The organism is Glycomyces sp. NPDC047010 (assembly GCF_040644205.1).
Taxonomy (GTDB): domain Bacteria; phylum Actinomycetota; class Actinomycetes; order Mycobacteriales; family Micromonosporaceae; genus Glycomyces.
Map to the genome: position 1 here is coordinate 1 of NZ_JBEYVY010000012.1, position 57671 is coordinate 57671.

A 57671-nucleotide genomic window follows, 5' to 3' on the forward strand; every position below is an offset into this window, starting at 1 on the left:
AAAATATTGGGTTTAGTTTTTTCCTGCTGTTTCCTTCGGGATTGGGGGGGGGGGGGTCGCGCTGGGCGCGGGGCGCGGGCCCCCCCCCCCCGGTTCCGTGTCTGGAAGTGTTTAACGCACGCCGTAGAGGTGCTCCAGCGCGAGCTGGTCGAGCGCCTCGAAGGCCATGCCCTTGGCGGCGAGGCCCTCGACGTCGACGTCGACGGTCTTCAGGTCCGCCCAGGTCTCGCCCTCGCCCAGGGTGGGGACGGCGAGCTGGTCGACGCGGGCGGCCTTGAGGGCCTCCTGCACCTCGGGGTCGGCGCGGAACGCGGCGACCTTCTCCTTGAGGATCTTGTAGTTGCGCATGCACGCGGCCGCGGAGACCCACACGCCCTTGTCGTCCTCGGTGCGCGGGGGCTTGAAGTCGAAGTGGATGGGGCCGTTGTACTGGCCCTTGGCGATGCCCTCCTCGACGGCGTCCACGACCCAGAAGGCGCCGCCGACGTTCCCGGCGCCGAAGCGCAGGTCCTGGTCGTAGCGCGGACCGGTCTGGCCGTTGAGGTCGATGTGGTAGAGCTTGCCGTGCCACAGGGCCTGGCGGATGCCCGCGGCGTAGTCGAGCCCGGCCATCTCCTCGTGCCCGATCTCGGGGTTGATGCCGGTGAGCTCGGGGCGCTCCAGCTCGTTGATGAACGCGAGCGCGTGGCCGAGGGTCGGCAGGAGGATGTTCCCGCGGGGCTCGTTCGGCTTGGGCTCGATGGCGAACCGGAGGTCGTAGCCCTGCTCGACGACGTAGTCGCCGAGGACGTCGAACGCCTCCTTCATGCGGGCCATCGCGGACTGCACGTCCTTGGAGCCGCCGGACTCGGCGCCCTCGCGCCCGCCCCACGCCACGTAGATCTCGGCGCCCAGCTCGGCGGCGAGGTCGATGTTGCGCATGACCTTGCTGATCGCGAAGCGGCGCACGTCGCGGTCGTTGTGGGTGAAGCCGCCGTCCTTGAAGACCGGGTGGCTGAACAGGTTCGTGGTCGCGGTGGTGACCTTGAGGCCGGTCTCGTCCAGGGCCTTGCGGAACGCGCCGATCTTGGCGTCGCGCTCGGCGTCGGTGGCGTCGAAGGGGAACACGTCGTTGTCGTGGAAGTTCACGCCGTAGGCGCCGATCTCCGCGAGCTCGCGGACGGCCCGGTCGGCGGCCATGTCGGCGCGGGTGGCCGAGCCGAAGACGTCCTGAGCCGCCCAGCCGACCGTCCAGATGCCGAAGGAGAACTTGTCCTCGGGCACCGGTGCGTACTTGTCGGTCATGATCGTTCCTTTGCTATTGGTGCTTTTCCCAAGAGGCGGTTTCGTTCCTCAAGGTCGCGTACTGCTCGGACACGGAGGAGGCGGTGCCGGTGAGCCGCTCCGTGTCCCCGTTCTTCCACTGCGGCGGGTTGTCGCGGCCGAACAGGGCCCAGGCCGCCTGCTTGGCGGCGCCGAGGGCCACGTACTCGGCCGAGGGAGGGACTTCCACGTCGACGCCGAACACGGTGGGGGCGATCCGGCGGACGGCTTCGGAGGCGGCGGCGCCGCCGATGAGGAGGACGCGGCGGGCCTCCAGCCCTTGGGCGCCCATCGCGGCGAGGCCGTCGGCCTGGGCCGAGAGCATCCCTTCGACGGCGGCGCGGGCGAGGCCGGCGCGGGTGGCGCCGGTGGTGATCCCCGAGAGGACTCCCGTGGCGTGCGGGCGGGCCGGGGTGCGTTCGCCGTCGAGGTACGGCAGGAGGGTGAGGCCCCCGGCGCCGGGCTCGGCGGCCAGCGCGAGCGCGTCGAACTCCGCGGGACTCAGAGGCTCAGTGTCCACACCGAGGAGGGTACGGAACGTGTCGAGGACGCGGGCCGCGTTGAGCGTGCAGACCAGCGGCAGGAACCGGCCGGTGGCGTCGGCGAACCCGGCGACGAGCCCCGAGGGGTCGTCGGCGGGGACGTCGGAGACGCCGAAGACGGTGCCGGAGGTGCCGAGGGAGACGGCCACGTCGCCGGGGCCGAGGCCCAGACCCAGTGCGGCCCCGGCGTTGTCGCCGGTGCCGGGGGCGACGATCGCGCCCCAGGGGGTGCGGCCGACAGCTTCGTTCGGTCCGGCGACGCGCGGCAGCACGAGTTCGCGGCCGAACGCCTGGACGAGCCGCTCGGTGACGTAGGCGCCGGTGTGCGGGTTCCAGTAGCCGGTGCCCGAGGCGTCGGAGCGGTCGGTGGTCGCGTCGGCGGCGGTGGCGCCGCGGAGCTTCATGGTGAGCCAGTCGTGCGGGAGCATCACCGAAACGGTTTTCGCCGCGTTCTCCGGCTCGTGCTCGGCGAGCCAGGCGAGCTTGGTGGCGGTGAAGGACGCGGCGAGGACCAGGCCGGTGTCGGCGGCCCACGCCTCGGGGCCGCCGTGCTCGGCGGTGAGCCGCTCGGCCTGGGGGGCCGAGCGGGTGTCGTTCCACAGCAGTGCGGGACGGACGACCTGGTCGTCGGCGTCGAGCGCGACCATGCCGTGCTGCTGCCCGGCGACGGCCACGGCGTCGGCGCGTTCGAGCAGGCCCCGCCCGGCTTCCTGGAGGGCGTCCCACCAGGCTTCGGGCGGGCACTCGGTCCCGTCCGGGTGGGCGGCCTTGCCGGAGTCGACGATCTCGCCGGTCTCGGCGTCTACAAGGAGGACTTTGGTCGACTGCGTAGAGGAGTCGACTCCGGCGACAAGGCTCATGTTCCTACTTACGCTCCAGCTCGGCCTTCGCGGGCGCGCCCGCAACATCGATGACGCTCACATTAGCGATGTCGGCCGGGCCGGTCGAAACCAGGGTCACCGAAGTTTCAGAAACTTTTTCGATGACGATGGTCGTGTCGCCGTCGACGTCGGAGATCGTGATCCCCTCGGCCGGGGCGCCCCACACTTCGAGGGTGATGCCCGCGAAGGGCTCCTCGCCGATGGTCGGGCCCGGCTCGACGCGGGGGATGACGGCGCCGTAGCGCACGAACACCGGGAAGGTCTCCAGGTCGTGCTTGGTGTCGATGAAGCGGCCGCCCTCGTGGACCTCCTTGGTCCAGAAGTCGATCCACCGGCCCTTGGGCAGGTAGACCTTCCGCTCGCCCGACGGGTCGTTCACGGGCGCCACGAGGAGGTCGGTGCCGAGGCGGAACTCCTGGTCGGCGGTCCACGAGATCGGGTCGGACGGGTCGTCCACGTTCAGGGCGCGCAGCACCGGCTCGCCGGTCCGCGACGCCTTCACGGCGGCGGTGTACAGGTACGGCGCGAGCGAGTAGCGCAGCTTCAGCGACTCGATGGCGAGGCGCTCGGCCTCCTTGGAGAACTCCCACAGCTCGCGCGTGGTCGTCCCGTGGTAGCGCAGCAGCGGCGAGAGCGCGCCGAACTGGGCCCAGCGGATGTACAGGTCGTCCGTGGGGGTGCCGTTGAAGCCGCCGGTGTCGTGGGACCAGAACGGGACGCCCGACAGGCCGTGCGAGAGGCCGCCGCGGATGGTCCCGCCCAGGCCGGCCCAGGTGGTCTGGACGTCGCCGGACCACTGCGCGGAGTGGCGCTGCCCGCCGAGGAACGAGGAGCGGGCCCACACGAGCTCGTGCCCGTTGACCTCGCGGGTCACGTCCACGACGGCGTCGTTGTAGAGCAGGGTGTACACGTTGTGCAGCTCGGTGCCGGTCATCCCGTTGTGCGCCACCGCGTCGGCGGGCACGCCCTCGGCGAAGTCGGTCTTGTAAAGCGCCGCGCCGGCCTGGAGGGGGCCGCGCAGGAGGCCCTTCCACCACTCGACGGCGTCGGGGTTGGTGAAGTCGACGATGCCGCTGGCCTGGTGGGAGCCGTGCCAGACGTCGGCCACGTAGGTCTCGCCCTTGGCGTTCTTCAGGAAGTACCCGTGCTCGTCGCCCTCGGCGAACACCGGGGACTTGTGGGAGATGTAGGAGTTCATCCACAGGCAGACCTTGAAGCCCTGCTCGGCGAGGTCGGCGAGCATCCGCTCGGGGTCGGGGAAGTTGTCGCGGTCCCACCGCATGTCGGACCAGTGCGGCTCGTGCTGCCAGAACGTGTCGAGGTGGAGCACGTCGCAGGGGATGCCGCGCTCGCGGATCTTCTTGGCCCGCTCCATGACCCGCTCCTCGTTGTCCACGAAGAAGCCCGAGGAGATCCAGGTGCCGAGGGCCCACTTCGGGGGGAGCGAGGGGCGGGAGGTGAGGCCGTCGAAGCGGTCGAGGACCTCGGCGGGGGCGCCGCCGATGACGAAGTACTCCAGGGCGTCGTCGGGCACGATGAGCTCGACGGCCGCGTGGGTCTGCTGGGCCATGTCGAACTCCACGGGGGCGCCGGAGTTGACGAGGACGCCGTAGCCGCGGTCGGACATGTAGAACGGCACGTTCTTGTAGGCGCGGATCGACTCGGAGCCGAACGCGTCGAAGTTCCACATCAGGGGCCGCTGGCCGCGCGCGTTCAGCGGGGCGAACCGCTCGCCGAACCCGGCGTACGCCTCGTCCGGTGCGGCCGTGAAGGACTCGTGGAACGCGACGGGCTTCCCGTCGACCAGGGAGCGGCCGAACGGGAGGGTCCGCAGGCGCCCGGAGATGTCCTCCTCGCCGGGGTTCTGGGCCACGAGGGTCTTTCCGGCGGCGTCGGTGTACCGCAGGGACCAGGCGCCGAGGGTCGCGACGGCGCGCACGGGCCCGGCATCCACGACGACGGTGCCGTCTTCGACGGTGACCTTCGCGCCGTCGTAGCTCCCGGCGTGGACGAGCTCGATGATCTTCTCGGCCGCGGGCCGGGCGGCCGGGTCGGCGGCCAGGCGGGTGCGCACGACGCCCTCGGCGACGGCCGCGACGGAGACGTACAGCTCCTCCCCCGCGCTCGTGGCGGCCTTGAGGAGGACCGAGTCGGCGCCGGTCTCCACGACCTCGGCGCTCGTGACGGACGACAGGCCCTGCTCGCCGTTGGCGCGCTGGGGCAGCTCCGGGGGGTCGGCGACGAAGAACTCGCGGGCGACCAGCGGCGGGCGGTAAGGCATTCGTAGCTCCTGCTCGTTCAGGGTGCGGACGGCGGCGGCCGGGCCGGGGACGGCACGACACGCATTAGTTTATCGACTAGCCCAACAAATTGCGAGCCGGGGAGGCGGCGCATCCGGGCGTCCTCCGCGGGCCCCGAGCCGTCGAGTTTCGCACCGGGCGAGCCGGGGAAGACTACGATCTGCTTGTCAATGCCGGAACCGACTGCTGCTCTGCGAGGTGCACCGATATGTCGACCGTCCGCTCCAGCCTCTCCGACGAGAACCGCGACACGACCGCCAAGGCGCTGCAAGGCGCGCTGGTCGACCTCATCGACCTGTCGCTGGTCGGCAAGCAGGCGCACTGGAACGTCTACGGCAAGAACTTCCGCTCGCTCCACCTCCAGCTCGACGAGATCGTGCTGTCGGCGCGCAACGCCGCCGACCTGGTGGCCGAGCGGGCGATAGCGATCGGCGTCAGCGCCGACGGCCGCGCGGCCACGGTCTCGGAGACCTCCTCGGTCCCCAAGATCCACGACGGCACGATCTCCGACACCGAGGTCGTCTCGCTCATGATCGACGCCTACACGGCGATCATCGCGAACATGCGCGAGCGCATCGAGACCACCGAGTCGGCCGACCCGGTCTCGCAGGACCTCCTCATCGGCATCACCGCCGAGCTGGAGAAGCAGTCCTGGATGTTCCAGGCGGAACTGGGCTGACGCGCAAGGCTTCGCGGCCGGGGCCCGGACGGATGCGTCCGGGCCCCGGCCATTTCTCTGCGAAGAGGGAGCGGGGTCTATGCGGGTGTGCAGGTCACCGTCGGGACCGAGGCGGTCGCCCCGTCCGGTTTGGTGATGTTGAAGCCGAACGTCGTGGACTGGCCCGAGGAGAGCGTCCCGTTGTACGCGACGTTCGAGCCGGTCACCGTCGCCCCCGTCAGGCTCCCCTGGATGCTCCAGGCGTTGGAGATCCGCTCGGAGCCCGGCCAGGTCCATGTCACCGTCCAGCCGGTGAGGTTCTGGTTGGCCTTCACCGTCCCGGCGTACGTGGCGCCGGTGTTCCAGGGGCTCTGGACCGCGAGGGTCGCGGTGCAGCCGTTCCCGGAGGGCGGCGGGGTGGTGGTGCCGGGGGTGGTGGTCGGGTTGGTGACGGGGCCGCCCCAGGCGTTCAGGACCGAGGTGTACGCGGGCTTCTTGGAGAAGTCGTCGTTGAACAGCAGCGGCGCCCCGTAGCCGGGGAAGACGCCGGGGACCCAGGAGTCGCCGTCGCGCAGGCCCCACACGGTGATGCCGGAGCAGTCGGCGAGGTTCTTGCAGATGTTCGCGATCCGCTGGTAGTCGCTGGCCTGCTGCGCGAGCTTCGTGGAGTCGGCGGGCGTCTGCATGCGGATGTCGAGCTCGGTGATGCGGACCTTCAGGCCCAGGTTCACGAAGCGCTGGAGGTTCGCCTCCATGTCGGAGGGCACCTGCCCGAGGATGAGGTGGGCCTGGAACCCGACGCCGTCGATGAGGCCCTGGCTGTTCAGGCCCTGGGCGATCGAGTAGACCTTGTTCGACTTGGCGTTGATGCCGTCGATCGAGTAGTCGTTGATGTAGAGGTCGGCGTTCGGGTCGGCCGCGCGGGCGGTCTGGAACGCGGTGGTGATGTAGCCTTCGCCGAGCTTCTGGAGCCAGAACGAGTCGCGCAGCGCACCGTTGGAGTCGCTGACGACCTCGTTCACGACGTCCCAGGAGTCCACCCGGCCCTCGTAGCGGTTGGCGAGGGTGTTGATGTGGTCGACCATCGCCGTTTGCAGCGCCGTGCCGGAGAGGTTCTGCACCCATGACGGGGTCTGGCTGTGCCACACGAAGGTGTGGCCGTGGACGGACTGGCCGTTGTCCTCGGCGAAGTCGACGATGGCGTCGGCCTGGGTGAACGTGTAGTTCCCGTCGCTGGGCTCGGTCGCGTCCCACTTCATCGCGTTCTCGGCGGTGAGGGAGTTGAACTCGGTGGCGACGGTGTTGCGGTAGGTCGCGTTGTTCTGGAGCAGGTTGTAGTTGACGGCGACGCCGATGTCCTTGTTCAGCGCGTCGGCGGCCCCGCGCAGGGTCGTCTGCTGGGCGGAGGCGAACTGGGTCGAGAGGCCGATGCCGAGCGCGGCGGTCGCGACGGTGACGACCCCCGCGATCACCGCCCGGCGCCGCCTTCTTGAAAAGTGCGGTCGGGTAAGCAGCACGAGGAGCTCCTCAAGGTGGTGCCGCGCCGTGAGGGAACGAGGCTGTCAGAAGGATGGGCCCGCGGGGGCGGAGCGCTCCCAACGAGGTGAGCACAGCCTAGCGTTTGCATAGATGTTGGTCAATACTCCGAGGGCGGGCCCGGAATCCCGGACCCGCCCTCGTCGCGTTCGCTACTTGGCGACGATCGAGACCATCTTGCCGGCCACCACGATGACCTTCTTGACGTCCTTGCCCGCCAGGTTCGCCGCGACCTTCTCCTCCGCCAGCGCGGCGGCCTTGACGTCCTCTTCGGAGGCGCCCGCGGCGACCTCGATGCGGCCGCGGACCTTGCCGTTGATCTGGACCGGGTAGGTCACGGTGTCCTCGACCAGGTACCGCTCGTCGGCCACCGGGAAGTCCACGTACGCGATGCCCTCGGTGTGCCCCATGCGCTCCCACAGCTCCTCGGCGATGTGGGGGGCGATCGGGGCGACCATGGTCACCAGGGCCTCGGCGGCCGCGCGGGGCACCGGGTTCAGGCCGGTCACGTGGTTGTTCAGCGTGATCAGCTTGGCGACCGCGGTGTTCATGCGCAGGTTCTCGTAGTCGTCGCGGACCCCGGCGACGGCCTTGTGGATCTCGCGCAGCGTCTCGGTGGACGGTTCGGCGTCGGCGACGGCGGTCTCACCGGTCTCCTCGTCGACGATGTTGCGCCACAGGCGTTGCAGGAACCGCTGGGAGCCGACGATCGCGCGGGTCTCCCAGGGCTTGGAGTCGGCCAGGGGGCCCATCGACATCTCGTACAGGCGGAACGTGTCGGCGCCGTAGGACGCGCAGATCTCGTCGGGCGTGACGACGTTCTTCAGGGACTTGCCCATCTTGCCGTACTCGCGGTTCACCTTCTCGCCCTTGTAGGTGTACACGCCGTCGGCCTGCTCCTCGACCTCCTCGGCGGGCACGTAGACGCCGCGCTCGTCGGTGTAGGCGTACGCCTGGATGTAGCCCTGGTTGAACAGGCGGCGGAACGGCTCGCGGCTGGAGACGTGGCCCAGGTCGAACAGGACCTTCTGCCAGAAGCGGGCGTACAGCAGGTGCAGGACGGCGTGCTCGACGCCGCCGATGTACAGGTCGACGCCGCCGACGTCCTCGGCGTCCTGCGGGCCCATCCAGTAGGACTCGTTGGCGGGGTCGGCGATCTTCTCCGCGGCCTTCGGGTCGGTGTAGCGCAGCTCGTACCAGGAGGACCCGGCCCAGTTGGGCATGGTGTTGACCTCGCGGCGGTACGGCTTGGGGCCGTCGCCCAGGTCCAGTTCGACCTCCACCCAGTCCTTGGCCCGGCCCAGGGGCGGCTCCGGCGCGGAGTCGGCGTCCTCGGGGTCGAAGGTCTTGGGCGAGAAGTCGTCCAGGTGCGGCAGCTCGACCGGCAGGTGCTCCTCGGTCAGGGCGACGGGCAGGCCGGTCTCGTCGTAGACGATCGGGAACGGCTCGCCCCAGTAGCGCTGGCGGCTGAACAGCCAGTCGCGCAGGCGGAACGTGACGGCCTTCTCGCCGCGGCCGTGCTCGGCCAGCCACGCGATGATCCGGTCCTTGGCCTCGGGGACGGCCAGGCCGTCCAGGAAGCCGGAGTTGACGACGGTGCCGGTGGTGCTCGACAGGACCTCCTGGCGGTCCCACTCCTCACCGTCCGAGACGACCTGGACGATCGGGATGCCGAAGGCGGTCGCGAAGTCGAAGTCGCGGCCGTCGTGGGCCGGGACGGCCATGATCGCGCCGGTGCCGTACCCGGCCAGCACGTAGTCGGCGATGAAGACGGGGACCGTCTCGCCGTTGACCGGGTTGGTGGCGTAGCCGCCGGTGAAGACGCCGGTCTTCTCCTTGGCGTCGGCCTGGCGCTCGACGTCGGTCTTGGCGGCGGCCTGGGCGCGGTAGGCGGCGACGGCCCCGGCGGGGGTGTCGTGGCCGCCGGTCCAGGCCGCGGGGGCGTCGGCGGGCCAGGTCTCGGCGGTCAGGGCGTCGACCAGCGGGTGCTCGGGGGCCAGGACCATGTAGGTGGCGCCGAACAGGGTGTCGGGGCGGGTGGTGAAGACCCGGATGTCCCCCGCGTAGGTCGCGAAGTCCGCGTAGGCGCCGGTGGACTTGCCGATCCAGTTGCGCTGCATGGACTTCAGGGACTCGGTCCAGTCCAGCCCGTCCAGGTCGGACAGCAGCCGGTCGGCGTACGCGGTGATGCGCATCATCCACTGCTTCAGGGTGCGCGTGTAGACCGGGAAGTTGCCGCGCTCGCTTCGCCCCTCGGAGGTGACCTCCTCGTTGGACAGCACCGTGCCCAGGCCCGGGCACCAGTTCACGGGCGCCTCGGTGACGTACGCCAGGCGGTGGTCGTCGATCGCGCGGCGGCGCTCGACGTCGCTCAGCTCGGACCAGGCGCGGCCGCCGGGGGCGGGGCGCTCACCGGACTCGAACGCGGCGATCAGCTCGCTGATCGGCCGGGCGCGATCGGCCTCGGTGTCGTACCAGGAGTTGAAGATCTGCAGGAAGATCCACTGCGTCCACTTGAAGTAGTCCGGGTCCGTGGTCGCGAACTCGCGGCGGTTGTCGTAGCCCATGCCGACCATGCGCAGCTGGCGCCGGTACCGGCCGATGTTCTCGGCGGTGATCTCGGCGGGCTGGCGCCCCGTCGCGATGGCGTACTGCTCGGTGGGCAGCCCGAACGCGTCGAAGCCCAGCGGGTGCAGCACGTTGTACCCGGCCATGCGCAGGTACCGCGAGTAGGCGTCGGTCGCGATGTACCCCAGCGGGTGGCCGACGTGCAGGCCCGCGCCCGACGGGTACGGGAACATGTCCATCACGAACTTCTTCGGGGCGCCGGCCCGCGGGTGGCCCGGCTCGGCCAGCTCCCCGGCCGGGTTCGGGGCGCGGAAGGTCCGCTCGGCCTCCCAGCGCTCCTGCCAGCGCGGTTCGATCGCGTTGGCCAGCTCGGCGTCGTAGCGGTGTGCGGGTTCGGTCATGGCTCGTCCTGTGGTCCGATGAGGCTCTGGGTTCGGTCGGCGTTCTCCGGGTACTGACCCTAGACAGCAAAAAACCCCAGACACGCTGGGGTGGCCGTGCTGGGATCTGTCCCGCACGGCTACGTAAGGAGCTCGAATCGCCGAGTCATGCCCCCCAGTGTAGCCGAGCCGCGCCCAGGTGGCACGGGACATAACGCTTGGGCGGGTCCGAGTAGGATGACCAGAACGCGGCGGATTCCGGTGCACGCCGCACACCCACCTCACCGACTCCCCAGGAGGACCGTTGACCTTCGAGTCGTCCCCCGAGAAGCCCGACGGCACGATGCCGCTCCAGAGCACGGCGCAGGCGGGGCAGGGTCCCGCACCGCTCTCGCCGCAGGAGTTCAAGGCCACGGCCGAGGGGATCCTGACGAACGTCGAATGGGTCATCGAGGGGAAGTCCCACACGATCAGGCTGGCGCTGGCGGTCATGCTCGCCGAGGGCCACCTGCTGCTGGAGGACGTGCCCGGCGTCGGCAAGACCCAGTTGGCGAAGGCCCTCGCGCGGTCGATCGACTGCTCCGTGCGGCGCATCCAGTTCACCCCGGACCTCCTCCCCTCGGACGTCACGGGCGTGAGCATCTTCGACCCCGAGAAGCGCGACTTCGTGTTCAAGCCGGGCGCGATCTTCGGGAACCTGATCCTCGGCGACGAGATCAACCGGGCCAGCCCGAAGACCCAGTCCGCGCTCCTGGAGTGCATGGAGGAGCGGCAGGTCACCGTCGACGGGAACACGTACAAGCTGCGCAGCCCGTTCATGGTGATCGCGACGCAGAACCCCGTCGAGATGGAGGGGACGTACCCGCTCCCGGAGGCGCAGCGCGACCGCTTCACCGCGCGCCTGGCGATCGGGTACCCGGACATCAACGCGGAGCTGGCGCTGCTGGACCGGCGCGAGGAGTACAACCCGCTCGACGCGCTGCGGCCGGTCGCCGACGCGGAGATGATCGTGCGGATGATCGCGGCGGCGCGCGCGGTGCACCTGGCGCCGGAGCTGAAGCGGTACGTCGTGGACCTCGTCGGGGCCACGCGCACGAACGCGCAGGTCCGGTTGGGAGCGAGCCCCCGGGCGACGCTCCAGCTGCTGCGCTGCACGCAGGTGCTGGCGGCGATGGACGGGCGCGACTTCGCGCTCCCGGACGACGTGCAGCAGCTCGCGGTCCCCGTGCTCGCGCACCGCCTGATCCCCACGACGGAGACCACGATGGGCGGCGGCGACACGAAGGCGATCGTCTCCGACATCCTCAGGCACGTCCCGGTGGTGTCGCACCCGGGGAGGTTCTAGGCGTGGAGCTCACCGGACGCGGCAAGACGCTGCTGGCGGTGAGTGTGGTCGTCGGCCTCACCGCCCTGGCGGTGGGCGAGGGCGACCTGCTGCGCGCCGCGGCCCTGGCCGCGATCGCCCCCCTCGGCGGGCTGTTCGTGCTGCGCTGGACGCGGCCGACGCTGGAGTCGAACCGGGTGCTCAACCCGGCGCAGGTGGAGGCCGGGCAGGCGACGCAGGTGCGCCTGGGCATCCAGAACACCGGCCGCAGCCGCCCCCCGGCGCTGATGCTGGAGGACCGCATCCCGTACCGGCTGGGGAACCGCCCCCGGCTGGTCCTGGAGCGGCTCGCCCCCGGCGCGCGGAGCGTCGTCAACTACACGATCACGCCGGGCTCGCGCGGCGCGTACGAGCTGGGGCCCTTGACCGTCCGCACCTCGGACCCGTTCGGCCTGGCCGTGTCGGTGCAGGAGTTCCCGGTGACCACGGAGCTGATCGTGACCCCGCGGATCCAGCCGCTGCGCAGCCTGCTGCTGCCGGGCGGCGCGGGCATGTCCTCGGGCGAGTCGGCCTCGCACACCGTGGCGATCACCGGCAACGACGACATCGCGATCCGCGAGTACCGCCACGGCGACGACATGCGGCGCGTCCACTGGAAGGCCAGCGCGCACCGCGGGCAGCTGATGGTGCGCCGCGAGGAGCAGCCGTGGGAGAACAACGCGGCGGTCCTGCTGGACGTGCGCCGCGGCGCCCACCGCGGGGAGCTGTCGAGCTTCGAGTGGATGGTGGACGCGGCCGCGTCGGCGACGGTGCGGCTCGCGCGCGACGGCATCGACCCGTGGCTGATCACCGCGCACCGCGACTTCGAGTGCCGCCAAGGCGATTACAGCCAGGCGATGCGGTACCTGGCGACGGTGGCCGCGGCCCCCGAGGCGCCGGTGGCCGCGATGGTCGAGAAGGCCCAGCGGGCCCGCTCGGTGTCCGGGATCGTCGCGTTCCTGGGGCACCTGACCCCGGAGGAGGCGGCCGCACTGGGCCGCCTGGCGCGGCGCGGCGGGCGCTGCACGGCCCTGGTCGTGGACCCGGTCCGGTGGATCCCGAAGGCGGCGTCGAGCCGCGTCGACCCGCGCGAGCAGGCGTTCGCGCAGCAGCACGGGCAGGCCGTGTCGACGCTCCAGTCGGCCGGCTGGCAGGTGGTCCCGGTCGTGGCCGGGACGGAGCTGCGCCGCGTGTGGACCCAGTTGAGCGCGTGGAGGACCCTCGCATGAACGGACAGCGCCACGCCACCGTCGTCGCGGCGGCCACGCTCGCCCTGACGCTGACGCCGCTCATCGGGATCTTCGAGGGCCTCGGCTGGATCTTCCCGGTGATGCTCACGATCGCGCTCATCGCCACGGCCGGGTCGCTCATGCGCGCGGCCGGGCGCGGCCAGGGCCTCCAGACGCTCGCGATGGGCGCGACGCTCGTCGTCATCCTCACGCTGGGGTTCGGCGACGGCACGGGCCTGCTGTTCCTCGTGCCGCTCCCGGCGACGTTCGAGCACTGGGGGGTCCTCGCGCAGGAGGGCGTGGGCGCGATCATCGTGAACTCGCCGCCGGTGGAGGCCACCGGCGGGATCATGTTCCTCACGGTGGTCGGCGTCGGCGTCGTCGCGATCCTCCACGACATGTTCGTGGTCGGCCTGCGCACGCCCGCGCTCGCGGGCCTGACGCTCCTGACGATGTACCTGGTGCCGGTGTCGGTGGCGCCGGAGGCCACCGCGTGGTTCTGGTTCATCCTCCCGGCGGTCGCGTACCTGTGGATCCTCGGCGACGACAACCTGAAGCGGGTGTCGGCGTTCGGGCACCGGTTCACGGGCGCGGGCCAGCTGGTCGGCCGCTCGTTCCCCTCGCCGATGGCGCGCACGGCGCGCTGGTCGGCGGCGGGGTTCATCGCGGTGGCGCTGGCGGTGCTGGCGGTCGTGCCGGTGAACACGTCGGGGCTGATCGACAACGTCGCCGATGGCATCGAGGGCGGCGAGTCGTACGGGCTCGGCGACGTCAACCCGTGGGCGCAGCTGTCGGGGTCGCTGACGCGGCCCGAGGCGGTCGACGTGCTGCGGGTGACCACTGACGACCCGAGCCCGCGCTACCTGCGGATGCACGTGCTGGACGAGCTGACCAGCGACGGCTTCGCGCCCAACGAGTACAACGGCACGCAGAACCTCGACGAGCTCCCCGAGCCCGAGGGCGACATGTACACCGCGCAGATCGAGAACCTCCAGCTGGAGGCGCCGGTGGTGCCGGTCTACGGGAGCCCGAACGGCCTCGACATCGACGGCGACTGGCGGGTCGACCCTGACACGGGCGTCATCGTCGGCGACGGCAGCGACATGGGCGACGTCGACGAGTACACGCTGCAGTACTCCGAGCCCGCGCCCGACGCCGAGACGCTCGCGGCCGCGGGCGGCATGAGCAGCGACGACGAGCGGTGGACCCCGAACACCGAGCACCCGGACGTGCCGGAGCTGACCGACATCGTCGCGGACGCGACCGCCGGGGCGACCACCGTCCACGAGAAGGTCCTTGCGGTGCAGCGGTTCCTGTCGGTGTCGAACGGGTTCCGGTACTCCCTGGAGACCATCGACGCGGGCAACGACGAGGCGGTCCTGGACTTCCTGGAGACCAAGCAGGGCTACTGCCAGCAGTACGCGGCGACCATGGCGTGGATGCTCCGCGAGGCGGACGTGGCCGCGCGCGTGGTCGTGGGCCTGTCGCAGGGCTCGCGCGTGGACGCGAACCAGTGGGTCCTGACCAGCCACGACTACCACGCGTGGGTCGAGGTCTACTACGACGGGCCCGGCTGGGTCACGTTCGACCCGACCCCCGCCGCGAGCGTCCCCGGCTCGGTGAGCTTCCCGTGGTCGAACGAGCCGAGCGACGCCGTGGACCCGGAGACCGAGCCGAGCGAGAACGAGGTCCCCACGGACGACCCGTCCGCGCCGGAGACCGACGCGTCCGGGCAGACGATCCCGCCGGAGGGCGGCGCGTCCGAGGGCCCGTCCGCTGACGCGGGCGCCGAGTCGGACGGCGGCGCCGCGCTGCCGTTCCACCCGGGCTGGCTGTCGCTCCTGCTGCTGCTCGCCGTGCCGTTCCTGCCCGTGCTGTGGCGCGGGGCGCTGCGCAAGCGGCGCCTGAACCCGCGGAACCTGACGGCGGCCACCGCGTGGGACGAGGCCATGGACCTGGCCCTCGACTACGGGGTGTCCATCCCGGACTCGTACACGCCGAGGCAGGCCGCGGGCGTGCTCGCGACGGCCGCGCCGAGCGCGCGGGAGGCCGCGAAGGCGCTCGGCTCGGCGATGGCCCTGTACCGGTACTCCCCCAGGGGCGCCGACCCCGCGGGGCTCGCGGACGCCTTGCGGGACCTGCACACCGCGCTCGACAAGACCTCGCCGACGCAGGCCAGGTACCGGGCCATGTTCTGGCCCGCGTCCCTGGTCGCGAAGGTCGGCGCGGGCCGCGCCGAGCAGTCCGCGCGGCTGTCTCGCCGGTCCGCGCGGACCACCGACCGGGTCCGGTCGGCACTGCGGCGCAGGCGACGCTCGAACAACCGCGACAAGCCGGGTGTCACAGGCCGCGCCTAGGGTTGCCGGTATGTACAGACGCGGCGGGTCGGGCGACGACGGCGGAGGGGCGGGCTTCACGCAGCCCGCCCTCGACAGCTTCGGCACCCCGCTCCGCGAGGTCACGTTCTGCGTGGTCGACCTGGAGACCACCGGGCTCGCCGCCGACGCGTGCGGGATCACCGAGATCGGCGCCGTCAAGGTCAAGGGCGGCGAGGTCGTCGGCGAGTTCTCGACGCTCGTCAACCCCGGCGAGTCCATCGACCCGCGCGTCACGCGGCTCACGGGCATCACCGACGAGATGGTCGCCGACGCGCCCGGCATCGAATCGGTGCTGCCGATGTTCCTGGAGTTCGCGCAGGGCGCCACGCTCGTCGCCCACAACGCGGGCTTCGACGTCGGGTTCCTGCGCCACGCCTGCGAGCTCACCGACACCCGCTGGCCCCGCCCGCCCGTCGTCGACACCGTGGTCCTGGCCCGGCGCCTCACCGAGAAGAGCGAGGTCCCCAACCGGCGCCTCGGCACGCTCGCGCGACTCTTCGGGTCCCCGGTGACCCCGAACCACCGGGCCCTGGACGACGCGCGCGCCACCGTCACGGTCCTGCACGGCCTCATCGAGCGGGCCAGCGGCCACGGCGTGGTCACCGACGCAGAGCTGGCCGAGTTCTGCCGCGCGATCCCCTCCGAGCTCCAGCGCCGCAAGCGCCACCTCGCCGACGGCCTCCCGCAGGGCCCCGGCGTGTACATCTTCCGCGACGCCGACGACCGGGCGCTCTACATCGGCGTCTCGGTGAACGTCGCCAGCCGCGTCCGCAGCTACTTCTCCGCGGCCGAGCAGCGCCGCCGCCTGCGCGACATGCTCGCCTCGGCCGAGCGCGTCGAGGTCGTCGAGTGCGCCCACCGGCTCGAAGCGGGCGTCGCCGAGCTGCGGCTCATCGCGGGCGGCAAGCCCCCGTACAACCGGGCGGCGAAGTTCCCCGAGCACCGCAGCTGGGTGCGCCTCACCGACGAGCCGTACCCGCGGCTCCAGGTCTCCCGCAAGCCCCCCGCGCCCGGCACGCCGCACCTCGGCCCGGCCTCGGGCACGCAGGCGCAGGCCGCGATCAGCGCCATCGAGGCGGCCCTGCCGATCCGCTCGTGCCGGACCCGCCTGTCCCCCAAGAAGACCTCCCCCACGTGCGTCCTCGGCGAGATCGGCAAGTGCGCCGAGCCGTGCCGCCACACGGTCACCGTCGAGGAGTACGCGGCCCTCGCCGAGCGCGCCGCGCGCGCCATGGACGGCGACCCGGCGCCGATCGCCGAGGCCGTGGGCGAGCGCCTCGCCGAGCTCGCCGGGTCCGAGCGGTTCGAGGCGGCCGCTGAGCGCCGCGACGAGCTCGGGGCCTACCTGGCCCTCGCCGCGTCCTCGCAGCGCGTCAGGAACTTCGTGGCGGCCGGGGAACTGGTCGCCGCGGGCCGCGCCAAGGGCGGCGGCTGGGAGGTCGCCGTCATCCGCTCGGGCATCCTCGCCGGGGCCGTGAAGACCCCGCCGCGCGCCGACCCCATGCCCTACATCGCGAAGCTCCGCGAGACCTCCCGCGTCGTCGCCCCCGCCGACGACGTCCTCGACGCCGCCCACGCCGCCGAGTCCCGCCTCCTCCTCGACTGGCTCGCCAAGCCCGAAGTCCGCCTCGTCCTCGTCGAGGGCACCTGGTCCAGCCCCCTCGCGGGAGCGGAGCGCTGGGACGGCGCCGTCCCCCACGACCCCAACCCCTGGCGCCGCGCGAACCCCTGACCGTCGCACCCATAGGGCACCTTTGAAGCCGGGGGCGGTCCACATCGTGAGATTGCCTCGCGAACGCTCCGCTGTCCCAAGCGAACCCACCGTTCCACCCCCCGGAACGGGGCCCGCGGCGCGAATCGGACGTGAGTCGTCTCGCATTCATTTGCGGCGCTTGAGGTTTCCGGCGGCACCTCCGCACGGGTACGCTGTGTCATCCGCCGGGAACGGCGGACCCGCCGAAATCCGACAGTGTCTAGTGTCGATTCTCTCCAGGAATCGTTGTACATCTAGAATGCGGTCAACCTTGGGCATCGGAGGCTAACATGTTGCGCGCATTGCTTTCGGCTACTCGGACTGCCAGACCTGACGACCCGTGGGACCTCGCGGGGAAGGTCGCGCAGCTCGAAGCGGCGCACCGCGCCCACTTCGCGCAGCCCGACATGCTCCTGGTCCGCCGCGCCTACCGCATCGCGGAGCAGATGCACCGCGGCCAGGCCCGCCGCTCCGGCGAACCGTACATCACCCACCCGATCGCGGTGTCCACCATCCTCGCCGACCTCGGCGTCGACACCCCCACGATCGCGGCCGGGCTCCTCCACGACACCGTCGAGGACACCCCGTACTCCCTCGAAGCGCTCCGCGGCGACTTCGGCGACGAGATCGCCGTCATGGTCGACGGCGTCACCAAGCTCGACAAGATCCACCTCGGCTCCGCCGCTGAGGCCGAGACGTTCCGCAAGCTCGTGCTCACGGCCGGGCGCGACATCCGCGTCATGATCATCAAGCTCGCCGACCGCCTCCACAACATGCGGACCATCAAGTTCAAGAAGCGCCCCAGCCAGATCCGCATCGCCGAGGCCACCCAGGACGTCCTCATCCCCCTCGCCGACCGCCTCGGCCTGTACGTCATCAAGCGCGAGCTGGAGGACATCGTCCTGGAGACCCTCCAGCCCGAGGTGTTCCAGCGCATCAAGGAGCACATCGGCTCCGACACCGACCGCAAGCGCCAGGTCGAGCACATCGCCCCGCAGGTGCGCCGGGCCCTGCGCGACTTCAAGGTGACCGCGCGCCTCCTCGACCGGCCCCGCCACCCGTACTCGGTGTACCGCGAGATGCAGAAGCACCCCGGCACCGGCCCGGCCGACCCGCCGCGCCTCGTCATCGTCGTCGACGGGCCCCTGACGGACTGCTACGCGGCCCTCGGCGCGATCCACCGCCTCTGGAAGCCCGTGGGCGGCAAGTTCCGGGACCTCATCGCCGCCAAGAAGTTCAACCTGTACCAGTCGATCCACACCGCGGTCGCCGGCCCGGGCGGCCAGCCCATCGAGTTCCTCATCCGCACCCGCGAGATGCACGAGACCGCCGAGGTCGGCATCGTCGCGGGCCTGCGCCAGACCGGCGGCGACCAGATGGAGATCCAGCTCCCCTGGCTCCAGCGCCTCCTCGACTGGCAGAACGAGGTCGCCGACTCCGGCCAGTTCCTCGACTCCCTCCGCTGCGACCTCGCCGACCAGGACATCCTGGTGTTCACCGGCGACGGCGAGCAGCTCACGGTCCCCAAGGCGTCCACCCCCGTCGACGTCGCCTACTGCTCCGGCCCGTCCAAGGGCCACCGCCTCATCGCCGCGTACGTCAACGGCGAGATCGCGCCCCTGGCGCAGTCGCTGCGCGACGGCGACACCGTCGAGCTCGTCCTCACCGCCGAGCAGCCCTACGGGCCCTCGAAGCAGTGGCTCGAACACGCCAAGACCCCCGAGGCCCAGCTCCACATCAACGACTGGTTCGGCGCCATCGACGACGGCGACTCCACCGGCGAGCTCCCCGTGATCCCCATGCAGCGCTTCGAGGACGAACTCAAGGCGGGCAAGAACCGCCTGTGGCGCTCCCTCATCGCCCGCGGCCGCGGCCTGGCGGGAGAGCAGCCCCTCCACGGCGTCGCGTCCTCCCTGGGCTACCCGGACCTCGACTCGCTCTATCTCGCCTTGGCCCGCGAGAAGCTCGACCCCGACGAGCTCGCCGAGAAGCTCATCACCACCGTCGACCGCTACTAGCGCGCAGAGCGAAGAACGGGCCCCGCCTTCCGGCGGGGCCCGTTCCCTATGTCTTGCTCAGTGCTTGCCCGACTCGATCTCCTCGTGCGACGACGAGGACCCGTTCTCGGAAGGCTCCTCGATCGACTTGAAGAAGCCCTTGTCCTGCGGCGGCAGCGCGCCGACGCGGTTCATCTTCTTCGGGACGACCCAGCCGTTGTACTCCAGCGCGGTGTGCCCGTGCTCGTCCGGCTCGGCGAGCGGCTGGTGCACCTCGTAGAAGCGGCCGTTCGGGTCGCGCATGAGGATGCCCGTCTCCAGGCCGTGCGCGAGGACCTCGCGGTCGTGCTGCTGAAGGCCCAGGCAGATCCGGTACGTCAGGTAGTACGCGATGATCGGCAGGACCACGATGCCGATGCGGCCGGCCCAGGTCATCGCGTTCAGGCTGATGTGGAACTTCTCCGCGAACACGTCGTTGCCGCCGGAGACGGCGCCGATGGTCCAGAAGACCACGATCATGACGCCGAGGCTGGTGCGGCCCGGGTTGTCGCGGGGGCGCTGGAGCAGGTTGTGGTGCCCGCGGTCCTTGGTGAACCGCCGCTCCAGCGCCGGGTACACCAGCGGGAGCAGCACCGACAGGCCCATGCCCGCGATCGCCGGCCAGAACACCGCCGGCAGCGTGAAGTACGGCGGTATCCGCAGCTCCCACGCCGGGAACAGGCGGATGAGGCCGTCCAGGTACATGACGTAGAAGTCGGGCTGCGAGGCCGAGGACACGACCGAGACCTCGTACGGCCCGAACAGCCAGATCGGGTTGATCTGGAACAGGCCCGCCATGGCGGCGACCACGCCCCAGATGAACAGCATGAAGCCGACCTGCTTCATGACGTAGTTCGGGAACATGCGGAAGCCGACCACGTTGTGCTCGGTCCGGCCCGGTCCGGGCCACTGCGTGTGCTTCTGCGCGAACACCAGGCCGACGTGGACCGTGATGAGCGCCAGCAGGATCAGCGGGAAGATGAAGACGTGGATGATGTAGATCATCGAGATCACGTCGGTGCCCGGGAACTGGCCGCGGAACAGCGCCGCCGAGGCCCACGGGCCGATGAACGGCACGGAGGCGGTCATGCCCTCCATGATGCGCAGGCCGGTGCCGGAGAGGCCGTCGTCCGGCAGGGAGTAGCCGAAGAAGCCCTCGAAGAAGCCGACCCAGAACAGCAGGATGCCGATCATCCAGTTCGTCTCGCGCGGCGCGCGGAACGCGCCGGTGAAGAAGATCCGGAGCATGTGCACGAGGATCGACGCCATGAACAGCAGCGTCGCCCAGTGGTGCATCTGCCGCATGAACAGGCCGCCGCGGGTCTCGAACGAGATGTCGAGCGCGGACTCGTAGGCCCGCGACATCTCGATGCCCTGGAGCGGCACGTAAGCGCCGTTGTAGGTCACCTCGACCATGGACGGCTCGAAGAACAGCGCCAGGAAGGTGCCCGAGAGCAGCAGCAGGATGAACGAGAACAGCGCGATCTCGCCCAGGAGGAACGACCAGTGGTCCGGGAAGACCTTGTTGAACAGGACCCGGGCCGGTCCGGCGAGCTTGAAGCGGTCGTCGAGCTCGCCGCCCGCCTTGGTCAGCAGGCTGTCACTGGAGCCTTTGCGGCGTTTCACTTCTCATCCTCCTCGGGGAGGGACGGGCGGTTCCAGAACGCCGGCCCCGGGGGCACCAGGAAGTCCGACGTGGCGGTGAAGAAGCCCTCGTCGTCGACGGTGATCGGCAGCATCGGCAGGTGCCGGGTCGCCGGGCCGAACACGGGGGCCGCGTTGTCCACCACGTTGAACTGCGACTGGTGGCACGGGCACAGGAGGCGCTGGCTCTGCTGCTCGTACAGCGAGGCCGGGCAGCCGACGTGGGTGCAGATCTTCGAGTAGGCCACGAAGTTGCCCCACAGGGCGTCCACGTCCTGGTACATCGGGTACAGGTTGCCGCGCAGGGTCGCCGCGTCGGTCTCCCGCAGGTGGATGAGCAGCGTCGGCGCGGTCGGGAACTGGTTCGTCGCGCCGTGGTCGATCGCCGGGTAGACGGTGATCTGGCCGCCGACGGAGACCATGTCGGGCCGCACGAGCGCCCCGTCCTTCATCATGAGGCGGATCGGGTCGCCGTCGTTGTACCGCTCGGAGTTCCAGCCGGTCACGGTGTACATGTCGCCCGGGTCCTTCAGCAGGGCGCCGAGCGGGGCGACGGCCGCGAGGCCGAGCGGCGCGGCGGCCAGCAGGGCCGTCTTCACGAGGAAGGGGCGGCGGCGCAGGCCCATGTCGTCGACGATGGTGTCCACGGTGGACTCGGCGATGCGCCGGTCGTCGTGGGACGAGCCGCCGTCGTGGCGGTCCTGGACCAGCTCCTCCACCGGGAGCAGCTTCTTCGCCCAGGTGAGCACGCCGACCGCGAAGAACAGCAGCGAGAACCCGAGGAAGAACCCGATGACCGGCGTGTACCAGGTCTGCGGGTCGCGCCAGGTCGCGGCGCCCTCGTACTCCCAGGGCCACCAGATGAACGCCACCACGAACAGCGTCGCGAACAGGCCCGAGAGCAGGAACAGGCCGCCGACGATGCGCTCCATGCGCTTCTCGGCCTTCGTGCCCGGCTTCGGGAATCGCGGCTCGTAGTGGATGATCTCGATGTCGTCGCGGCGCAGGCCCTCTTTGTAGACCTCGAAGCGCGTCAGCTTCGGGTCGGTGAGGTCGACGGGCTCGACCTCGTCACGGGCGCTGTCGTTGTGGGCACTCACGATTTACCTGCAATCCAGAGCGTGGTCAGCAGGAGCGCAGTCATGCCGACCAGGAAGATGGCCAGACCTTCGGTGGACGGGCCGTACCGTCCGAGGGTGAACACGCCGCCCGGGTCCTTGTCGTCGTTGACGATGTACTGGACGTAGGCGATGATGTCGGCCTTCTGCTCGGGGGTGAGCTCGTTGTCGGCGAACACCGGCATGTTCTGCGGGCCGGTGAGCATGGCCTGGTAGATCTCCTCGTCGGAGACGCCGATGAGCGCGGGCGCGTGCGCGCCCGAGGACAGGGCGCCGCCGCCGCCCGCGTAGCCGTGGCAGGACGAGCAGTTCACGCGGTACAGGTCGCCGCCCTCGCCGACGTCGGCGTTCTCCACGAGCGCCGCGAGGTCGTCGGGCACCGCGGCGCCGCCGCCGAGGTACTCGATGTAGGCGCCGAGCCACTCGGCCTCTTCCTCCGTGAACACGGGGTAGTCCGAGTCGGGGGCCTGGGCGCCCTGGGCGGCCATCGGCATGCGGCCGGTGTTCACCTGGAACTCGACGGCCGCCGAGCCGACGCCGATGAGGCTGGGGCCGCGGCCCTCGATGCCCTCGCCGTCGTCGCCGTGGCAGGAGATGCAGCTCGTGTCGTAGAGCTCCTGGCCCTTGACGACCTCGGAGTCGATCGCGTTGTCCTCGGCCTCCTGCGCGTACAGGCTCGGCGAGAACACCGAGTAGATCCCTCCGACGATGACCAGTGCGCCGGTGAACCTGGCCAGCGCGCCGAGGCGCTTGCGCCAGCCTCGGCGGCGTTTCGCTGATGCAGCCACGGTTGTTGCCTCACCTTTATCTAGCTCGGACCGGGCGGGGCCCCTGTCGGGGCTTTCTCGTCCGGCCGGCGGCCGCCTCCGGGGGGCGGCCGTCGCGTTTCTCGGTTGTGGCCCCGGCCGGGGGCCGGGGCTTGTTGCCTTGGGTCGCAGGCGCGTCCGGGTGGGAGGCGCGGGCGGCCGGTCAGTCTCAGTACTGGGCCATCGGAAGGAAGTAGATCACGGCGAAGAGCGCGATCCAGACCACGTCGACGAAGTGCCAGTAGTAGGACACCACGATGGACGCGGTGGCCTGAGCGGGAGTGAAGCGGCCCATCGTCGTGCGGATGAGGTAGACGATGAACGCGATCAGGCCGCCGGTGACGTGCAGGCCGTGGAACCCGGTGGTCAGGAAGAACATCGTCCAGTAGCCGTCGGCGGAGATCGAGTGCCCCTCGGAGACGAGGTTGCGGTACTCGTTGACCTGTCCGAGGACGAAGACCAGTCCCATGATGAACGTGACCGCGAACCACAGGCGCAGCTTGTACACGTCCCCGCGCTCGGCGGCGAAGACGCCGAGCTGGCAGGTGACGGAGGAGGCCACGAGGATCACGGTGAACACCAGGGCGTACGGGATCTCCAGGTGGTGGTACCCCTCCTCGTACATCGAAGGCGCGGCGGCCTGGATGGAGAAGTACATCGCGAACAGTCCCGCAAAGAACATGAGTTCGCTGCTCAACCACACGATGGTGCCGACACTGACGACATTGGGCCGGGTCAGTGAGTGGATTCGGCTGGGGTCGATAGTTGCTTCGGCGGCAGTCACGCGCACATTATTACGGTCCGGCGGCTTCCAGCTGCGCATGGGGTAGGTTTTCCGCGCGTGTCGCGCGGAGTAGGCTTCCAGCCTTCTCCCATCGTGTTCCCAGGTCATTCCCGGTTCGCCTACTGTAGGCACTGCCGAGGAGGGAAGTGGCCGCGCCGGTCTTCCCATTTCAGTGTGGCCCGTTTAATATGCGAAGCGTGAGTACCTCAACGGCTGAGTACGCAGTCCTCCTTTACAGTCATCGACCCGCGGTCATCGAACAGATGCGCTCGGCCATCGGCGAATCGCCGGCCGAGGGCGTCAGGATCGAGTACGCCGTCGCCGGAGAGTACGACGAGGCGGTGGCCCTCATCGACAAGTACGAGATCGACCTCGTGCTCCTCGACGGGGAGGCGCAGCCCGCCGGCGGCCTCGGGATCGCGCGGCAGCTCCGCGACGAGTTCGACGAGCCCCCGACGCTCGCGGTGGTGGTCGCGCGCGACGCGGACCGCTGGCTGGCGGCGTGGTCGCGGGCCGACGCGGTGCTGAAGCACCCTCTTAACCCCGTGACAACCGGGGCGACGGTTGTAGACTTGCTGGTCAACCGGGCATCAGGCTCGGCTCCGGCGCAGCGCGCCGCCTTATATTCCATCCCCGGGAGCGTTCATGTCTAGTCCGACCTGGCCCGATGTCCTCGCACGCCTGTCGAGCGGCGACCATCTCGACGAGGCCAGCGCCGACTGGGCGATGGCGGAGATCATGGCCGGGAACGCCGATCCGGCGCAGCTGGCGGCGTTCGCGGTGCTGCTGCGCTCAAAGGGTGAGACGCCCGAGGAGATCGGCGCCATCGCGGGCCGGATGCTCGCGGAGACGACCCGGCTGGACCTGTCGGACCTGGGCGTGGCGGTGGACATCGTCGGCACCGGGGGCGACGGCTCGAACTCGGTGAACATCTCGACGATGGCGGCGATCGTGGTCGCCTCCGCGGGCGTGCCGGTCATCAAGCACGGCAACCGGTCGGCGTCGTCGACCGTGGGCTCGGCGGACCTGCTGGAGGCGCTGGGCGTGGACCTGGACGCCACCGCGGAGCGGGTCGAGGCGTCGGTGCGCGAGGTGGGCATCGGGTTCGCGTTCGCGCGCACGTTCCACCCCGGGATGCGGCACGCGGGCCCGATCCGGGCCGCGCTGGGCATCCCCACGGTGTTCAACCTGCTGGGGCCGTTGACGAACCCGGGCCAGCCGCAGGCGGGCCTGATCGGCTGCGCGGACCCGGTGAAGGCGCCGCTGATGGCGCAGGTGTTCGCGGCCCGCGGGGCCTCGGTGTTCGTGGTCCGCGGGGACGACGGCCTGGACGAGATCTCGACGTCGGCGACGACGTCGGAGTGGATCGCCTCGGGCGGCCGGGTGTCGCAGGGCTCGATCGACGTGAACGAGATCGGCCTGGCGAACGCCGGGCCGGAGGCGCTGCGCGGCGGCGACATCGGTTTCAACACCGGTGTGGCGCGGCGTGTGTTCGCGGGCGAGGCCGGTCCGGTCCGGGACGCGGTCCTCATCAACGCGGCGGCGGCGCTGGCGTCCCGCCAGGGGCTCATCGACGGCGTGGACCTGCACGACGTGAAGATCCGCCGGGGCCTGCTGTCCGCGGGCCTGGAGGTGGCCGCCAAGGCCCTCGACGAGGGCAGGGCGGTGGACCTGGTGGAGCGCTGGGCGGAGTTCAGCAGGAAGTAGCAGACGGAAGCGGAAGGGGCCGTACGCGATCGCGTACGGCCCCTTCGCGCTACTCGTACTTCTTCAGCTCGTCCTGGGAGGCGAGGGGCGCAGGGGCGGACTTGGGGAGCTCGGTGCGGATGAGGACGCAGCCGCACTCCTCGCAGCGGAGGACCTCGTCAATGGGGGCGGCCTTGATGGGGATCATGTCGGCCGGGGACTTCTCGATGCGGCAGGACTCGCAGCGGCGGCCGACGAGTTCGGCGGCGGCGATGGGCTGCTTGGCGTGGATGCGCTCGTAGAGCTCCACGAGGCGGTCGGGAATGTTGATGGCGAGGGCCTCGCGGGTGGAGGCGGCGTCGGCGGTCTCGGTCTCGATCTCGCCGATCTGGCGGCCCCGGTCGGCTTCGGCGTCGGCGAAGACGGTCTTGGCCTCGTCGAGCTGGCGGCGGGCCTCGTTGAGTTCGGCGTCGAGGGCCTCGCGGCGCTCCATGAGTTCGAGCTCGTCGTCTTCGAGGGTGCCCTGGCGGCGGGCGAGGGACTCCAGTTCGCTCTGGAGCCCTTCGAGCTCCTTGGCGGAGGCGCCGGCGCCCATGCGGTCGCGGTCGGTGGAGGCGCGCTTCTTGACGAGGTCGACTTCGCGTTCGACGCGGTCGATGTCGCGGTCGAGGTCGGCGATGTCGCCGGTGAGGTTGGCGGCCTTGTCCCCCAGGGCCCGGAGGCGCTGCGTCGCGGTGGCGTACGCCGGGTCGGCGTCGAGCTTCTTGCGGCGCTGCGCGAGCTGGGCGAGGGTGGTGTCCACCGCCTGGAGTTCGAGCAGGCGGCGCTGATCGAAGAGGTCGGCTTTCACTTCAGTTCACCCCGGATTTCTGGTGGAGGGTCCACGGATCGGTGTCGAGGTCGGAGACGCGGACGTCCTCGACCAGACGGGACAGTCGTTCGGCAACAGTATCGAGCCAGGGCCGCTCGGTCGCCCAGTGGGCGGCGTCGATGAGGGCCGGGCCGCTCCCGGCGAGGTGCTCGCTGACCGGGTGGTGGCGGAGGTCGGCGGTGAGGTAGGCGTTGGCGCCGGCGGCCGCGGCGTCGGCGAGGAAGGAGTCCCCGGCGCCGCCGCAGACGGCGACGGTGCTGACGGGGCGGTCGGGGTCGCCCGCCGCGCGGACGCCCCAGGCGGTCGGCGGGAGGGCCGCGGCGGCGCGTTCGGTGAGCTGGGCGAGGGTGAGGGTCTCGGGGAGGCGGCCGATGCGGCCGTGGCCGCGTCCGGTGCCGTGGTGCTCGGGGCCGTCGAGCGGGCGCAGGGGCCGCAGGTCGACGAGGCCGAGGCGGTCGGCGAGGGCGTCGGAGACACCGGGGTTGGCGACGTCGGCGTTGGTGTGGGCGGTGTAGAGGCCCATGCCGGACTCGATGAGGGTGTGGACGAGGTCGCCCTTGTAGTCCCCGGCGGGGTCGAGGGAGGAGACGCCGCGGAGCAGGAGCGGGTGGTGGGCGACGATGAGGTCGCAGTCGTTCTCGATGGCCTCGATGACCGTGGCGGGGACGACGTCGACAACGCAGAGGACGCGGCGGACGGAGTTCCCGCCGCGGCCCAGCACCAGGCCGACCCGGTCCCAGTCCTCGGCCCAGCGGCGCGGGTACAGGTCGTCGAGTGCCGCGGTGATCTCGCTGAGCGTGCGCATGCCGTGAGTCTATTGACGTTTCGGGCCGCGCGGTGAGGGGTGTGCCCGGAGCCTGAGCAGCGGCGGCTCCGGGCGCACTCGCGCACCGTGCGCGCGGGGACGGTCCGGCGAATCCGGTACCGGCCCTGGTCCTTGCGGCCTGGGGTTCGCGGCCTGGTGTTCACGGCCCTAGTTGAGGGCCCCCACCTCCTCGGCGAGTCGGCGCACGTCCTGGGCGGGCTCGCCCTTGGTGCGGTGGAGGATCTGGTCGATGAGGTCGACCGCGAGCGGGCGGCAGCGGATCTCCGCGGGCGCGTTGCGGTCGGCGGTCACGAGGTACCGCCCGGCCTTCTCGATGTCGCCGACCTGCACGCAGGCCCGCGTCATGTCCAGGTAGTGGTGCGCGCGCCGCTCGGCCACGAGGTCGCCGAGTGCCGCGGGCGGGATGGTCTCGTGGACGGCGAGCGCGTCGCCGCCCTCGCCGAGCTCCACGAACGCGGCCGCGCGGTGCAGCATGACGTTCGTGGGCCCGAACGAGGTGTAGTAGTAGTTCGCGTCGCGGCCGAGGATGTTCGCGGCCCGCGAGGCGCTGTCGAGCAGGTCGTCGCTGGTGGTCGAGTCCCCGGCCAGCGCGGCGGCCATGGCGCCCTGGAGGAGCAGCGCCCCGTAGACGCTGATCGCGGCGGGGCTGGAGGACTCGCCTCCGGCTTCGGAGATGAGGCCGTGCGCGACCTGGACGTTCAGGTCGAGTGCGGCCTGGTAGCGGCCGAGGGACCTGAGCGCGTTGGCCACCCGCGTGGTGGCGATGCCCGCCAGGAGCGGGTCGTTGCCGCGGTTGGCGGCGGAGATGGCGCGGTCGGCGGCGAGCCAGGCGAGCTGGGCCTCCCCGAGTTTGCGGAGGACCGTGGACGCGATCTGGTAGACCTGCGTCATGAGTTCGGCCGCGTCGGCGCTGGTGCCGCCGATGGGCCGGTCCTCGGCGAGCGGGGTGTCGCGCAGGAGCTGGATGAGCGACCTGGCGACGACCGGGTAGTGGCCCTTCTCGAACGCGAGCCAGCAGTAGTTCACGGCCCCTTTGAGTTCGGGTATGGGCGTCGGGTCGATCGGGGCGGCTTCGAGGAAGCGGCCGAGTCGCTCGTAGCGTTCGAGCGACTGGCGGATGGACTCGACCTCCACCTGGTCGAGGCAGCCGCCGAGGCCCGGGCGGCGCCGGGGTTCGCGGCCGAGCAGCTGGGCGGCGTCGACGCTCAGCGATTCGGCGAGCTCGGTGATGACCGAGTACTTGTCGAGGCGGCGGACGCCGCGCTCGATCTTGTCGACCCAGCTCTTGGACTTGCCGATACGGTCGGCGAAGACCTGCTGGGACATGCCGCGGCGCTGACGCCAATAGGCGACGCGCCGCCCCATAGGTTGCGTTTCGGACTCCATGTCAGACCCCACCGTCTATATAGGAGTTACACGTTGCTTCGGGACTTCAGGGGATCGTGTCTCGCAGTTGCGTGCGGTATTCGGTTGTGCGTGCGTGCGGCCTTGCCGGAGGGCCGGGCCGGGGCGCGGTGCGGCGGTTGTCAGCAGTGCTCGGTTGTCTTGACCCGCACGAGGTTCGGTGCCGCCGTCGCGGCCCCGGACACCGCACGAGGCGCCCCGACACTATGTGTTTACCGTCTTTTCGGTTTCGGCACAACGGCCGCGAACTGCCAATGTGACGCTCCGCTGGAGCGTGCTTACAGTCTTGCCCGCCTGGTCCGGTCCACAGTCACCTATCAGGGGATATGCCGGGTTTCGGTCGCTCGAACTCGTGAAACCTGCACATGCAGCGTGTCGATTCAAGGGTCTCGTTCGTTGTGTCGGATATGGGACACAACCGAGTCGTCGCGCGCCGCGAACATCGACGCGCCTTCCGCAGGGCCTTCCTGACCGCCGCCGTCGCGACCGCCGTCGCGGCCGTGCTGGGGTACGCGATCGCCTTCTCGCCGCTCGCCGGATGGGCGGCGCTCGGCGTCGCCTCCGCCGGGGCGGTCAGCCTGTGGCTGGAGTCGCGCGCGGGCCGCGCCGCGACGCCGCCGCCGTTCTACTTCTGGGGCGGCGAGGAATGAGCTAGTTGAGGCGGACCACGAGGCACTTGCCGCCCTGGTAGACGCCGCCGTCCACGTTGAGGGCGAGCCCGTCGCAGTAGCGGCGGGCCTGGGTCACCTGGGACGGTTCGAGCTCGGTCGTGTCGGGGATCGTCGAGTGCCCGTGGACGAGCTCCTCCCCGCCGAACGAGCGGAGCATCGAGCGGACCCGCGCGGGGCCCTCCTCCCCCATGAACTCGTGGCGGCGCGTCATCTCCCGGAACAGCTGCCACCACTCCTCGGGCTCGTCCGAGGCGAGGATCTTGCGGACGGCCGCGTTCACGGCCTCCTCGCTGCGCCCGTACCCGAGGTACGACTCGGTGTCGGAGTGGACCAGGAGCGACTTGTCCACGACGTGGAGGACCCGGCGGGTCTCCAGCCACCGCACCTCGTCCTCGGTGAGGGCGTCGAGGTCGTCCTCGAAGCCGCCGTTGAGGACCCACCAGTGCAGGAACTGCCGGTCCATGCCGTCCACGTCGGTGAACGCGACGTCGCCGAAGCGCCGGGACCCGAGCACGAGCACCTCGTGGTTGCCCACGAGCGTGTCCACGTGGCCGCCCTCGGCGGCCGCCTGGCCCGCGAGCCTGCGGAGCAGCCGGACCACGGCCACGCCCTCCTCGCCGCGGTCGAAGAGGTCCCCGAGGATCCACAGGCGGGCGTCGCCGCCGGTCCACTTCGCGTCGTCGTCGACGAGTCCCCGCCCCCGCAGCGCCTCCGTCAGCGCGTCGTAGTGGCCGTGCACGTCGCTGGCCACGAACAGCGGACTCGATTCAGACATGGGGACGATATTAATCCGGGCCGGGGCCGTTCGGTGAGGTTGTCGCCTCGACTTCTATGAGCAGAGCCATTCCACTTGCCGCGCGGCAGGTGGGGGCAATAGGATTCGGCCACCGCCATTGCAATAGAACGCAGCGAGGAGCCAGCGTGACCGAGAATCCGTTCCTGAACCCCTCAGAACTCCCCTACAAGCTCCCGCCGTTCGCGGACATCGCCAACGAGCACTACCGCCCGGCGTTCGACGCCGGCATGGCCGAGCAGCTCGCGGCCGTCGAGGCCATCGCGGCCGACCCCGCGGAGCCCACGTTCGAGAACACGATCGTGGCCCTGGAGCGCTCCGGGCTCGGCACGCTCCGGCGCGTCTCCCTGGTGTTCTTCAACAAGTACTCCTCCGACACCGACGACGAGCTGAACGACATCGAGGCCGAGCTGAGCCCCGAACTCGCGGCCCACGGCGACAAGATCCTCCTCAACGGCGACCTGTACGCCCGCATCGACGCCCTCTGGGCCAAGCGCGACGGGCTGGGCCTGGACGAGCAGGACCTGCGCCTGCTGGAGCGGTACCGCACCGAGTTCGTGCGCGGCGGCGCCGCCCTGGAGCAGGACGGCAAGGACCGCCTCGCGGCGATCAACACCGAGCTGGCCGAGCTCGCGTCCAAGTTCAACCAGGTCATCCTCGCCGACATCAACGACGCGGCCGTCCACGTCACCGACGTCGCCGAGCTCGACGGCCTCGGCGAGGACCAGATCGGCGCCGCCGCCGCGGCCGCGAAGGACCGCGGCCTCGACGGGTACCTAATCACCCAGTCGAACTTCTCGCGCCACCCGCTGCTGGAGGACCTGAAGGACCGCGCCCTGCGCGAGCGCCTCTACAAGGCCACCATCGGCCGCGGCCGTGACAACGCCGCGACCCTGCTGCGGATGATCCGCCTGCGCGCCGAGAAGGCGCAGCTCCTCGGCTTCGAGCACTTCGCCGCGTACGTGGCCGCCGACGGCACCGCCGGGAACGCCGGGATCATCGCCGAGCGCCTCGCCGGGCTCGCCGAGGCGTCGGTGCGCAACGCCCGCCGCGAGGCCGCCGACCTCCAGGGGCTCATCGACGGCCAGGGCGGCGGCTTCCAGCTCGCCGCCTGGGACTGGTCGTTCTACGCCAAGCAGGTCCGCCAGGAGAAGTACGGCTTCGACGCCGAGGCGCTCAAGCCCTACCTCGAACTCGACCGCGTCCTCGTCGACGGCGTCTTCCACGCCGCCGAGAAGGAGTTCGGCCTCCACTTCAATCTCCGCGAGGACCTCCAGGGGTACCACCCCGAGGCCCGCGTGTGGGAGGTCCTGGACGGCGGCGAGCCGCTCGGCCTGTTCGTGGGCGACTTCTTCACCCGCGACTCCAAGAAGGGCGGCGCGTGGATGAACCCGCTCGTCGTCCAGTCCGACCTCACCGGCGACAAGCCGGTGGTCGTGAACAACCTGAACATCGTCAAGCCCTCCGAGGGGCAGCCCGCGCTCATCTCCGTGGACAACGTGAACACGCTGTTCCACGAGTTCGGGCACGCGCTCCACGGGCTCCTGTCGGCCTGCCGCTACCCGAAGACCTCCATGACCTCGACCCCGCGCGACTTCGTCGAGTACCCGTCGCAGGTCAACGAGATGTGGCAGCAGTGGCCCGAGATCGTCGCCAACTACGCCAAGCACTTCACGACCGGCGAGGCCGCCCCGGCCGAGCTGCTCGGCCAGTGGGAGCGGTCGGACCAGTTCGGCCTGGGCTTCTCGACCACCGAGTACCTCGGCGCGGCCCTCCTGGACCAGGCGTGGCACCGGCTGTCCCCCGAGGACGTCCCCGACGGCGGCGACGACCCGCACGCGGCCGTCGAGGCGTTCGAGCGCCAGGCCCTCGAAGCCGCCGGGATCTACCTGCCGGAGATCGCCCCGCGCTACCGCTCGGGCTACTTCGCGCACATCTCCATCGGCTACGCCGCCGGGTACTACTCGTACATCTGGTCGGAGATCCTCGACGCCGACACCGTCGAGTGGTTCAAGGAGAACGGCGGCCTGACCCGCGCCAACGGCGACCACTTCCGCGAGACGCTCCTGTCGAAGGGCGGCTCCATCGACCCGATGGAGTCCTTCCGGCGCTTCCGCGGCCGCGACGCCGAGATCGACCCGCTCCTGGAGCGGCGAGGACTGAAGTAAGGCCGTAAGGGGCCCGGATCGTGCATCCTATAGGATATAGGATGCACGATCCGGGCCCTTTCGCCTACAGCGCCAGCCCCTTCTCCCAAGGCGAGGCCACCGGGAAGTACGCGTCCAGGAAGCGCTGCATGAGCGCCGAGCGCTCCTCGGCCTGGTCCGGCGGGAGCCCGGCGTCGTTGATGCAGAACGTCTCGCGGTCGCGCCGCTCCAGCAGCAGCTCCAGGCGCTCGGACACGTCCGGCATCCCCAGCTCCACGTAGGCGTCCTGGGCGTGGCCGGAGACGGCGCGGCCCGAGAGGTACGCGTAGTAGTGCTGGAGGGTCACCGTGGAGACGTCGGTGACGTTGCGGAAGGCGCTCCGCGCGGTCCGGTCCATCTCCTCGTCGAACTCCTTCTCCATCTCGGCGAGGACGCTGCGCTGCAACGGGTACGGCACGTGCTTCATCATCCGGGAGACGGTCCGCCCGAAGGCCCGGTCGATGAGCGCCCGGTCGTTCTTGAACGCGGCGTTCGGGGGCGTGTCGGCGCGCGAGACCGGGTCCATGTCGATGAAGGTCTGCGCGGGGAAGAACCGCGCGAGGCCGTTGGGCTCGAAGAACAGCTGCGGGCCGACGGGGCGGCCGATGAACATGTCGTCGTTGAAGTACAGGAAGTGCTCGCTCAGGCCCTCGATGCGGTGCAGCTGCGTCTCGATCGAGTGGGAGTTGAAGGTGGGCAGGGCGTCCGGGTCGTCGAACAGGTCGGCGTGGTCGACCACCGTGAGCCCGGGGGCGTCGGCGTCGAGCCAGTGGGGGCGCTGCCGGTCGGTCACGAGGTACACGTGGCGCACCCAGGGCGCGTTCAGGTGCAGGGAGCGCAGCGAGTACCGCAGCTCCTCGCGGTCGATGTAGCGGGCGTCGTTGTCGGACTCGGCGTGGTACGGCGACTGGTCGGCGTCGGACCGGCGGCGGCGCCAGGCGTGGTCGGCGCCGTCGACCCAGGTGTAGACGACGTCCACGGGGAAGCCGACGTGGTCGGGCCCGGGGCGCGCGAACTCGGTGCGGGTCGGCAGGCTCGGGAGGTCCCGGTGGGCGCCGCTGGCGAGGGTCGTGAAGAGGCGCCCGGGGGCCGACACGCGGGCGCCGCCCTGGCGGACGACGGGGCTGATGCGGTTGTGCCTGGGCGCCAGGAGGTGCCCGTCGCCGGTGTCGGTCCAGAACTCGACGTCGCAGCCGTAGTCGGGGCCGAAGACGAGGTCACGTCCGGTGTCGGTCCACAGCCAGGAGGCGCGCACCAGCGGCACGTCGCCCATGTCGGCGCGGCGGGCCCACTCGGGGCGGTGGAGGCCGAGCTCCGACTCGCGGAAGGCCGGCTCGGGCACGGAGAGGCGCCCGCCGGTGGACTCGCAGAGCATGGCGAGGGCGGTGCAGACGCGCTGCCGGTCGGTGGCGGCGACGCCGAGGACGGGCCGGGTGAGGCTGAAGCCCGGGACGGCGAAGAAGTCGACGCCCGCGGCCGTGAGGATCGCGGTGACGATCTCCAGGTTGCGGCGCCACACCTCCAGCGGGGTGGGGGCGCCGAGCGCGTAGGCGGGGCGGATCTCCCCGGAGTGGAGGATGTGGCCGGAGTCGAGGTCGGAGAAGTAGCCGTAGGGCTCGGTGACCTCGGTGCGGGCCTTGGAGGGAGGGTCGACGGGCCTGGACTCCGGCAGTTCTTCGGCCGGTCGGACGAACTCTGTCGCTCGGGTTGCGATGCGACGGTCATCGGCTGCGAACAATCGACACCTCCTGACGCTTGCGGCTTTCGCCGATCCGGGTCTACCGGGACTGCTGCCGGCGCAGGGCGGAGGCGCGTCTTCGTCGACCACGCCTGAACGCCACGTGGCCGGTCTCTGACACGTGTCTCAACAGTAGGCCACAGGGCAGTGACAAAATGGTTGCAGATTCGCGTCCCAGGCGTCAACCGCAACGGGCGCCGCCCGGAGGCGACGCCCGTTGGTGAAATGAGATCCCTACGCGCCCAAGGGAATCCGTGCCACGTGCTCCCACGTGTAGGTCGACGCGTCCTCACTTTGGATGACTCGCACGAGGTCTACCCCGGTGACGGTTATCTCCGTCCGGCCCGGCCGCACGTCGCGCAGCTTGTTCTGGATCGCCCCGCGGGAGGTGTCCACGCCGACCGCGTCGGAGCGGTAGGACAGCGACACGTGCCCGGGTCCGCCGCACGGGCGGCCGACGTCGCCTTCGACGATCTCGTTGATCGCCTCGACGCAGTTCCCCACCAGCGCATCGAAATGCGTGCCGGGGAACGTGTCGAGCAGGACCCCGCCGGTCGCGGCCAGCGCGGGCCCGACGGTGAGCTTGAACGCGGGGACTTCGGCGGCCTTCTCGCGGAGGCGGTCGACGAGCTTGCGGCGCACGTCGTCGCCGATCCCGGCGGCGTCGCACTCGACGGACGCGATCGTGGCGTGGAGCCATTCGTGCGCGACGGGCTTGTCCGCGGCGATGTCGATGACCGGGCGGTAGGACTCCGCGACGGCTTTGACCTCGTCGAGGTCGGTCAGGTAGACGTGGAGCTTGGTCCATCCGTCGGGCCAGCGCTGGCCCGAACTGGGCGGCTTGGGTCCGGTCGTGGGAGCAGATGTGTTCACTGCTGCATCAATGCCTTAGGCGAGTCGGAAGGCCCCGGACGGGGCCGGTTCTATGCAATTCCACCGCTCGGTGCTGCTAGCACCGTTCCGGGAGTCTACCCACGGGGCGCCAGGTCCAAAAGCGAACTGAGCGGCGCGTCACGGGGACTCGGCACGGGCGGGCGCAGATGTACGGTCCGGTCGACCACGCCGTCGGGCAGGGGCCGGTGGGTGATGATGACGGCGGTCTTGCCTTCAAGAGCGGCGGCGGCCGTGCGAAGTACGCGTTCGGCGGTGGCGGCGTCGAGGTGGGCGTCGAACTCGTCCAGGACCATGACCTCGCGGTCGGCGAGGAGGCAGCGGGCGAGGGCGATGCGGCCCCGCTCGCCGCCGGAGACGGCCCGGCCGTGCTCGCCCAGCGGGGTCTGGAGCCCCAGCTCAAGGCCGTCGAACCAGTCGCGGAGCCCGGCCCAGCGCAGGGCGCGCACGAGTTCGTCGTCGGTGGCGCCGGTGCGGGCGAGGCGGAGGTTCTCGGCGAGGGTGGTGTCGAACACGTGGGCGTCCTGGGAGCAGAGGCCGACGGTGCGGCGCACGTCGTCGCCGTCGTACTCGGCGAGTTCGACGCCGCCGAAGCGCAGGGACCCCTCGTAGGGCAGGAAGCCCATGAGGGCGGCGGCGAGCGTGGACTTGCCGGACCCGGAGGGGCCCATGACGGCGACGCGCTCGCCGGGCTGGATCTTGAGGTCGAAGCCTTCGATCGCGGGCCGGTCGGCGCCGGGCCAGGTGACGGAGAGGCGCTTGATCTCGATGAACGGGGGGCCGCCGAGCGGGTTGGGCTCGAAGTCCATGGGCTCGTCGGGGTCGGGCCTGGGGACGTCGGCGGTGGTGATCTCGACGAGGCGGCGGCCGCTCTCCTTGGCGGCGGCGGTCTGCTGCGCGGCGGCTGGGAGGGCGAGGACGGGCTCGAACGCGGCGAGCGGCACGAGCGCGAGGCACGCGAGGAGGACCCCGTCGAGGGTGCCGTCCGCGACGGCGGGGATGCCGGTCCAGAGGGCGCCGGTGACGGCGGCGGCCATGGCGAGGAGCCCGGCGGCCTGGCCGAGTCCGGCGCTCCAGGCGATGCGGGCGTGGGCGCGGCGCAGGCGCTCGTCCCCTGCGAGGGCGCGTTCGAGGGCGACGGCGTCGGTCCCGGCGGCGACGAGCTCTTCGCGGCCGTGGAGGCAGGCGCGCACGTTCTCGGTGAGGTCGCCGCGCTCGGCGGCGGTGGCGCGCAGGGCGTACCGGGCGGACCAGGACGCGAGCGCGGGCCCGGCGAGGGCCGCGGCGAGCAGCGTCGCGGCGAGGATCGCCCCGGCGGCGGGGAGGATCGCGGTCTGGACGACGACGGCGGTGACGGCGGTGATCACGGCGGCGGCGAGCGGGAGGGCGCCGCGCAGCCAGCGGTCGCCGGTGCCGTCGACGTCGTCGACGAGGCGGGCCTGGAGGTCGCCGGAGCGCCACACGGGGAGCCCGGCGGGGGCGAGGCGCACGAGCTTGCGCCACACGGCGACGCGGAGGCGTTCGAGGCCGCGGAAGGCCGCGTCGTGGGAGACGAGGCGTTCGGCGTAGCGGAGGACGCCGCGGCCGATCCCGAAGGCGCGCACCGAGGTGATGGCGACCATCAGGTACAGGATCGGGGGCTGCTCCCAGGCGCGGGAGATGAGGTACGCGGAGACGGCGAGGAGGCCGAGCGCGCTGAGCTGCGCGAGGGACCCGAGGACGGCCCCGAGGCCGAGCCGCAGGGCGATCGTGTTGGGTCGCTTGGGCATTTACCAGTCCACCTCTCGGTCGGCGATCGCGCGCACCGCTTCGCGGTGGGAGGCGATCAGGACGGTGCGGTTCTCGCGGTACGGCTCGAAGGATTCGAGGACTGCCCGCTCGGTGTCGGCGTCGAGGTGCGCGGTCGGCTCGTCGAGGAGCAGCACGGGCGTGTCGAGGAGGTCAGCGCGCAGCAGGAGCCGCGCGAGGCCGACGCGGGCGGCCTCCCCGGCGGAGAGCCCGGCGCCGCTGGCGGCGACGCGGCGGCGCCCGTCGGGGGCGTGGGCCGCGGCGAGGGCCTTCGCGACGGCGGGGTCGGAGGGCTCGTAGGGGACGGCGAGGCGCACGTTGTCGGCGACGGTGCCGTCGATGAGGACCGGCTTCTGCGGGAGCCATGCGACGGAGCGGCGGATCGCCTCCAGGTCGAGGCGGGTGAGGTCGGTGCCGTCGAACGCGATCGAGCCGTCCACGGGCCGCCGGAACCCCAGGAGCGCGGCGAGCAGCGTGGACTTCCCGGCGCCGGAGCGCGCGGTGAGGACGGTGGTCTGCGCGGCCGGGACCGTCAGGCTCAGCTCTTGGAGCGGGTCGCGGCCCGGGTAGGCGAAGACGGTGCGGCGGAACATGATCGTGGGCGCGCGGCGCAGCGGCGGCGCGATGTGCGGGGCGCTGGGGAGCGCGGCGGCGCCGGTCTGCGGGGCCTCGGGCGCGGGCTCGGCGCCCGGTTCGGGGGCCTCGGCGAGGATGCCGAAGACCTGCTCGGCGGCGGCGAGTCCTTCGGCGCTGGCGTGGTAGTGGGCGCCGACGTTGCGCAGCGGCAGGTACGCCTCGGGGGCGAGGATGAGGACGAGGAGCGCGGTCTGGAGCCCGGCGGCCCCGGCGAGGCCGCCCTCCACGAGCTGGACGCCGACGGTGACCGCGACGACCGCGACGGACAGGGACGCGGCGAGTTCGAGGACGAGCGCGGAGCAGAACGCCACGCGCAGCAGCGACATCGAGCGGCGCCGGTACTCCCCCGTGGTCGCCTGGATGGCCCCGGCCTGCTTGGCGGCGCGGCCGAACGCCTTCAGCGTCGGGAGCCCGGCGACGAGGTCGGCGAAGTGGTGCGCGAGCGCGGACGTGGACGCCCACTGGCGTTCGGCGCGGGCCTTCGTGTAGCGGCCGATGAGGATGCCGAACAGGGGGATCAGCGGCAGCGTCAGGAGCACGATGAGCGCCGCGGGCGGGTACGCGATGAGCATGACGACGAGGACGCCGACGGGGACGACCGCGGCGAGCACGAGCTGCGGCAGGTATCGCGCGAAGTACGCGTCCAGGGCGTCGATGCCGCGGACGAGGAGGTTCGCGGTCTCACCGGTGTGGCGGGTGCCGGAGGGCAGGTGCATGAGCTTGTCGAGGGCCTGGCGGCGCAGGCCGGACTTGACGCCCGCGGCGGCGCGGTTCGCGGCCGCCTCCTGGACCGAGGCGAGGAGCGCGCGGGCGGCGAGGACCGCGGCGAGGCCGATGAGCCTGGGCCCCAATGCGGCGAGGTCTTCGCCTCCGGCGAAGGCCCCCGCGATGAGCGCGGACATGAGCCAGGCCCCGGCGATGACCAGCGCGGTCTGGGCGAGCCCGAGCCCGGCGCACACGCCGATGTAGACCTTGGCGCCCTCGGCGCGGTGGAGCAGGCGGCGGTCGAACGCGCCGGTGTCGGGTTTCGGGGCGAGCTGGGTCATGCGACCGGGATCCTCTCGACGGCTACGCGCTTGCGGAAGACCCAGTAGGTCCATCCCTGGTACAGCAGGACGATCGGCAGGAAGACGATCGCGACCCAGGTCATGATGCCGAGGGTCTTCTGCGTGGCGGCCGCGTTCTCGTGGTTCAGGCTGTTGGCGGCATCCGATGTGGACGGCAGGACGTCGGGCCACAGGGCGCAGAACAGCGCCGTGGACGCGAGCCCGATGGTGACCGCGGTGGCGGCGAACGCCCATCCGCTGCGGCCCTTGAAGTCCAGGGCCAGGCCCGCGACGAGCGCGAGCACGGCGACGACGATGAGCACCAGCGACACGGCGTTCCCGTGGGCGATCTGGGTCCACAGCAGGAACGCCAGCGCGGGCACCGCGGTGGCGGCGCCGAGCCGCAGCCCGACGGCGCGGGCGCGGGCGCTGAGGTCCCCGGTGGTGCGCAGGTGCAGGAAGTAGGCGCCGTGCGTGGCGAACAGGAGCAGCATCGTCAGGCCGCCGAGGAGCGCGTACCCGTTGAGCAGGCCCCAGAACGAGCCGGTGTAGTCGAAGTTCGCGTCGAGGGGCACGCCGCGCACGATGTTCGCGACGACGGCGCCCCACAGGAACGCGGCGAGGGCCGAGCCGGCGGTGATGCACAGGTCCCAGCCGCGGCGCCACCTCGCGGTGTCGCCCTTGCCGCGGTACTCGAAGGCCACGCCGCGGACGATGAGCGCGAGGAGGATCAGGAAGAACAGCAGGTAGAACCCGGAGAACAGGCTGGCGTACCAGTGCGGGAAGGCCGCGAACATGGCGCCGCCGGCGGTGATCAGCCAGACCTCGTTGCCGTCCCAGACCGGGCCGATGGTGTTGATCATGGCGCGGCGCTCGCGCTCCTCGCGCCCGAGGACGGGCATGAGCATCCCGACGCCGAAGTCGAAGCCTTCGAGGATGAAGTAGCCGGTGAAGAGCACGGCTATGGCGATGAACCAGATCGTCGTCAGTTCCATTGGGCGTCCTCGGCTAGTAGGCGAAGGCCATCGGCTTGTCGGGGTCGTCGGAGGGGCTCGACGAGGCGAGCGCCTGCTCCTCGGCGGGCGGGCCCGCCTTCGCGTACTTGAAGAACAGCTTCAAGGCGATGACGGCGAGGACGAGGTACACGAGCGTGAAGCCGATGAGCGAGGTCGCGACGGTGGCGGCGCCGACGCGCGGCGACACGGCCTCGCCGGTCTGGTAGAGGCTGAACACGACCCACGGCTGGCGGCCCATCTCGGTGAAGATCCAGCCGGAGCTGTTGGCGAGGAACGGGGTCACGGCCATCCACATCGCGATGGGCCAGAACAGGCGGTGCTCGGGGAGGCGGCCGCGGCGGGTGAACCACCAGACGATCACGGCCATCGCCATCGACAGGAGCCCGAACCCGATCATGAACCGGAAGGACCAGTAGGTGAGCGGGATGTACGGCACGTAGTCGCCGGGTCCGAAGAGGTCGTTGTACTGGGCGTTCAGGTCGTTGATGCCTTGGACGGTGCCGCCGAAGGAGCCGGTGGCGAGGAACGACAGGAGCCCGGGGATCTCGATGATCGGCGTGCCGTGGCGCCCGTCGAGGGACCCGATGGTGAGCACGGAGAACGGCGCGTTCGAGGTGGTCTGGTACAGGGCCTCGGCGGCGGCCATCTTCATCGGCTGCGTCGAGGTCATGACCTTGGAGAGCGAGTCGCCGGAGAGGATGAGGCCGAGGCCGCCGACGAGGGTCGTCATGACGCCCAGGCGCATCGCGGGCCGGTGCACGTCGAGGTCGCGGCGGTGCATGAAGTGGTAGCCGGAGACGGCGACGACCACGACCCCGGCGGTGAGCCAGGACGCGAACACGGTGTGCGGGAACGCGGCGAGGGCGACGGGGTTGGAGAGGACCGCGCCGAAGTCGGTGAGCTCGGCGCGTCCGGCCGTCTCGTTGAGCTGGTAGCCGACCGGGTTCTGCATGAACGCGTTGGCGGCGAGGATGAAGTACGCGGAGGCCATGGTGCCGAAGGCGACCAGCCAGATGCACGCGAGGTGCAGGCCGGGCTTGAGGCGGTCCCAGCCGAAGATCCACACGCCGATGAACGTCGATTCGAGGAAGAACGCCACGAGCGCCTCGAACGCGAGCGGGGCGCCGAACACGTCGCCGACAAACCGCGAGTACGCGGACCAGTTCATGCCGAACTGGAACTCCTGGACGAGGCCGGTGACCACGCCCATGGCGATGTTGATGAGGAAGAGCTTCCCCCAGAACTTGGTGGCGCGCAGGTACACCGTCTTGCCGGTGGAGCGCCACATGGTCTGGAGGATCGCGACCAGGAGCGAGAGTCCGATGGTGACGGGCACGAACAGGAAGTGGTAGACGGTCGTGACGCCGAACTGGATCCGCGCCAAGTCGAGAACGTCCATAACGCCCCAATCGCCCTTGTGTGCCTGAGTCCGATTATCGTGGCAGTTCGACCGGACCAAGGTGACGAAACGCGCAATACATCTACTTTTCGCATTCTGGGACAGCATTGCGTTCCGAGACGGCACTGCGAGGCACAATCGACTGGCAGTCGAACGCGAGAGGAGCGGTGATGCGGAGAGTCGCGGTACTGGGAGCGGGGAAGATGGGGCAGGCCATCGTGTCGGGCCTGCTGCGCGCGGGGTGGTCGCCCGAGGCGGTCACGGCCACCGCCCGCAGCGAGGAGCGCGCGGCCGCACTGCGGGAGCAGTACGGCGTGCGGGTCGAGCCGAACGCGGCGGCCGTCGCCGACGCGGACGTCGTCGTGGTCGCGGTGAAGCCGCAGGACGCGGGAGCGCTCCTCGACGAGCTGTCCGGCGCGTTCAGGGCGGACACGCCGCTGGTGAGCATCTGCGCGGGACTTCCCGTGGCGTTCTTCGAGAAGCGCCTCCCCGACGCGACGCCGGTGGTCCGCGCGATGCCGAACACCCCTGCGCTCGTGGACGAGGCGATGACGGTCCTCTCCCCCGGGACGCACGCCGACGCGCGGTGCCTGGAGGCCGTCGAGGAGCTGTTCAAGCCGCTCGGGCGGACCCTCGTGGTGGACGAGAAGCACCAGGACGCGGTCACCGCGATCTCCGGTTCGGGCCCGGCGTACTTCTACTACCTGGCCGAGGCCATGACCGAGGCGGGCGTCCTCATGGGACTCCCGCGCGACGTCTCCAAGGAGCTCGTGACCCAGACGGCCCTGGGCGCGGCCCGGATGCTCCGCGAGAGCGGCGACTCCCCCGTGGCGCTGCGCGAGGCCGTCGAGTCCCCGGCCGGGACGACGATCAGCGCGGTGCGCCAGCTGGAGAACCACCGCGCGCGGTCCGCCGTGACCGATGCGATCGAGGCCGCGCGGGACAGGGCACGTGAGATAGCAGATGAGTACGCGTAGCTTGTCGGAGCGTCCATCGGCACAGTTGCGGAAGCGTCCAACCGCTCGAACTGGAACGCTGCTCTAATGGCGGGTATGCGTGAAATTCGACAGGGCCGCTTCGGCGAACTCGACGGGCCCACGGTGTTCGCCCTGGCCAGACTCCGGCAGAACGTGTTCGTGGTCGAGCAGGAGTGCCCGTATCCGGACCTCGACGGCCACGACACCGCCGCGGCGACGGTGCACTTCTGGGCCGACGGCGACGAGCTGGGCGAGGCCGTGGCGTGCCTGCGGCTGCTCCACGACGGGACGAACCTGCGGATCGGGCGCGTCTGCTGCGTCCCGGCCGAGCGCGGCACGGGTCTGAGCGGGCGGCTCATGGCCGCGGCCCTCGACCTGGCCGGGCCGGAGGCCGACGTGGTGCTCGACTCGCAGACGTACGCGGCGGGCTTCTACCGCAAGTTCGGGTTCGCCGAGGACGGCGAGGAGTACCTCGAAGACGGCATCCCGCACATCCCCATGCGGCGCCCGGGAAAGTAGGCCCGGGAGCGGGGCCCCGGATCTGAATGCCCCGCTCCCGGACGTCTCGGGCCCCTACTCGGGGAGCGGCTCCAGCTTCGTCGGGTCGACGACGCCCCAGTACGCGGCCTTCGCCTGGAGGCGGTCGTCGAAGAACAGCGGCGCCTCGTGCGGGCGCGACACGGGCCAGGTCCGCAGCCACGAGACCGCGTCGTACAGGCCCCACATCGTCACGGATTCGAGGTCGCGGGCGCGCTCGCGCAGGACGTCGAACAGCTCCTTGTAGTACCAGCCCTGCGCGACCAGGCGCTCCGGCGGCGTCGCGGGCAGGGACTCCTCCATGAAGTCGGAGACGGACACGTCGAGCTCGGTCACGGTCTGGAGCACCCGCAGGCGCTTGAACGCGTCGATCGACTCGCCGAGGAGCTGCGGGTCCCGCTTGTAGTCGACGTGCGCCTGGTGGCCGACGCCGTCGATCGGGATGCGCCCCCGCTTGAGGTCCTGCACCAGGTTGTAGACCGCTTCGCGCTTGTCGGGGAACTCGGTGTTGTAGTCGTTGAGGAAGAGCTTCACCTTGCGCGGGAGCACGCGGCGGGCGATCTTGAAGACCTCGCCGATGTAGGAGCCGCCGCCGAAGACCTCGTACCAGCGCGAGTGGCGGAGCCCGTCGGCCTGCTCGGGGTCGACCACCTCGTTGACGACGTCCCAGGCCCACACGCGGTCGCCGTAGTGCTCGGCGATCGCGGTCGCGTGGGCCTCGAAGCGCGCGAGCAGGAGCGCCCGGTGCTCGGGGGTGCTCTGGAGCGGGTTCCCGGCGGCGTCCTGGAACCACCACGCGGGGGTCTGGTTGTGCCACAGGAGGGTGTGGCCCCAGACGCGCATCCCGTTCGCCTCGGCGAAGGCCACGATCGGGTCGGCCTTGGAGAAGTCGAAGACCCCTTCGGTCGGCTGGATCGCGTCGGGTTTCATCTGGTTGCCGGTGGTGACCTGCGCGAAGTGCTTCGCGAGGAGTTCGGCGGGCTTGCCGACGACCTCGCGGGGCTCGACGGCGCAGCCGATCGGGAAGTCGCATTCGAGGACGTCCTTGAGCGGCGGCAGGTCCTGGATCTCGGGCTCCTCGATGCGGGTGAGCGTGAAGTTGTCGACCAGGACCGGCGTGAGGCTGGACGCGGACTCGACGTAGAACTGGAGCTTGTCGGCGGCCTGGGTGATCGAGTACGTGCCGGTGAACTCGGTCCAGGCGTCGGGGGTCACGGCGGTGTTCCACTTGACCGACTCGTAGGCGGTCGATCCGGCGGCGTCGCGCTGCACGGTGGTCCGCAGGTCGGCCGCGTCGGTGCCCGAGGGCAGGCGCATGAGGACCCGCAGCTGGTAGCGGGCGCCGACCTCGATGTGGGCGGTGACGTCGATGGCGGCGCCGTTCCAGGTGGCGGTGCGGCCCTCCACGAGGAGGTTCCCGTCGGCGTTCACGGAGAGGGACACGGCGCCGCGGGCGTACCAGCCCTCGGTGGTGCCGGTCGAGAAGTCCGTGGACAGCAGCAGGTCGTCGGCGTGCGCCGGGCTCGCGAACGCGAGCGGCAGCACGGCGGCGCCGCCCGCGGCGGCCGCGCCGGCGAGGACGGTGCGGCGGGTGGCGGCGGGGTTGCGGTGAGGGGAGGGATGCGGCATGGACGCTCCTTTGCGTAGGGGGGTACGCCGCGGCCGGAGTCGTGGAGTGCCGGCCCGCGACTGCTCGCTCAGCATAGACCGTCTCCGAAACTCTCGGAAACTTCCATTCAAAGTATTGATATGTTACGATCCTTGCGTCGGCGCTGTCAAGGCGGCGACCTACCACTGTGGTGGAGATGTGAGGGGCTCTGCCGCAAGAAGAAAGGGGGCCGGCGAAAGCCGGCCCCCTCAAAATGCTTCTGTTCTCACGCCTCTTCGGGCTGCTCGATGAGGCTCTGGATGTAGAGCGGCTCGCCGATCTTCTCCAGGATCTCCAGCTGCGTGTCCAGGTAGTCGATGTGGTGCTCCTCGTCCTTGAGGATCGACTGGAACAGGTCGCGCGAGACGTAGTCCTTGACCGACTCCATGTGCTCGATGCCGCGCTTGAGGCGGTCGATCGCCTCCACCTCGATGAGGCGGTCGCACTCGAAGACCTCCTTGACGGAGGTGCCGATGCGCAGCGGCGACAGGCGCTGGTAGTTCGGCATCCCGTCGAGGAAGAGGATGCGGTCGGTCAGGATCTCGGCGTGGCGCATCTCGTCCATCGACTCGGCGCGGGTGTACTTCGCGAGCTTCGTGTAGCCCCAGTTCTCCTGGAGCTTGTAGTGCAGGAAGTACTGGTTGATCGCGGTGAGCTCCGCGGTCAGCTGCTCGTTGAGGAATTCGATGACCTTCTTGTCGCCCTGCATCGGCGGTGTCCTTCCCGGTCGTCCAGTGGCCCGGTCGGCGACCGGTGGCCCAACCCTAGGCACAGGTCGGGGGCCAAATCCAGCCAGGAATACCTAAAATAGGACAACCTATCCTAACGGAGGACTCCCTAAAGGGCCGGGAAAATGCCGATAAGCCGGGGCGCTCAGGCCGCCGCCGGGGCCGCGTCCGTGAAGTAGCTCTCGATCATGTCCTGAAGGCGGTCATGGCACGTGCCGCAGCTCGTGCCCGCGTCGCACGCCTCGCCGATGGCCTCTTCCGTGCGCGCGCCCGCACTGATGCAGTCGCGGACCTCGTTCTCGTGGACCGCGTGGCAGATGCAGGCGTACACGCACCGACCTCCGGCAGGTTAGGCAGGACTAATAAAGGCATGCCTAACCTACCTAAGCCGGACGTCTTCGGCAACCGTCCGTTCGGTCACTTGCCGAGCAGCGTGCCCAGGACCTTCACCGCGTGCTCGATCCCGGCGTCGTCCACGTCCAGGTGCGTGAGCATCCGGCCCCAGTCGGCCCCGAGCACGGAGATCTTCACGCCCTGGTCCGCGGCCGCGGCCGCGACCTTCGCGATCTCCGGGATGCGCACGAGCACGATGTTGGTCTCCACCTGCGCGGCGTCGCAGATCCCGAACGGCTCCAGCGAGCGCGCCAGGTGCTTGGCGCGGGCGTGGTCCTCGGCGAGGCGGTCGATGTGGTTCGCCAGCGCGTAGCTCCCGGCCGCGGCGAGGAACCCGGCCTGGCGCATGCCGCCGCCGAGGCGCTTGCGGACGACGCGGGCGCGCTGTGCGCGCTCGGCGTCGGTGATGAGCAGCGAGCCGACGGGCGCGCCGAGGCCCTTGGAGAGGCACACGGAGACGGTGTCGAAGAGGCGGCCGTACTCGGCGAAGGGCGTGCCGGTGGCGGCGTGGGCGTTCCAGATGCGGGCGCCGTCGAGGTGGAGGCCCAGGCCGTAGGCGTCGGCGAGGTCCTTGAGGCGCCGCAGCTCCGCGATGGGCTGGACGGTGCCGCCGCCGATGTTGTGGGTGTTCTCGACGGCGATGGCGCGGGTGACGGTGACGTAGGGGTTGGGCCGGTTGATGAGCGGCTCGATGAGGTCGGCGTCGACGCGGCCGTTCGGTCCGGCCCAGGTGCGGGTGGAGATCCCGCCGAGCGCGGCGGCGGCGCCCATCTCGAAGTTGACCACGTGGGCCTTGACGTCGGCGAGCAGCTCCTCGCCGGGGCGCACGAGCAGTTGCAGGCCGATCTGGTTGGCCATGGAGCCGGTCGGGGTGAACACGGCCGCCTCCTTGCCGAACAGGGCGGCGGCTTCGGCTTCGAGGGCGTTCACCGCGGGGTCCTCGCCGTAGACGTCGTCGCCGACTTCGGCGCTGGTCATGGCTGCGAGCATGCCCGCGGTCGGGCGGGTCACGGTGTCGGAACGGAGGTCGACGATCATGATCCGATTCTAGCCGCGCGGCTAGTTGGTCCCGGCCGCCGCTAGTAGGGGTTCTCGCCGTTGCCGATGCCGAGGACGGGGAGGTACATGCGCTCGCCGTCGGCGGTGAACCCGTCGTAGACGATGTCGAAGAGGTCCTGGATGCCGAAGGCCCGCAGGGCGTCCACCATCATGTGGGCGGCCTGGTTGGTGGCGGTGCGGTCGGTGGAGTTGAACGTGCGCGACCAGTTCGGCTGCGAGCCGCTGGGGGCGCGGAAGCCCATGCTCGGCAGGTTCGAGAGCCCGCCGCGCCAGGAGCCGCTGACGGCGGCGCTGGCCTCGACGCGCAGGCCGTCGTCCACGAACGCGGCGACGTACCTGGCGGACCAGTCGCCGGTGCGCAGGAGGACCGTGCCGGAGGTGTCGACGACGGGGACGTCGGCGGCCATGTCCTGGAGGAGGGAGCTGAGGCGCTCGGTGAACTCGCCCATGTCGTGACAGGCGGGCTCGGGGGGCCGCGAACCGGAGCGGGCATAGGCGGACCAGCCGGAGATGTCGCCCTTGCCGATGGCGTGGGCTTCGAGCTGCTCGAACAGGTCGGGCGAGAGGAGCCGCAGCGTGACGCCGCCGTGGAAGCGGCGCAGGTGGAGCTCGAAGATGAGGCCGTCGCGGTACCAGCGGATCCAGGGGCCGCCGTCGCCGCCGCGGATCTCGGGGGCGCCCAGCTCGGACATCATGGTCCGCAGGACTTCCCGGAAGATGAGGGTGCGGTGGTTCTCGCCCTGGCGCCCGCGCTCGGCGGAGCGCAGGACCATGACCTCGATCGAGTAGAAGTCGGCGCGTCCCGTGACGGGGGTCTGCGGGGGGACCGAGTCGGCGATCGCGTTCCCGGTGTCGTAGCCGGTCTCCGCGCGCCACATGCCGATGTCGACCTCCGCGGAGCGGACCTGCCAGCCGAGGTCGGACATGCCGCGGACGAGGTCGGCCTTGTTCCAGCGGCCGAAGTCGGTCTTTCTGGCACGGCGGAGCAGGTCCACGAGCTGCGATTCGGTGATCCGATGTGTGCCGAGCATCCGGTACCGTGCCAATCCATCCGTAGTCGAGGCCGCGGGCCTGACGCCCGGCCGGCCACTGCGGTTAGGGTAGCCTTGCCTGAGATACCGGGTCGAGAGGTGAGGGTCGGGAGTTGTCCGATACTGTGCGGCAAGACACGCTCGTCAGCCTACTAGGCGGCAAGCGCGGCGCCTTCGACGCCACCGCCCCGCTTGTGGTGTTCGTCCTCACCTGGCTCCTGACCGGGAACTCGATCGCCTGGGCCGCTGGGGCGTCCGTCACATCGGCCGCCGCGATCGCGATCATGCGACTCGCCCAGAAGCGGAAACCGCGGGCCGTGATCCTTGGACTCCTCAGCGTGGCCGTCGCGGCCCTGATCGTCCTCTACACAGGACGCGCCCAGGACATCCTGCTCCCCCGGATCGTCTCGAACGCGGCCAGCGCCCTCGTCTGGGCCGGCTTCATCGTCTTCCGCCGCCCCCTCCTCGGCCTCATCGTCGGCGGCCTCCTCGGCCAGCGCACCCACTGGCGCCTCGACCCCGCCCTCCTTCGCGCCTACTCCCTCGCCTCCTGGATCTGGGTCGCCATGTACGCCCTCCGCGTCGCCGTCCTCACCCCGTTCTGGAACTCCGCCAGCGACGACCTCGCCGTCATCGGAGGCGGCCTCGCCCAAATCCTCCTCTCCTGGCCCCTCCTCATCCTCTGCCTCGCCATCAGCGGCTGGGTCATCAAGGCCACCCTCCCGGACAACCACCCCGGCCTGCGTCATCCGCTGACAGCAAATTCACAGCTTGCGGATTCCTAAGTGCGACAAGCGTTTGCATGTCGGCTGGAAAATATCTCATGCTGACCCTTGGATCGGGTTCTGTGCACTCATACACTGGGCTCTGTGCAGGAATACACACGACGCGCCGATCTCCTTACGGAGGAGGAGCTCAGGGCCCTGGCCCCGAGGTCCCAGGCCGTCGCGTACCCGACCGGGACGACGGTCGTATGCGAAGGCGATGACTCCGACTTCGTCCTGTACCTCCGGTCCGGGCACCTGAAAGTCGTTGCCGGGCAGCCTCGCACGATCGTGCGGATCTACAAGCCCGGCGAGGTCGCCGCGGAGTTCGCCGTCCTCCTCGGGCAGCTGCGAACCGCCGACCTGGTGACACTGAACCGGGTCGAGGCGCTTCTCGTTCCGGGTGCGGTCTGGGTGGAGTTCCTCTACGAGTTCCCGCAGGCGGCCTGCGCGATGATGCGGTTCTTCGCGAGGATGGTCGTGGAGAAGGACCACCGGCAGGTTGAGTCGATGACGAGCAGCGAGCACAAGATCGCCCGCGGCATCCTCGACCTGATCGAGGTCGACCTCGCCGTGCCGACCGAGGACGGGCTCCGGATATCGGGGTTCACGCAGAGCGAGCTCGGTCTGCTCTGCGGCCTGTCGCGTGAATCCGCGTCCGCGGTGCTGCGCCAGCTCCGTGAGCACAAAGTGCTCTCCACCGGGCGGGGCAGCATGACGATCCACGACGTAGAGGCGCTCCACCGGATCACGGAACGGAACGCGCAGCCGCCGTTAGTCGACTGACTCGCCGCCCACTCCCCGGGCCGCCTTGAGCGACAACGCCATAGCCAGTACTCCACCACCAGCGCCCCTCTCCCCGAGTTCCATGCTGCGGCTTATCCACCGATAGCGCCGACAGCTGCTCGATGAGCACCACCTGCTCAAGGGCGCCATTTCTGCTGCCATTTTTCGCGTCGAACAGCGATGCGGTTTTCGTACCTTCGTAGTTCTGCTGACGAGTGCTTGTGGACGGAATCTGTGAACGCATCCAAACCCGTGTTCCCCGGAACGGTCCGGATCGAAGAGCCCCACGACGGCGAGAAGCTGCTCGGCCTGGTCGGGGACCTGATCACGCACCAGGGCTTCGACCCCAACGACTTCCTCATCGTCGGCAGCGCCCGGCTCTACGTCACGGGCCACCGGACCCACCTGTCGGACATCGACCTGCTCGCCCGCGGGGAAACCTGGCGCCGGGCCCTACGAGAGGTCGAACTCGGTCGCGGCCACGACGAGAAGGCGGTCGCGAGCGGCGACAAGGTCCTGCGGCTGTGCGGCGGCCTGGTCGAGGTGTTCGACCGCTGGGTCATGCCGGGGACAAGTGCCGACGAGCTGATCGACAACCCGGAGATCATGCGGGGCCTGCCTTTCATGCAGCTCGAGGAACTGGTGCGGTACAAGCGATACCTCAACCGCTCCAAGGACCGCGCAGACCTTCGGGCACTGTCGCGTTTCAGTCACAACCCGATCTGAATCGCCCGCGTGGACCCCGCGCCGCCCGGCTCCTTGCGACGATGGAGGTCCAGCCGAGCATTGTGGAGGACACCATGTCACGCGCCTTATCGCCGCATCCGGATGCCGCGATCGAGGAGGTCCGCTGCGAACTCGATCATTCCCGGCAGATGATCGGCCACGCGGATGCGAAGGCGTCCTTCCTTGCAGCGGGGGCGATTCCGATCGCCGCCATCCTGCTCGCCGCTCCGGCGCTGGCAGACCCGTCCACGCCGATCCGGGTGGTCTCCTGGACTGCCTCGTTTCTGCTCATCATCGGAATCGGATGCCTGGGCTCGGTGGTGTGGCCGCGGCTGCCCTCGCGCGACGTGGGGATCAGGGCCGGCGCGCACCACTCCCCCGAGGAGATCGCGGCGCGGGCGATCGCGCTCACCCGCGACCGGACGACCCAGTTGACGTCCTGCTCGAAAGAGCAGGCGGTCCTCTCAACGTTGGCGCTCACCAAGTTTCGGCTGTTGCGCGTCGCAATGTCGTGCTTCGGGGCCGCGGCACTGCTCATGCTCGTTGCGGCGGCGGTGTTCACCTTCTGACCGTCAAGGTCCGGCCGGGGCCTGGCGCGCGGGCGATAGGGTTTGCCCGTGGCGTGCAGCCGCGACCCCTCTGCGTGGAGATGGACTTGAGATGGGCGTGTGGATCGGCTCTTGCGGTGGGTCGGTTCGCTCGTGATTGCGGTGTACCTGTCGACGTTTGCGAGTGGGTTGGTGTCGGCGTTTTTTCCGGTGACTCCTGTTGAGCCGTATGTGGTTGGGGTGGTGGCGGTGACGGGGTGTTGGCCGGTTGGGGTGGGGTTGACGGCTGCTGCGGGGCAGACGGTGGGGAAGACGGTCATCTTTCTGGGGGCGCGGGGGGTGTTCCGGTCGGAGCGGGTGCGGGAGTGGGTGAGTGCGGCTTCTGAGCATCGGAGACAGAGGCGGGCCGCACGTGGGGTGCGGCCCGCTTCGGTTGCGAGGGAGAGGGTCAAGGCGCTTGGTCGGCCTTTGAGGGCCGCCGGGGTGAAACTGACCGCGCTTCTTGAGCGGCCTGCTCTGACCATTCCTGTTCTGTTCGTCAGTGCGTTCTTGGGGTTGCCTCCGCTGCTGGCCACCAGTATTTACATTGCCGGTACGCGCGTTCGGACGCCGGTTTTCATTGTGGTTTGTTTCGTCGGGCGCTCGGCTCGGTTCATTGTGATTGCCTATGCGCCTCAGCTTATTCTCGGATGACCGCCGTTTCGCCGGGCGCGAGTTCCCCGGTCCACTGCGTTCCCGTCAGGAGGTTCGTGCCGGATGCGGCCACGGTGTGGGATTGGTCGGTGTGGTTGATCGCGAACAGGTACGTCCTGCCATCTTCGTGGCGGCGGCGGACCAGTTCGAGGCCCTCTGGGGTGTCGGAGAAGAGGCCGAGGCGGTTGAAGAGGGGGTTGAGGTCGGCCGGGCGGGTCGCCAGGTACCAGACTTCTCCTCGGCCGAGCCGGCGGTGGAACACTGCTCCGGTGGCCGGGTAGTCCTTGAAACTGGCGATCACTTCGGCGTCGATCGCGTGGGCGGCCTCGGTCCAGGTCTGGCCTTCGGTGCCGTCGTCGAGTTGCGCGCGTTCGCCTTCGGCGAGCGGGACGAACTCCTCAACGCGGACGCCGGTCAGGTCGCGGATGGCGCCCGGGAGGCCCGGGTGGACGTGGTCGTTGTGGTCGACCACGCCGGAGTACGGGCCGATGACCAGTCGGCCTCCGTTCTCGACGTAGGCGCGGAGGTTCGCGTCGGAGTCGAGGAGGTACAGGTGCGGGGCGAAGACGTACTCGTAGGCGGAGAGGTCCCAGGCGGGGTTGGCGAGGTCGGTGGTGATGCCCCGGCGCCAGAGGGCGGCGTGCCAGCGGCGGAGTTCGGGGTAGGTCGCCATGTCGGAGGACGGTTGGCCGGGGGTCTTTGCGGCCCAGCACGATTCGAAGTCCAGGAGGATCGCGGCCCTTGAGACCACCTTCGAGCCCTTGATCTCGGCCAGGCGGCGCAACTGGGCGCCGAACTCCTTCACCTCGCGGAAGACCTTCGAGTCCTCGCCGCCGTGCGGGAGCATCGCCGAGTGGTAGCGCTCGGCGCCGTACCGGGAAGCGCGCCATTGGAAGTACATGGCCCCTTCGGAGCCGCGGGCGACGTAGGAGAGGGAGTGGCGGAGCTGGTCGCCAGGGCGCTTGGCGAAGTAGCCGCGGCGCCAGGCGCTGGAGTTGGTGGACTGCTCCATGAGCAGCCAGGGGGAGCCCGCGGCGAGGCCGCGGGAGGCGTCGGCGCCGAAGGCCACTTGGGCGGGCCATTCGATGTCGGAGTCGTGGGGCGGGATGAGGTAGTGGTCGGTGGCGACGAGGCGGTTCGGGCCCGTGACGTGGTCGCCCCAGCGGTGGTAGTCGAGGAACGAGAAGTCGCCGGTGACCATGAGGTTCGTCGTGATCGGCTTGTCGGGGCTGAAAGCCGTGATCGCGTCGGCCTCGGAGCGGAAGAGCTTCAGGAGCGCGTCGGAGGAGAAGCGCTGCCAGTCGAGGAGGAGGCCCGGGTTGGGGGTCTCGGCGCAGATGCGCGGCGGGAGGACCTGGGACCAGTCCGAGTAGGTCTGCGACCAGAACGTGGTCCCCCAGGCGTCGTTGAGGCCAGCGAGGGAGCCGTGGCGGTCCTGGAGCCAGGCGCGGAAGGCGTCGGCGGCGAGGTCGCAGAAGCAGGAGCGGTAGTACTCGTTGCCGACGTGCCACATGGCGAGCGCCGGGTGGTCCGCGTAGCGCTCGGCGAGGCGGGACGCCATCTCGGCCACTTTGGACTGGAAGGCGGGCGCGTGCGGGCAGTACTCGGCGCGGGCGCCGGAGTTGAGGCGCACGCCTTCGGCGTTGACCGGGAGGGTCTCGGGGTGGAGCTGGGAGAACCAGGGCGGCGGGGACGCCGTCGAGGTCGCCAGGTCGGCCTTGATGCCGGCCGAGGCGAGGAGGTCCATGATGGCGTCGAGCTGCTCGAAGTCCCACGTGTCGGGCCCCGGATGCACACTGGCCCAGGCGAAGATGTTGACGCTGACGATGTTGACCCCGGCCTCGCGCATGAGCCGGACGTCCTCGTCCCAGACCTCGCGCGGCCACTGCTCGGGGTTGTAGTCGCCCCCGTAGGCCAGGCCCTCGACGGTGGGGATGATGTCGGAGTTCGGGTGTGCCACTACCGGCCCTTCAAGATCGTTGGCAAGCGTATTCAGACGTACTCAGGATTGTGTCGCGACGATGCCCTGGAGGTCAAGCTCCCCACGCCGCACGCAGCGGGCGCCACGTCCGGCGAACTCGTGAGCCGGCGATGAGCTCAAGTCGAGGGGGATCTCGCCCGTGTCGCACCGGCCCGCCTCGGCGTGGCGGCAGCGGCGCGCGAACGCGCAGCCCGGGGGCGGGTTCGACGGGTCGGGGAGCTCGTCGGGCAGGAGGATGCGGCCGCCGCGGCCCTTCAGGGCCGGGTCCGGGATCGGGACGGCCGACATGAGCGCCTCGGTGTACGGGTGCTGCGGGCGCTCGTAGAGGTCCGCGGTCGACGCGAGCTCCACGATCCGCCCGAAGTACATGACCGCCACGCGGTCCGCGAGGTTCTCCACGACGGAGAGGTCGTGCGAGATGAACAGGTACGTCAGGCCCAGTTCGGCTTGCAGCTCGCGCAGCAGGTTGAGGATCTGGGCGCGCACGGAGACGTCCAATGCAGAGACCGGCTCGTCCGCGACCACCAGGCGCGGGTTGACGATCAGGGCCCTGGCGATGTTCACGCGCTGCCGCTGCCCGCCCGAGAACGCGTGCGGGTACCGGTCCATGTAGTCCGGGCTCAGGCCCACGCGCCGCATCATTTCGGCGACGCGGTCCTCCAGCTCCGAGCCGCGGGCCTCGCCCGTGGCGACGAGCGGGTCGCCGATGATCTGCCGCAGCGTGAACCGCGGGTTCAGCGACGAGAACGGGTCCTGGAAGACCATGCGGATCTGTCGCCGGTAGCGGGCCCGGTCGCGGTCGCGCATCGCCGTGAGGTCCTTGCCCTCGAACAGGACCGAGCCGCTCGTGGCCTTCTGCGCGCCCACGATCGTGCGCCCGAGCGTGGTCTTCCCGCACCCGGACTCCCCCACCAGCGCGAGGGTCTCCCCCGGCACCAGCGCGAGGTCGACGCCGGAGACGGCGTGGTTCTCGACCGTGGTGCGCCCGAGGAGGTTGCGGCGCACAGGGAATCGGACGTGGAGGTCGCGGACCTCCAGGAGCGGGTCGCTCATGCGCTGGCCCCTTCCGTGTCGTAGAGGACGCATTCGGCGGTCCGCCCGCCCCCGAAGTCCACTTCGGGCGGTGCGTCGATGTCGCACTTCCCCGCGATCGCTTCGGCGCAGCGGGGGTGGAACGAGCAGCCGGACGGGCGGTGCAGCGGGTTGGGGACGGTGCCGGGGATGGTCGGCAGGTCGCGTCCCCGGTCGCGGCCGAGGACCGGGACGGAGGCGAGGAGCGCCTTCGTGTACGGGTGCTTGGGATCGGCGAAGAGCTCGTCCACGGGCGCGCGCTCGACCACGCGGCCGAGGTACATGACGGCGACCTCGTCGGCGAGCTCGGCGACCACGCCGAGGTCGTGGGTGATGAACATGACCGCCATGCGGTGCTCGGCCTGGAGGTCCCGGAGAAGATCGAGGATGCGGGCCTGGGTCGTCACGTCGAGGGCCGTGGTCGGCTCGTCGGCGATGAGCAGGGACGGGTTGGCGCACAGCGCGATCGCGATCATGGCGCGCTGGCACATGCCGCCGGAGAGCTGGAACGGGTAGGCGTCGATGCGGCGCTTGGGGTCGGGGATGCCGACCGCGTCGAGCAGCTCGATCGCCCTGGCGCGGGCGGCCTTCTTGTCGAGTCCGGTGTGGATTCGCAGCGTCTCGATGAGCTGGGCGCCGATGGTGCGCAGCGGCAGCAGGGACGCGGCCGGCTCCTGGAAGATCATGCCGATGTCGCCGCCGCGGAGCTTCTGGAGGCGCTTGTCGCGCGGGTCGAGGGAGAGCACGTCGAAGGGCTCGTCGTCACCGTGCCAGGTGATGGTGCCTGCATCGATGGAGCCGGAGTCCTCCACGAGGCGCAGGATCGAGCGGGCGGTGACGGACTTGCCGCAGCCGGACTCGCCGACCACGCAGAGGGTCTTCCCGGCGTGCACCTCCAGGTCGACGCCGTCGACGGCGCGGACCTTCCCGTCGAAGGTGCCGAAGCTGGTGTGCAGCCCCGAGATCTCCAGCAGCGGTTTCAAGGGTTGCTCCATTGCTCACCTAGTGCTTGTAGGGGTCGGCGGCGTCGCGCAGGCCGTCGCCGACGAAGTTGAACGCGAGGACCACCAGGACGACGCACAGGCCCGGGATGAGCAGCCACGGCGCTCCTGAGAGGACGCTCCACTTGCTCGCGTCCTGGAGCTGCACGCCCCACGAGACCGCGGGCGGGCGCAGGCCCATGCCGAGCCACGACAGGGCGGTCTCGGCGAGGATCATGCCCGGGATCGACAGGCTCAGCGCGGCGATGACGTGCGAGGAGAACGAGGGCAGCATGTGCCGGAACATGACCCGCGCGTGGCTGGAGCCGTCGAGGCGCGCCGAGGTCACGAACTCCTCCGAGCGCAGCGCGAGGAACCGCCCGCGCACTTCTCTCGCCAGGCCCGTCCACGCGACGAGCGCGAGGATCGTCGTGATGATGAAGTACCTGCCCACCGGGCCCATCGTGGCCGGGAGCGCGGCGGCGAGGCCGAGCCACAGGGGGATCGACGGGACCGACATGATGAGCTCGATGACGCGCTGCACGACGTTGTCGATCCAGCCGCCGAAGTACCCCGAGACGCCGCCGAGGACGATGCCGAGCAGGAACGCCAGCAGCACGCCGATGATGCCCACCGAAGCGGAGACGCGGGTGGCGTACACGAGCTGGCTCAGCAGGTCCTGGCCGTCGGTGGTGGTCCCGAACAGGTACATCGGGTCGTCGATGTCCTTGGGCCCGATGAGGTGCCGGTCCATGGGGATGAGGCCGAAGAGCTCGTACTCCTCGCCCTTGACGAAGAACCCGACGTCCACGCGGTCTTCGGGATCGGGCTCGTACGTGATCCGCAGGGACCGGGGGTCCTGTTCGGACGTGTAGCCGTCCACGTGGAGGCCGAAGCGGAACCCGTCGGGGCCGTCGGTGTCCCAGAGCTTGAGGACCTGCGGCGGGGCCGTCGTGTACTCGGCGTCGCGGTGGCGGTCCGTGAAGGGCGCCATGAACTCGCACAGGGCGATGACGACGAGCATCGCGGCGAGGAGCCACGCGGAGACGAGCGCGAGCCTGTGCTTCTTGAAGGCCCACCATACGAGCTGGCGCTGGGAGGCGCGGGTGCGCTGGACCTCGCTCGGGCTGGGGGTCATGCCGTCGGGGGCGTCCGACTCTTTGAGCGTCATCGGGGCGTCACCTCTGGTGTCCGAGTCGGATGCGGGGGTCGAGCCAGCCGAGCAGCAGGTCCGAGATGAGCGTGCCGATGACGGTGACGACGCTGAGGACCATGATGATCGACCCGGCCAGGTACATGTCCTGGGACTTCAAGGAGCCCAGGAGGATCGGCCCGAGCGTCGGGAGGCTCAGGATCTGGCCCACGACGATGTCGCCGACCAGCAGCAGCGGCAGGATCCACCCGATGGTGGACACGAACGGGTTGAGCGCCACGCGGAGCGGGTAGCGGCGCAGCAGCGGGCCCTCGGGGACGCCGCGGGCGCGCGCCGCCGTCACGTACGGGCGGCGCAGCTCGTCGAGCAGGTTGTTGCGGATGATCCGCACCAGCCCCGCGACGCCGCCCGTGCCGATGACGACCATCGGGATCCACAAGTGCGCCAGCAGGTCCAGGAGCTTCCCGAGGTTCCACGACGCGTCGCACCACTCCGGCGAGCAGAGTCCCGAGGGGACGGACCCGAACCAGGTCACGCTGAAGTAGATGAACACCAGCGCGATCAGGAAGTTCGGGGTCGCCAGGCCCAGGAAGCCCACCGTGGTCACGGCGTAGTCGCCGACCGAGTGCTGCTTGACGGCCGAGTAGACGCCGATCGGGAACGCCAGCGCCCACGTCACCAGGAGCGTGATGAGCGAGACCGCGATGGTCCAGCCCAGGCGCGGCGCGATGACCTGCGAGACGGGCTTCTCGTGCTCGAAGGACATACCGAGGTCGCCGTGCAGGACGATCTGCGTGAACCAGTGCCAGTACTGCTGGAGCAGGTTGCCGTCCAGGCCGTACCTGACGCGCAGGTTCTCCAGGTCCTGTGTGGTCAGTCCCTGGCCCTGCGCCGCGTAGCGGGACTGGAGGGCGGTCACGTAGTCGCCGGGCGGCAGGTTGATGATCACGAAGACCACCAGCGAGATCGCCAGCAGCGTCGCCGCCATGTAGAGCGCACGGCGACCCAGGTATCGAAGCACGGTTGTCCCTCTGCCTGACTAGTTCTGGTCGATGAACCACTGCTCGGGCGCCGCGGGGCCGGGCGTACCGTAGCTCGGGTTCTCGGGCATGGTGCCGCCGACGTTCTTGAGCCGGTTGGCGACCACGGCCCACGCGCCCTGGCCGCGGACGGTGCCGATGGCGAGGAACTCCTCCTTGGCGATGGCGAGGATCTGCTTGAAGACCTCGTCGCGGGCGGCCTCGTCGGGCTCGGCCTTGAACTGGTCGTAGAGGTCCCACTGCTCGGTGATGAACGCGGGCGGGTCCGCGACGAGCGGGTCCTGGGTGGTGCCGTTGGTGTACAGCTCGGACCACTGGCGGGCGAAGAACGCGCCGCCGCCGGGGCCCGCGGCCATGTACCAGTAGGTGGAGGTGGTCTCGTCGATGTTGCCGCCGTCGCCGGTCCACACGGTCAGGTCGAAGTCGGATTCGTTGACGACGACCTGCCAGTTCTCGCGGGGCTGGCTGCCGATGTGGAGCTGCACGCCCACTTCGGCCCAGGTGTCCACGATCATGTCGAGGGCGTTGATCCAGATGGTGCCCAGGAGCGCGTCATCGGCGACCGCGGCCGTGAACTCCAGGCGGGTGCCGTCGGCGGCGGCGCGCACGCCGTCGGAGCCGAGGGCGTACCCGGCCGCGTCGAGCAGCTGGTTCGCGGTGTCGGGGTCGTATTCGAGGTACTGGGTGTCGAACGCCTCGTCGTAGAAGCGGGACTCGGGCCGGGGGGCGGCCTGGGCGGGCTCGCCGACGCGGTTCCAGAGGACGTCGATGAGCTCCTGGCGGTTGATCGCGTGGGACATGGCGATGCGGAACTGCTTGTCCTGGAAGATCGCGCGCAGGGCCGCGTTCTCGTGGTTCATGTTGAACGCGAGGTTCATGTCGCTGGAGTAGGTCGATTCGAGGTCGAGCACGGTGTAGCCGCCGCTCTCCTCGTTGTCGACCGCGTCGGCGCGGTGGGCGTTGTCGTTGAAGTGGCGCGAGTGGAAGTCGTAGTCGCCGTTGATCGCGTGGGCGAACATGGTCTCGACGTCGGCGATGATGTTGTACCGGACCTCGTCGAGGTACGGGAGCTGGCTGCCGTCCTCGTCCACTTTCCAGTAGTAGGGGTTGCGCTCGAAGAGGGCGTAGTCGGCGTCGGAGATCGGCTTCTTGCAGATCCAGGGCAGGAGCGTGGGGAGGTCGGGGTTCTCCCACATGAAGTTCCAGAGGTTGCCCTTGGAGGTGAAGCGGGCGACCCAGCCGTCGAAGCCCTCGTCGATCGCCTCCTGGTCGGCGTTCGCGTTGAAGTCCGCGTGGAACTGCTCCAGGTAGTGGCGGGGGTACATGG

The 57671-nt window shown here is 70.3% G+C and carries 47 protein-coding genes (1 of these 47 running past the window's edge); 17 read left to right on the forward strand and 30 right to left on the reverse strand.

What is annotated here, in order from left to right; translation table 11 throughout:
* Nucleotides 1–111 precede the first annotated feature (111 nt).
* The 3 genes from xylA to AB0A65_RS22230 are packed head-to-tail and all read right to left on the reverse strand — an operon-like array spanning nucleotide 112 to nucleotide 5006.
* Entirely contained in the window at nucleotides 112–1284 is a 1173-nt protein-coding gene (xylA, locus tag AB0A65_RS22220; RefSeq protein WP_359953953.1) for a xylose isomerase, read from the reverse strand.
* A 13-nt stretch (nucleotides 1285–1297) separates the two neighbouring features.
* Nucleotides 1298–2704: a xylulokinase gene (xylB, locus tag AB0A65_RS22225; protein WP_359953955.1), complete on the reverse strand. Its 1407-nt coding sequence runs from the start codon at nucleotides 2702–2704 to the stop codon at nucleotides 1298–1300.
* A gap of 4 nt (nucleotides 2705–2708) precedes the next feature.
* A complete protein-coding gene (locus tag AB0A65_RS22230) occupies nucleotides 2709–5006 on the reverse strand; it encodes a TIM-barrel domain-containing protein (protein ID WP_359953957.1) in 2298 nt (765 codons plus the stop codon).
* Nucleotides 5007–5233: 227 nt separating this feature from the next.
* Here AB0A65_RS22230 and AB0A65_RS22235 point away from each other — a divergent pair, with 227 nt between their 5' ends.
* Nucleotides 5234–5704 (forward strand): DNA starvation/stationary phase protection protein, encoded by a 471-nt coding sequence (locus AB0A65_RS22235; RefSeq protein ID WP_359953959.1) that lies wholly within the window; start codon nucleotides 5234–5236, stop codon nucleotides 5702–5704.
* 77 nt (nucleotides 5705–5781) lie between these two features.
* Here the strand turns inward: AB0A65_RS22235 and AB0A65_RS22240 are convergent, their stop codons facing one another.
* Together AB0A65_RS22240 and leuS are read right to left on the reverse strand one after the other, a co-directional pair.
* Nucleotides 5782–7200: an endo-1,4-beta-xylanase gene (locus AB0A65_RS22240; RefSeq protein ID WP_359953960.1), complete on the reverse strand. Its 1419-nt coding sequence runs from the start codon at nucleotides 7198–7200 to the stop codon at nucleotides 5782–5784.
* A 171-nt stretch (nucleotides 7201–7371) separates the two neighbouring features.
* A complete protein-coding gene (gene leuS / locus AB0A65_RS22245) occupies nucleotides 7372–10188 on the reverse strand; it encodes a leucine--tRNA ligase (protein ID WP_359953962.1) in 2817 nt (938 codons plus the stop codon).
* A gap of 322 nt (nucleotides 10189–10510) precedes the next feature.
* Between leuS and AB0A65_RS22250 the strand changes: the two genes are divergently transcribed.
* The 5 genes from AB0A65_RS22250 to AB0A65_RS22270 all read left to right on the forward strand — a co-directional run bounded on the left by AB0A65_RS22250 (nucleotide 10511) and on the right by AB0A65_RS22270 (nucleotide 18908).
* A complete protein-coding gene (locus AB0A65_RS22250) occupies nucleotides 10511–11512 on the forward strand; it encodes a MoxR family ATPase (protein WP_359954317.1) in 1002 nt (333 codons plus the stop codon).
* Between the two features lie 2 nt (nucleotides 11513–11514).
* Entirely contained in the window at nucleotides 11515–12759 is a 1245-nt protein-coding gene (locus tag AB0A65_RS22255; RefSeq protein WP_359953964.1) for a DUF58 domain-containing protein, read from the forward strand.
* Nucleotides 12756–15116: a DUF3488 and transglutaminase-like domain-containing protein gene (locus AB0A65_RS22260; protein ID WP_359953966.1), complete on the forward strand. Its 2361-nt coding sequence runs from the start codon at nucleotides 12756–12758 to the stop codon at nucleotides 15114–15116. Before AB0A65_RS22255 ends, AB0A65_RS22260 begins: the two co-directional genes overlap by 4 nt.
* 10 nt (nucleotides 15117–15126) lie before the next feature.
* Complete coding sequence (locus tag AB0A65_RS22265) at nucleotides 15127–16869, forward strand: DEDD exonuclease domain-containing protein (protein ID WP_359953968.1); 1743 nt, start codon at nucleotides 15127–15129, stop codon at nucleotides 16867–16869.
* 311 nt (nucleotides 16870–17180) lie between these two features.
* Nucleotides 17181–18908, forward strand: a complete 1728-nt coding sequence (locus AB0A65_RS22270; RefSeq protein ID WP_359953970.1) for an HD domain-containing protein — start codon at nucleotides 17181–17183, stop codon at nucleotides 18906–18908.
* Between the two features lie 57 nt (nucleotides 18909–18965).
* Here the strand turns inward: AB0A65_RS22270 and AB0A65_RS22275 are convergent, their stop codons facing one another.
* The 4 genes from AB0A65_RS22275 to AB0A65_RS22290 all read right to left on the reverse strand — a co-directional run bounded on the left by AB0A65_RS22275 (nucleotide 18966) and on the right by AB0A65_RS22290 (nucleotide 23278).
* Complete coding sequence (locus AB0A65_RS22275) at nucleotides 18966–20552, reverse strand: ubiquinol-cytochrome c reductase cytochrome b subunit (RefSeq protein ID WP_359953972.1); 1587 nt, start codon at nucleotides 20550–20552, stop codon at nucleotides 18966–18968.
* Entirely contained in the window at nucleotides 20549–21670 is a 1122-nt protein-coding gene (locus AB0A65_RS22280) for a Rieske 2Fe-2S domain-containing protein (RefSeq protein ID WP_359953974.1), read from the reverse strand. Before AB0A65_RS22280 ends, AB0A65_RS22275 begins: the two co-directional genes overlap by 4 nt.
* Nucleotides 21667–22476, reverse strand: coding sequence for a c-type cytochrome (locus AB0A65_RS22285; protein WP_359953975.1), 810 nt, complete (start codon nucleotides 22474–22476; stop codon nucleotides 21667–21669). Before AB0A65_RS22285 ends, AB0A65_RS22280 begins: the two co-directional genes overlap by 4 nt.
* Nucleotides 22477–22663: 187 nt before the next feature.
* On the reverse strand, nucleotides 22664–23278 hold the full coding sequence (locus tag AB0A65_RS22290) for a heme-copper oxidase subunit III (protein WP_359953977.1): 615 nt from the start codon (nucleotides 23276–23278) through the stop codon (nucleotides 22664–22666).
* A gap of 263 nt (nucleotides 23279–23541) precedes the next feature.
* Between AB0A65_RS22290 and AB0A65_RS22295 the strand changes: the two genes are divergently transcribed.
* Nucleotides 23542–23931, forward strand: coding sequence for a hypothetical protein (locus tag AB0A65_RS22295; RefSeq protein ID WP_359954319.1), 390 nt, complete (start codon nucleotides 23542–23544; stop codon nucleotides 23929–23931).
* The gene (gene trpD, locus AB0A65_RS22300; protein ID WP_359953979.1) at nucleotides 23924–24985 is read left to right on the forward strand and encodes an anthranilate phosphoribosyltransferase; all 1062 of its coding nucleotides are present in this window, start codon (nucleotides 23924–23926) and stop codon (nucleotides 24983–24985) included. The genes AB0A65_RS22295 and trpD overlap by 8 nt, the downstream gene beginning before the upstream one ends.
* Nucleotides 24986–25034: 49 nt before the next feature.
* Here trpD and AB0A65_RS22305 read toward each other — a convergent pair whose 3' ends face one another.
* The 3 genes from AB0A65_RS22305 to AB0A65_RS22315 form a co-directional block, all read right to left on the reverse strand.
* Nucleotides 25035–25814, reverse strand: coding sequence for a hypothetical protein (locus AB0A65_RS22305; RefSeq protein ID WP_359953981.1), 780 nt, complete (start codon nucleotides 25812–25814; stop codon nucleotides 25035–25037).
* Nucleotide 25815: 1 nt separating this feature from the next.
* On the reverse strand, nucleotides 25816–26640 hold the full coding sequence (locus AB0A65_RS22310; protein ID WP_359953983.1) for a Nif3-like dinuclear metal center hexameric protein: 825 nt from the start codon (nucleotides 26638–26640) through the stop codon (nucleotides 25816–25818).
* A gap of 168 nt (nucleotides 26641–26808) precedes the next feature.
* Nucleotides 26809–28047 carry a helix-turn-helix domain-containing protein gene (locus AB0A65_RS22315; RefSeq protein ID WP_359953985.1) on the reverse strand — a complete coding sequence of 413 codons (1239 nt, stop codon included), beginning with the start codon at nucleotides 28045–28047 and terminating at the stop codon, nucleotides 26809–26811.
* Nucleotides 28048–28472: 425 nt separating this feature from the next.
* Between AB0A65_RS22315 and AB0A65_RS22320 the strand changes: the two genes are divergently transcribed.
* Nucleotides 28473–28715: a hypothetical protein gene (locus tag AB0A65_RS22320; protein WP_359953986.1), complete on the forward strand. Its 243-nt coding sequence runs from the start codon at nucleotides 28473–28475 to the stop codon at nucleotides 28713–28715.
* A 1-nt stretch (nucleotide 28716) separates the two neighbouring features.
* On the opposite strand, the gene AB0A65_RS22325 is transcribed toward AB0A65_RS22320, so the two are convergent.
* Nucleotides 28717–29511 carry a metallophosphoesterase gene (locus AB0A65_RS22325; RefSeq protein WP_359953988.1) on the reverse strand — a complete coding sequence of 265 codons (795 nt, stop codon included), beginning with the start codon at nucleotides 29509–29511 and terminating at the stop codon, nucleotides 28717–28719.
* A gap of 146 nt (nucleotides 29512–29657) precedes the next feature.
* On the opposite strand from AB0A65_RS22325, the gene AB0A65_RS22330 reads away from it, so the two are divergent.
* A complete protein-coding gene (locus tag AB0A65_RS22330; protein WP_359953990.1) occupies nucleotides 29658–31697 on the forward strand; it encodes a M3 family metallopeptidase in 2040 nt (679 codons plus the stop codon).
* A gap of 64 nt (nucleotides 31698–31761) precedes the next feature.
* Here the strand turns inward: AB0A65_RS22330 and AB0A65_RS22335 are convergent, their stop codons facing one another.
* From AB0A65_RS22335 to AB0A65_RS22360, 6 genes are all read right to left on the reverse strand, one after another.
* A complete protein-coding gene (locus tag AB0A65_RS22335; RefSeq protein ID WP_359953991.1) occupies nucleotides 31762–33453 on the reverse strand; it encodes a stealth family protein in 1692 nt (563 codons plus the stop codon).
* A gap of 234 nt (nucleotides 33454–33687) precedes the next feature.
* Nucleotides 33688–34326, reverse strand: a complete 639-nt coding sequence (locus AB0A65_RS22340; protein ID WP_359953993.1) for a hypothetical protein — start codon at nucleotides 34324–34326, stop codon at nucleotides 33688–33690.
* Nucleotides 34327–34421: 95 nt separating this feature from the next.
* Nucleotides 34422–36113, reverse strand: coding sequence for a thiol reductant ABC exporter subunit CydC (gene cydC, locus AB0A65_RS22345; protein ID WP_359953995.1), 1692 nt, complete (start codon nucleotides 36111–36113; stop codon nucleotides 34422–34424).
* The gene (cydD, locus tag AB0A65_RS22350) at nucleotides 36114–37814 is read right to left on the reverse strand and encodes a thiol reductant ABC exporter subunit CydD (protein WP_359953997.1); all 1701 of its coding nucleotides are present in this window, start codon (nucleotides 37812–37814) and stop codon (nucleotides 36114–36116) included.
* A complete protein-coding gene (gene cydB, locus AB0A65_RS22355; RefSeq protein ID WP_359953999.1) occupies nucleotides 37811–38809 on the reverse strand; it encodes a cytochrome d ubiquinol oxidase subunit II in 999 nt (332 codons plus the stop codon). The genes cydD and cydB overlap by 4 nt, the downstream gene beginning before the upstream one ends.
* 13 nt (nucleotides 38810–38822) lie before the next feature.
* Complete coding sequence (locus AB0A65_RS22360) at nucleotides 38823–40229, reverse strand: cytochrome ubiquinol oxidase subunit I (RefSeq protein ID WP_359954001.1); 1407 nt, start codon at nucleotides 40227–40229, stop codon at nucleotides 38823–38825.
* Nucleotides 40230–40399: 170 nt separating this feature from the next.
* On the opposite strand from AB0A65_RS22360, the gene proC reads away from it, so the two are divergent.
* Complete coding sequence (gene proC, locus AB0A65_RS22365) at nucleotides 40400–41206, forward strand: pyrroline-5-carboxylate reductase (RefSeq protein ID WP_359954003.1); 807 nt, start codon at nucleotides 40400–40402, stop codon at nucleotides 41204–41206.
* 75 nt (nucleotides 41207–41281) lie between these two features.
* The gene (locus tag AB0A65_RS22370) at nucleotides 41282–41725 is read left to right on the forward strand and encodes a GNAT family N-acetyltransferase (RefSeq protein WP_359954005.1); all 444 of its coding nucleotides are present in this window, start codon (nucleotides 41282–41284) and stop codon (nucleotides 41723–41725) included.
* Nucleotides 41726–41779: 54 nt separating this feature from the next.
* On the opposite strand, the gene AB0A65_RS22375 is transcribed toward AB0A65_RS22370, so the two are convergent.
* From AB0A65_RS22375 to AB0A65_RS22395, 5 genes are all read right to left on the reverse strand, one after another.
* The gene (locus AB0A65_RS22375) at nucleotides 41780–43372 is read right to left on the reverse strand and encodes an endo-1,4-beta-xylanase (RefSeq protein WP_359954007.1); all 1593 of its coding nucleotides are present in this window, start codon (nucleotides 43370–43372) and stop codon (nucleotides 41780–41782) included.
* Nucleotides 43373–43617: 245 nt separating this feature from the next.
* Nucleotides 43618–44100 (reverse strand): bacterioferritin, encoded by a 483-nt coding sequence (bfr, locus tag AB0A65_RS22380; RefSeq protein WP_359954009.1) that lies wholly within the window; start codon nucleotides 44098–44100, stop codon nucleotides 43618–43620.
* Nucleotides 44101–44264: 164 nt separating this feature from the next.
* Nucleotides 44265–44450 carry a (2Fe-2S)-binding protein gene (locus AB0A65_RS22385; RefSeq protein WP_359954010.1) on the reverse strand — a complete coding sequence of 62 codons (186 nt, stop codon included), beginning with the start codon at nucleotides 44448–44450 and terminating at the stop codon, nucleotides 44265–44267.
* 86 nt (nucleotides 44451–44536) lie between these two features.
* Nucleotides 44537–45547 carry a GntG family PLP-dependent aldolase gene (locus AB0A65_RS22390; protein ID WP_359954321.1) on the reverse strand — a complete coding sequence of 337 codons (1011 nt, stop codon included), beginning with the start codon at nucleotides 45545–45547 and terminating at the stop codon, nucleotides 44537–44539.
* 44 nt (nucleotides 45548–45591) lie between these two features.
* Nucleotides 45592–46602: a hypothetical protein gene (locus tag AB0A65_RS22395; RefSeq protein ID WP_359954012.1), complete on the reverse strand. Its 1011-nt coding sequence runs from the start codon at nucleotides 46600–46602 to the stop codon at nucleotides 45592–45594.
* Nucleotides 46603–46727: 125 nt separating this feature from the next.
* Here AB0A65_RS22395 and AB0A65_RS22400 point away from each other — a divergent pair, with 125 nt between their 5' ends.
* From AB0A65_RS22400 to AB0A65_RS22420, 5 genes are all read left to right on the forward strand, one after another.
* Nucleotides 46728–47387, forward strand: a complete 660-nt coding sequence (locus AB0A65_RS22400) for a DUF3159 domain-containing protein (RefSeq protein WP_359954013.1) — start codon at nucleotides 46728–46730, stop codon at nucleotides 47385–47387.
* A gap of 84 nt (nucleotides 47388–47471) precedes the next feature.
* Nucleotides 47472–48152, forward strand: a complete 681-nt coding sequence (locus tag AB0A65_RS22405) for a Crp/Fnr family transcriptional regulator (protein ID WP_359954015.1) — start codon at nucleotides 47472–47474, stop codon at nucleotides 48150–48152.
* Between the two features lie 234 nt (nucleotides 48153–48386).
* Nucleotides 48387–48878 carry a hypothetical protein gene (locus AB0A65_RS22410; protein WP_359954017.1) on the forward strand — a complete coding sequence of 164 codons (492 nt, stop codon included), beginning with the start codon at nucleotides 48387–48389 and terminating at the stop codon, nucleotides 48876–48878.
* A gap of 41 nt (nucleotides 48879–48919) precedes the next feature.
* Complete coding sequence (locus AB0A65_RS22415; RefSeq protein ID WP_359954019.1) at nucleotides 48920–49447, forward strand: Pycsar system effector family protein; 528 nt, start codon at nucleotides 48920–48922, stop codon at nucleotides 49445–49447.
* A gap of 462 nt (nucleotides 49448–49909) precedes the next feature.
* A complete protein-coding gene (locus AB0A65_RS22420) occupies nucleotides 49910–50119 on the forward strand; it encodes a hypothetical protein (RefSeq protein ID WP_359954021.1) in 210 nt (69 codons plus the stop codon).
* Here AB0A65_RS22420 and AB0A65_RS22425 read toward each other — a convergent pair.
* The 6 genes in view from AB0A65_RS22425 to AB0A65_RS22450 are tightly spaced (at most 42 nt apart) and all read right to left on the reverse strand, a layout consistent with a single transcriptional unit that may run on beyond the window.
* Entirely contained in the window at nucleotides 50106–52079 is a 1974-nt protein-coding gene (locus AB0A65_RS22425) for a beta-galactosidase (protein ID WP_359954023.1), read from the reverse strand. The two genes, AB0A65_RS22420 and AB0A65_RS22425, sit on opposite strands and share 14 nt — an antisense overlap.
* A 42-nt stretch (nucleotides 52080–52121) precedes the next feature.
* Nucleotides 52122–53153: an oligopeptide/dipeptide ABC transporter ATP-binding protein gene (locus AB0A65_RS22430; RefSeq protein WP_359954025.1), complete on the reverse strand. Its 1032-nt coding sequence runs from the start codon at nucleotides 53151–53153 to the stop codon at nucleotides 52122–52124.
* On the reverse strand, nucleotides 53150–54166 hold the full coding sequence (locus tag AB0A65_RS22435; protein WP_359954027.1) for an ABC transporter ATP-binding protein: 1017 nt from the start codon (nucleotides 54164–54166) through the stop codon (nucleotides 53150–53152). The genes AB0A65_RS22430 and AB0A65_RS22435 overlap by 4 nt, the downstream gene beginning before the upstream one ends.
* 7 nt (nucleotides 54167–54173) lie before the next feature.
* Nucleotides 54174–55322, reverse strand: coding sequence for an ABC transporter permease (locus AB0A65_RS22440; protein WP_359954029.1), 1149 nt, complete (start codon nucleotides 55320–55322; stop codon nucleotides 54174–54176).
* A 7-nt stretch (nucleotides 55323–55329) separates the two neighbouring features.
* The gene (locus tag AB0A65_RS22445) at nucleotides 55330–56325 is read right to left on the reverse strand and encodes an ABC transporter permease (RefSeq protein ID WP_359954031.1); all 996 of its coding nucleotides are present in this window, start codon (nucleotides 56323–56325) and stop codon (nucleotides 55330–55332) included.
* An 18-nt stretch (nucleotides 56326–56343) separates the two neighbouring features.
* A protein-coding gene (locus tag AB0A65_RS22450; protein ID WP_359954033.1) for an ABC transporter substrate-binding protein crosses the window boundary here: on the reverse strand, nucleotides 56344–57671 show its 3' portion. The gene runs 706 nt beyond the window's last position; 1328 of the gene's 2034 nt are visible here — the last part of the coding sequence; its start codon lies off the right edge, out of view; it ends in the stop codon at nucleotides 56344–56346.

Excerpts from the sequence above, each read along its gene's own strand:
- xylA (WP_359953953.1), bottom strand. The coding sequence starts at position 1,284 with ATGACCGACAAGTACGCACCGGTGCCCGAGGACAAGTTCTCCTTCGGC.
- xylB (WP_359953955.1), bottom strand. The coding sequence starts at position 2,704 with ATGAGCCTTGTCGCCGGAGTCGACTCCTCTACGCAGTCGACCAAAGTC.
- AB0A65_RS22230 (WP_359953957.1), bottom strand. The coding sequence starts at position 5,006 with ATGCCTTACCGCCCGCCGCTGGTCGCCCGCGAGTTCTTCGTCGCCGAC.
- AB0A65_RS22235 (WP_359953959.1), top strand. The coding sequence starts at position 5,234 with ATGTCGACCGTCCGCTCCAGCCTCTCCGACGAGAACCGCGACACGACC.
- leuS (WP_359953962.1), bottom strand. The coding sequence starts at position 10,188 with ATGACCGAACCCGCACACCGCTACGACGCCGAGCTGGCCAACGCGATC.
- AB0A65_RS22250 (WP_359954317.1), top strand. The coding sequence starts at position 10,511 with ATGCCGCTCCAGAGCACGGCGCAGGCGGGGCAGGGTCCCGCACCGCTC.
- AB0A65_RS22260 (WP_359953966.1), top strand. The coding sequence starts at position 12,756 with ATGAACGGACAGCGCCACGCCACCGTCGTCGCGGCGGCCACGCTCGCC.
- AB0A65_RS22265 (WP_359953968.1), top strand. The coding sequence starts at position 15,127 with ATGTACAGACGCGGCGGGTCGGGCGACGACGGCGGAGGGGCGGGCTTC.
- AB0A65_RS22270 (WP_359953970.1), top strand. The coding sequence starts at position 17,181 with ATGTTGCGCGCATTGCTTTCGGCTACTCGGACTGCCAGACCTGACGAC.
- AB0A65_RS22295 (WP_359954319.1), top strand. The coding sequence starts at position 23,542 with ATGCGCTCGGCCATCGGCGAATCGCCGGCCGAGGGCGTCAGGATCGAG.
- trpD (WP_359953979.1), top strand. The coding sequence starts at position 23,924 with ATGTCTAGTCCGACCTGGCCCGATGTCCTCGCACGCCTGTCGAGCGGC.
- AB0A65_RS22310 (WP_359953983.1), bottom strand. The coding sequence starts at position 26,640 with ATGCGCACGCTCAGCGAGATCACCGCGGCACTCGACGACCTGTACCCG.
- AB0A65_RS22315 (WP_359953985.1), bottom strand. The coding sequence starts at position 28,047 with ATGGAGTCCGAAACGCAACCTATGGGGCGGCGCGTCGCCTATTGGCGT.
- AB0A65_RS22320 (WP_359953986.1), top strand. The coding sequence starts at position 28,473 with ATGGGACACAACCGAGTCGTCGCGCGCCGCGAACATCGACGCGCCTTC.
- AB0A65_RS22325 (WP_359953988.1), bottom strand. The coding sequence starts at position 29,511 with ATGTCTGAATCGAGTCCGCTGTTCGTGGCCAGCGACGTGCACGGCCAC.
- cydC (WP_359953995.1), bottom strand. The coding sequence starts at position 36,113 with ATGCCCAAGCGACCCAACACGATCGCCCTGCGGCTCGGCCTCGGGGCC.
- cydD (WP_359953997.1), bottom strand. The coding sequence starts at position 37,814 with ATGACCCAGCTCGCCCCGAAACCCGACACCGGCGCGTTCGACCGCCGC.
- cydB (WP_359953999.1), bottom strand. The coding sequence starts at position 38,809 with ATGGAACTGACGACGATCTGGTTCATCGCCATAGCCGTGCTCTTCACC.
- AB0A65_RS22360 (WP_359954001.1), bottom strand. The coding sequence starts at position 40,229 with ATGGACGTTCTCGACTTGGCGCGGATCCAGTTCGGCGTCACGACCGTC.
- proC (WP_359954003.1), top strand. The coding sequence starts at position 40,400 with ATGCGGAGAGTCGCGGTACTGGGAGCGGGGAAGATGGGGCAGGCCATC.
- AB0A65_RS22370 (WP_359954005.1), top strand. The coding sequence starts at position 41,282 with ATGCGTGAAATTCGACAGGGCCGCTTCGGCGAACTCGACGGGCCCACG.
- AB0A65_RS22375 (WP_359954007.1), bottom strand. The coding sequence starts at position 43,372 with ATGCCGCATCCCTCCCCTCACCGCAACCCCGCCGCCACCCGCCGCACC.
- bfr (WP_359954009.1), bottom strand. The coding sequence starts at position 44,100 with ATGCAGGGCGACAAGAAGGTCATCGAATTCCTCAACGAGCAGCTGACC.
- AB0A65_RS22395 (WP_359954012.1), bottom strand. The coding sequence starts at position 46,602 with ATGCTCGGCACACATCGGATCACCGAATCGCAGCTCGTGGACCTGCTC.
- AB0A65_RS22415 (WP_359954019.1), top strand. The coding sequence starts at position 48,920 with ATGGAGGTCCAGCCGAGCATTGTGGAGGACACCATGTCACGCGCCTTA.
- AB0A65_RS22430 (WP_359954025.1), bottom strand. The coding sequence starts at position 53,153 with ATGAGCGACCCGCTCCTGGAGGTCCGCGACCTCCACGTCCGATTCCCT.
- AB0A65_RS22435 (WP_359954027.1), bottom strand. The coding sequence starts at position 54,166 with ATGGAGCAACCCTTGAAACCGCTGCTGGAGATCTCGGGGCTGCACACC.
- AB0A65_RS22440 (WP_359954029.1), bottom strand. The coding sequence starts at position 55,322 with ATGACGCTCAAAGAGTCGGACGCCCCCGACGGCATGACCCCCAGCCCG.